At 64.8% G+C, this 51,787-nt stretch carries 45 protein-coding genes and 1 tRNA gene; 22 read left to right on the top strand and 24 right to left on the bottom strand.

Annotation, left to right across the window (positions count from 1 at the left end; all coding sequences use genetic code 11):
- Both AXW67_RS13145 and AXW67_RS13140 read right to left on the bottom strand, forming a co-directional pair.
- A partial coding sequence (locus tag AXW67_RS13145; RefSeq protein ID WP_245315532.1) for an alkene reductase occupies window positions 1-830 on the bottom strand: 830 nt, incomplete at its 3' end.
- Window positions 831-946: 116 nt separating this feature from the next.
- Window positions 947-2,443 carry an aldehyde dehydrogenase family protein gene (locus AXW67_RS13140; protein ID WP_063678224.1) on the bottom strand — a complete coding sequence of 499 codons (1,497 nt, stop codon included), beginning with the start codon at window positions 2,441-2,443 and terminating at the stop codon, window positions 947-949.
- 191 nt (window positions 2,444-2,634) lie between these two features.
- On the opposite strand from AXW67_RS13140, the gene AXW67_RS13135 reads away from it, so the two are divergent.
- The gene (locus AXW67_RS13135) at window positions 2,635-3,480 is read left to right on the top strand and encodes an SDR family NAD(P)-dependent oxidoreductase (RefSeq protein ID WP_063678223.1); all 846 of its coding nucleotides are present in this window, start codon (window positions 2,635-2,637) and stop codon (window positions 3,478-3,480) included.
- A gap of 143 nt (window positions 3,481-3,623) precedes the next feature.
- On the opposite strand, the gene AXW67_RS13130 is transcribed toward AXW67_RS13135, so the two are convergent.
- The 6 genes from AXW67_RS13130 to AXW67_RS13105 form a co-directional block, all read right to left on the bottom strand.
- On the bottom strand, window positions 3,624-3,830 hold the full coding sequence (locus AXW67_RS13130) for a hypothetical protein (RefSeq protein ID WP_027552016.1): 207 nt from the start codon (window positions 3,828-3,830) through the stop codon (window positions 3,624-3,626).
- Between the two features lie 99 nt (window positions 3,831-3,929).
- On the bottom strand, window positions 3,930-4,058 hold the full coding sequence (locus AXW67_RS44755) for a hypothetical protein (protein ID WP_283806460.1): 129 nt from the start codon (window positions 4,056-4,058) through the stop codon (window positions 3,930-3,932).
- A 69-nt stretch (window positions 4,059-4,127) separates the two neighbouring features.
- A complete protein-coding gene (locus tag AXW67_RS13120) occupies window positions 4,128-5,345 on the bottom strand; it encodes a hypothetical protein (protein ID WP_063678222.1) in 1,218 nt (405 codons plus the stop codon).
- Window positions 5,342-6,367 carry a hypothetical protein gene (locus tag AXW67_RS13115; protein ID WP_063678221.1) on the bottom strand — a complete coding sequence of 342 codons (1,026 nt, stop codon included), beginning with the start codon at window positions 6,365-6,367 and terminating at the stop codon, window positions 5,342-5,344. The genes AXW67_RS13120 and AXW67_RS13115 overlap by 4 nt, the downstream gene beginning before the upstream one ends.
- Window positions 6,368-6,552: 185 nt before the next feature.
- Window positions 6,553-6,837 (bottom strand): YiaA/YiaB family inner membrane protein, encoded by a 285-nt coding sequence (locus AXW67_RS13110; protein ID WP_027552019.1) that lies wholly within the window; start codon window positions 6,835-6,837, stop codon window positions 6,553-6,555.
- A gap of 48 nt (window positions 6,838-6,885) precedes the next feature.
- Window positions 6,886-7,581, bottom strand: coding sequence for a PspA/IM30 family protein (locus AXW67_RS13105; RefSeq protein ID WP_063678220.1), 696 nt, complete (start codon window positions 7,579-7,581; stop codon window positions 6,886-6,888).
- Between the two features lie 101 nt (window positions 7,582-7,682).
- Here AXW67_RS13105 and AXW67_RS13100 point away from each other — a divergent pair, with 101 nt between their 5' ends.
- A complete protein-coding gene (locus AXW67_RS13100; protein WP_082907874.1) occupies window positions 7,683-8,291 on the top strand; it encodes a TetR/AcrR family transcriptional regulator in 609 nt (202 codons plus the stop codon).
- Window positions 8,292-8,350: 59 nt separating this feature from the next.
- Here AXW67_RS13100 and AXW67_RS13095 read toward each other — a convergent pair whose 3' ends face one another.
- The gene (locus tag AXW67_RS13095; RefSeq protein ID WP_063678218.1) at window positions 8,351-9,649 is read right to left on the bottom strand and encodes a glycoside hydrolase family 3 N-terminal domain-containing protein; all 1,299 of its coding nucleotides are present in this window, start codon (window positions 9,647-9,649) and stop codon (window positions 8,351-8,353) included.
- Between the two features lie 188 nt (window positions 9,650-9,837).
- Here AXW67_RS13095 and AXW67_RS13090 point away from each other — a divergent pair, with 188 nt between their 5' ends.
- The 3 genes from AXW67_RS13090 to AXW67_RS13080 are packed head-to-tail and all read left to right on the top strand — an operon-like array spanning window position 9,838 to window position 13,635.
- Window positions 9,838-11,328 (top strand): DUF4153 domain-containing protein, encoded by a 1,491-nt coding sequence (locus AXW67_RS13090; RefSeq protein ID WP_063678217.1) that lies wholly within the window; start codon window positions 9,838-9,840, stop codon window positions 11,326-11,328.
- 19 nt (window positions 11,329-11,347) lie between these two features.
- Complete coding sequence (locus tag AXW67_RS13085; protein WP_082907873.1) at window positions 11,348-12,052, top strand: response regulator transcription factor; 705 nt, start codon at window positions 11,348-11,350, stop codon at window positions 12,050-12,052.
- The gene (locus AXW67_RS13080; protein WP_063678215.1) at window positions 12,049-13,635 is read left to right on the top strand and encodes an ATP-binding protein; all 1,587 of its coding nucleotides are present in this window, start codon (window positions 12,049-12,051) and stop codon (window positions 13,633-13,635) included. Before AXW67_RS13085 ends, AXW67_RS13080 begins: the two co-directional genes overlap by 4 nt.
- Here AXW67_RS13080 and AXW67_RS43150 read toward each other — a convergent pair.
- Window positions 13,632-13,778: a hypothetical protein gene (locus AXW67_RS43150; RefSeq protein ID WP_198024699.1), complete on the bottom strand. Its 147-nt coding sequence runs from the start codon at window positions 13,776-13,778 to the stop codon at window positions 13,632-13,634. The genes AXW67_RS13080 and AXW67_RS43150 overlap by 4 nt on opposite strands.
- A 116-nt stretch (window positions 13,779-13,894) precedes the next feature.
- On the opposite strand from AXW67_RS43150, the gene AXW67_RS13075 reads away from it, so the two are divergent.
- The 5 genes from AXW67_RS13075 (at window position 13,895) to AXW67_RS13055 (ending at window position 18,884) form a co-directional block, all read left to right on the top strand.
- Window positions 13,895-14,476 (top strand): alpha-ketoglutarate-dependent dioxygenase AlkB, encoded by a 582-nt coding sequence (locus tag AXW67_RS13075; protein WP_063678214.1) that lies wholly within the window; start codon window positions 13,895-13,897, stop codon window positions 14,474-14,476.
- A 229-nt stretch (window positions 14,477-14,705) separates the two neighbouring features.
- Window positions 14,706-15,194 carry a hypothetical protein gene (locus tag AXW67_RS13070; protein WP_063678213.1) on the top strand — a complete coding sequence of 163 codons (489 nt, stop codon included), beginning with the start codon at window positions 14,706-14,708 and terminating at the stop codon, window positions 15,192-15,194.
- 76 nt (window positions 15,195-15,270) lie between these two features.
- Complete coding sequence (locus AXW67_RS13065; RefSeq protein WP_245315531.1) at window positions 15,271-16,245, top strand: alpha/beta hydrolase; 975 nt, start codon at window positions 15,271-15,273, stop codon at window positions 16,243-16,245.
- A 164-nt stretch (window positions 16,246-16,409) separates the two neighbouring features.
- Window positions 16,410-17,633: an ABC transporter substrate-binding protein gene (locus AXW67_RS13060; RefSeq protein ID WP_027552028.1), complete on the top strand. Its 1,224-nt coding sequence runs from the start codon at window positions 16,410-16,412 to the stop codon at window positions 17,631-17,633.
- A gap of 159 nt (window positions 17,634-17,792) precedes the next feature.
- On the top strand, window positions 17,793-18,884 hold the full coding sequence (locus AXW67_RS13055; protein ID WP_063678239.1) for an enolase C-terminal domain-like protein: 1,092 nt from the start codon (window positions 17,793-17,795) through the stop codon (window positions 18,882-18,884).
- A gap of 466 nt (window positions 18,885-19,350) precedes the next feature.
- Here AXW67_RS13055 and AXW67_RS13050 read toward each other — a convergent pair whose 3' ends face one another.
- From AXW67_RS13050 to AXW67_RS13040, 4 genes are all read right to left on the bottom strand, one after another.
- Window positions 19,351-20,817, bottom strand: a complete 1,467-nt coding sequence (locus tag AXW67_RS13050; RefSeq protein ID WP_063678212.1) for an FAD-dependent monooxygenase — start codon at window positions 20,815-20,817, stop codon at window positions 19,351-19,353.
- Between the two features lie 251 nt (window positions 20,818-21,068).
- On the bottom strand, window positions 21,069-21,239 hold the full coding sequence (locus tag AXW67_RS42710) for a hypothetical protein (protein WP_161491252.1): 171 nt from the start codon (window positions 21,237-21,239) through the stop codon (window positions 21,069-21,071).
- Window positions 21,236-23,044, bottom strand: coding sequence for an arylsulfatase (locus AXW67_RS13045; RefSeq protein WP_063678211.1), 1,809 nt, complete (start codon window positions 23,042-23,044; stop codon window positions 21,236-21,238). Before AXW67_RS13045 ends, AXW67_RS42710 begins: the two co-directional genes overlap by 4 nt.
- Window positions 23,045-23,053: 9 nt before the next feature.
- Window positions 23,054-24,067, bottom strand: coding sequence for a formylglycine-generating enzyme family protein (locus tag AXW67_RS13040; RefSeq protein WP_063678210.1), 1,014 nt, complete (start codon window positions 24,065-24,067; stop codon window positions 23,054-23,056).
- 499 nt (window positions 24,068-24,566) lie between these two features.
- Here AXW67_RS13040 and AXW67_RS13035 point away from each other — a divergent pair, with 499 nt between their 5' ends.
- The gene (locus AXW67_RS13035; RefSeq protein ID WP_063678209.1) at window positions 24,567-25,553 is read left to right on the top strand and encodes a helix-turn-helix domain-containing protein; all 987 of its coding nucleotides are present in this window, start codon (window positions 24,567-24,569) and stop codon (window positions 25,551-25,553) included.
- 216 nt (window positions 25,554-25,769) lie between these two features.
- Window positions 25,770-26,618, top strand: a complete 849-nt coding sequence (locus tag AXW67_RS13030) for a glyoxalase superfamily protein (RefSeq protein ID WP_063678208.1) — start codon at window positions 25,770-25,772, stop codon at window positions 26,616-26,618.
- Between the two features lie 6 nt (window positions 26,619-26,624).
- On the opposite strand, the gene AXW67_RS13025 is transcribed toward AXW67_RS13030, so the two are convergent.
- The 5 genes from AXW67_RS13025 to cpdR all read right to left on the bottom strand — a co-directional run bounded on the left by AXW67_RS13025 (window position 26,625) and on the right by cpdR (window position 28,650).
- A complete protein-coding gene (locus AXW67_RS13025; protein ID WP_063678207.1) occupies window positions 26,625-27,098 on the bottom strand; it encodes an L-2-amino-thiazoline-4-carboxylic acid hydrolase in 474 nt (157 codons plus the stop codon).
- Window positions 27,099-27,147: 49 nt separating this feature from the next.
- Entirely contained in the window at window positions 27,148-27,693 is a 546-nt protein-coding gene (locus AXW67_RS13020; RefSeq protein WP_063678206.1) for a DUF488 domain-containing protein, read from the bottom strand.
- A 30-nt stretch (window positions 27,694-27,723) separates the two neighbouring features.
- Window positions 27,724-27,939: a hypervirulence associated TUDOR domain-containing protein gene (locus AXW67_RS13015; RefSeq protein ID WP_063678205.1), complete on the bottom strand. Its 216-nt coding sequence runs from the start codon at window positions 27,937-27,939 to the stop codon at window positions 27,724-27,726.
- A 202-nt stretch (window positions 27,940-28,141) separates the two neighbouring features.
- A tRNA-Val gene (locus tag AXW67_RS13010) sits at window positions 28,142-28,216 on the bottom strand.
- Window positions 28,217-28,290: 74 nt separating this feature from the next.
- Window positions 28,291-28,650 carry a cell cycle two-component system response regulator CpdR gene (gene cpdR / locus AXW67_RS13005; RefSeq protein ID WP_007597092.1) on the bottom strand — a complete coding sequence of 120 codons (360 nt, stop codon included), beginning with the start codon at window positions 28,648-28,650 and terminating at the stop codon, window positions 28,291-28,293.
- Window positions 28,651-28,969: 319 nt separating this feature from the next.
- Between cpdR and AXW67_RS13000 the strand changes: the two genes are divergently transcribed.
- The 3 genes from AXW67_RS13000 (at window position 28,970) to AXW67_RS12990 (ending at window position 32,152) form a co-directional block, all read left to right on the top strand.
- Entirely contained in the window at window positions 28,970-29,860 is an 891-nt protein-coding gene (locus AXW67_RS13000) for an N-formylglutamate amidohydrolase (RefSeq protein ID WP_063678204.1), read from the top strand.
- Between the two features lie 526 nt (window positions 29,861-30,386).
- Window positions 30,387-31,169: a histidinol-phosphatase gene (hisN, locus tag AXW67_RS12995; RefSeq protein WP_063678203.1), complete on the top strand. Its 783-nt coding sequence runs from the start codon at window positions 30,387-30,389 to the stop codon at window positions 31,167-31,169.
- 17 nt (window positions 31,170-31,186) lie between these two features.
- Window positions 31,187-32,152, top strand: a complete 966-nt coding sequence (locus tag AXW67_RS12990; protein ID WP_063678202.1) for a Bug family tripartite tricarboxylate transporter substrate binding protein — start codon at window positions 31,187-31,189, stop codon at window positions 32,150-32,152.
- 264 nt (window positions 32,153-32,416) lie between these two features.
- On the opposite strand, the gene AXW67_RS12985 is transcribed toward AXW67_RS12990, so the two are convergent.
- The gene (locus tag AXW67_RS12985; RefSeq protein WP_063678201.1) at window positions 32,417-33,307 is read right to left on the bottom strand and encodes a LysR substrate-binding domain-containing protein; all 891 of its coding nucleotides are present in this window, start codon (window positions 33,305-33,307) and stop codon (window positions 32,417-32,419) included.
- A gap of 100 nt (window positions 33,308-33,407) precedes the next feature.
- Between AXW67_RS12985 and AXW67_RS12980 the strand changes: the two genes are divergently transcribed.
- Window positions 33,408-34,160 carry a sulfite exporter TauE/SafE family protein gene (locus AXW67_RS12980; RefSeq protein WP_063678238.1) on the top strand — a complete coding sequence of 251 codons (753 nt, stop codon included), beginning with the start codon at window positions 33,408-33,410 and terminating at the stop codon, window positions 34,158-34,160.
- A 5-nt stretch (window positions 34,161-34,165) separates the two neighbouring features.
- Here the strand turns inward: AXW67_RS12980 and AXW67_RS12975 are convergent, their stop codons facing one another.
- Entirely contained in the window at window positions 34,166-34,801 is a 636-nt protein-coding gene (locus AXW67_RS12975; RefSeq protein ID WP_063678200.1) for a LysE family translocator, read from the bottom strand.
- 217 nt (window positions 34,802-35,018) lie between these two features.
- On the opposite strand from AXW67_RS12975, the gene AXW67_RS12970 reads away from it, so the two are divergent.
- Window positions 35,019-36,815 carry an adenylate/guanylate cyclase domain-containing protein gene (locus tag AXW67_RS12970; protein ID WP_063678199.1) on the top strand — a complete coding sequence of 599 codons (1,797 nt, stop codon included), beginning with the start codon at window positions 35,019-35,021 and terminating at the stop codon, window positions 36,813-36,815.
- Window positions 36,816-36,990: 175 nt separating this feature from the next.
- Window positions 36,991-39,774: a di-heme-cytochrome C peroxidase gene (locus AXW67_RS12965; RefSeq protein ID WP_063678198.1), complete on the top strand. Its 2,784-nt coding sequence runs from the start codon at window positions 36,991-36,993 to the stop codon at window positions 39,772-39,774.
- A gap of 198 nt (window positions 39,775-39,972) precedes the next feature.
- Here the strand turns inward: AXW67_RS12965 and AXW67_RS12960 are convergent, their stop codons facing one another.
- The gene (locus AXW67_RS12960) at window positions 39,973-40,920 is read right to left on the bottom strand and encodes an alpha/beta fold hydrolase (RefSeq protein ID WP_063678197.1); all 948 of its coding nucleotides are present in this window, start codon (window positions 40,918-40,920) and stop codon (window positions 39,973-39,975) included.
- Between the two features lie 205 nt (window positions 40,921-41,125).
- Between AXW67_RS12960 and AXW67_RS12955 the strand changes: the two genes are divergently transcribed.
- The gene (locus AXW67_RS12955; RefSeq protein ID WP_063678196.1) at window positions 41,126-41,590 is read left to right on the top strand and encodes an Hsp20 family protein; all 465 of its coding nucleotides are present in this window, start codon (window positions 41,126-41,128) and stop codon (window positions 41,588-41,590) included.
- A gap of 227 nt (window positions 41,591-41,817) precedes the next feature.
- Window positions 41,818-42,588, top strand: coding sequence for an alpha/beta fold hydrolase (locus AXW67_RS12950; RefSeq protein WP_063678237.1), 771 nt, complete (start codon window positions 41,818-41,820; stop codon window positions 42,586-42,588).
- A 160-nt stretch (window positions 42,589-42,748) separates the two neighbouring features.
- On the opposite strand, the gene AXW67_RS12945 is transcribed toward AXW67_RS12950, so the two are convergent.
- On the bottom strand, window positions 42,749-43,516 hold the full coding sequence (locus AXW67_RS12945) for a hypothetical protein (protein WP_063678195.1): 768 nt from the start codon (window positions 43,514-43,516) through the stop codon (window positions 42,749-42,751).
- 502 nt (window positions 43,517-44,018) lie between these two features.
- Here AXW67_RS12945 and gltB point away from each other — a divergent pair.
- Window positions 44,019-48,752, top strand: a complete 4,734-nt coding sequence (gltB, locus tag AXW67_RS12940) for a glutamate synthase large subunit (RefSeq protein WP_063678194.1) — start codon at window positions 44,019-44,021, stop codon at window positions 48,750-48,752.
- 154 nt (window positions 48,753-48,906) lie between these two features.
- Window positions 48,907-50,358 (top strand): glutamate synthase subunit beta, encoded by a 1,452-nt coding sequence (locus AXW67_RS12935; protein ID WP_063678193.1) that lies wholly within the window; start codon window positions 48,907-48,909, stop codon window positions 50,356-50,358.
- A 138-nt stretch (window positions 50,359-50,496) separates the two neighbouring features.
- Here AXW67_RS12935 and AXW67_RS12930 read toward each other — a convergent pair.
- The coding region (locus AXW67_RS12930) for an outer membrane beta-barrel protein (protein ID WP_245315530.1) at window positions 50,497-51,787 on the bottom strand (1,291 nt) is incomplete at its 5' end.

Here is a 51,787-nt window from a genome sequence, read left to right as displayed (position 1 = left end):
GAGCCGCTGGAGCGCGGCTCGATGAAATGCAGATAGGCCAGGCCGAGCTTGTCGAGCGCCTTCACCACATGCGTGTAGAGCGGCATCGGATCCGGCTCGCCGGAATCATTGGCAATGCCGTAGGGCGACAGCCGCACGCCGACGCGGTTCGCGCCCCAGACGTCGATCGCTGCCTGCGTCACCTCCAGCAGCAGCCGCGCGCGGTTCTCGATCGAGCCGCCGTACTGATCGGTGCGCTGGTTGCTGCGCGATTGCAGGAACTGCTCGAGCAGATAGCCATTGGCGCCGTGGATCTCGACGCCGTCAAAGCCCGCGGCGAGCGCATTCCTGGCCGCCTGCCGGAACGCCTCGACGATACCCTTGACCTCGCCCGTCTCCAGCGCGCGCGGCGTCTCGTAATCCGAGATCTTGCCGTCGGCCGTCATCGCCCGCATGCCTTCGGCCTTGATCGAAATCGCAGAGGCCGAGACCGGCAGCGCGCCGCCATGGAAGGAGGAATGCGAGACGCGGCCGACATGCCAGAGCTGAAGGAAGATGACGCCGCCCTTGGCGTGCACGGCATCGACAACCTTGCGCCATCCGGATATTTGCGCGTCCGAATAGATGCCGGGCGTCGCGGGGTTGCCGCGGCCATGCGAGAGCACGGGCGAAGCTTCGGCTATGATGAGGCCGCCCTGCGTGGCACGCTGCCCGTAATAGTCGGCATTGAGCGGACGCGGCGCAAAGCTCTCGCGCTCCGCCCGCATGCGCGTCAGCGGCGCCATCGCGACGCGATGCGCGAGCCTGCACGGACCGACCTGCAACGGTTTGAACAACGCCGGAAATTTCATGTTGGCCCCAAGATCTCTGCGGAAGGATGCACATCATATAGCGAGGGGCGGCTACCGGAAAAGATGCCGCCCCCAAAGGCAATATTCCTTCCCGCGAAACGCGGGAACGAAGCGCACTACGCCGTCTTGATCCAGACGGCCTTCACGTTGAGATATTCCTCGACGTGCTGCTTGCCGGATTCGCGGCCATAGCCGCTCATCTTGTAGCCACCGAACGGAACGGCCGGATCCATCGCCTGGTAGCAGTTCACCCACACCGAGCCGGCGCGCAGCGATTTTGCGACCGCATGCGCCTTGCTGACGTCGCGCGTCCACAGGCCCGAGCCGAGACCGAACGTGGTGTTGTTGGCGCGCTTGACCAGTTCGTCCATGTCCTTGAAGGCGATCGCGGAGATGACGGGACCAAAAATCTCCTCCTGCGCGATGCGCATGTTGTCCTGGACGCCAGCGAACACGGTCGGCGAGACGAAGAAGCCCTTGGCCAGCGCGCCTTCGGTGACGCGGCCGCCGCCGGCGAGCGCTCGCGCGCCTTCCTTCTGGCCAAGGTCGAGATAGCCGGTGACGCGCTCGAGCTGCTGCTCGGAGACCAGCGGGCCGATCTGGACATTGGGATCGAGGCCGTTGCCGACTTGCAGCTTCTTGCCGAACTCGGCAACGCGGCCGACGAACTCCTCATAGATCGACTGCTCGACGAACAGGCGCGTGCCGGCGCTGCAGATCTGGCCGGAATTGGCGAACACCGCCATCGCCGCACCCGGAACTGCGGCATCGAGATCGGCGTCCGCGAACACGATGTCGGGCGACTTGCCGCCGAGCTCGAGCGAGACGCGCTTGAGGTTGCCGGCCGAGGCACGAATGATCGACTGGCCCGTCATGTGCGAGCCGGTGAAGGCGACCTTGTCGACATCATGGTGCGAGGCGAGTGCCGCGCCTGCGGTCTCGCCATAGCCGGGAACGACGTTGATGACGCCGGGCGGCACGCCCGCTTCCATCGCAAGCTCGGCGATGCGCAACGAGGTCAGCGGCGCCTCTTCGGCGGGCTTGAGCACGACGGTGCAGCCGGTCGCGATCGCCGGGCCGATCTTCCAGATCGTCGCGGTCAGCGGGCCGTTCCAGGGAATGATTGCGCCGACGACACCGACCGGCTCTTTCAGCGTGTAGGAGAAGATCTCGCCGGGCAGCGAGTTCTCGATGGTCTCGCCGTGGATCGCGGTGGTCTGGCCGGCGTAGTAGCGCAGCATGCCGATGGCGCGCAGACGATAGGCACGCGTGCGGCTGAGCGGCGCGCCCATGTCAAGCGTGTCGAGCTGCGACAATTCGTCAAAATTCTTCTCGACGAGGTCGGCGAGCTTCAAGAGCAGATTCTGCCGCTCGAACGGCCTGACCTTGCTCCAGGGTCCTTCGAAGGCGCGGCGGGCGGCGGCAACCGCGCGGTCGATGTCTTCCTTGTCGCCTTCGGCAACGGTTGCGAGCAGCTCACCGGTGGCGGGGTTGCGTGTCTCGAAGCGCTTTCCGGAAGCAGCGTCGACCCACTGTCCGTCGATCAGCATCTGCTTGTAGGACCCGTTGGCGAACGGATGGCGCGTGATCGGAATAGCCTGCGACACAGCCATGGCTGCACTCCCTGTGAGGTGATTGATTGGCTCGATCTGGGCAGGATCGTTAGGTTGAACAGAATACAGCGGTGCCGGATAGGCGTAAAGTCGGCGCGGAACGAAGAGCACCCATGCCCACTTGTGCAGGGTCGACTGACCGCCATGTTATAGCTCGATCGAGTGCAACGCCCCTGCCCCGGAGACGATCCATGCCGCACCCCGCCATCACCAAGGACAATGTTGCCGTGATCACCGGCGGCGCGTCCGGCATCGGTCTTGCTGCCGCCAAGGCCTTCGCACGCGCCGGGATGAAACTTTGCGTTGTGGATGTGGACCAGACGCGACTGGCAGAGGCGTCAACAAAACTGTCATCCGTTACGGATGCCGCAAATGTGATGACATCCGTCACCGACGTCAGCAAGCCTGAGAGCGTGGCGGAACTGGAACGCGCGGTGCGCGCGCGCTTTGGCGGTACCGACATCCTCATGAACAATGCCGGCATCCAGCCCGGCAGCACACTGTTCGGCGAGCCCGACAATTGGCAGCGCGTCATCGGCGTCAACATGTGGGGCATCATCAATGGATCGCGCATCTTTGCGCCCGGCATGATCGCGCGCGGCACGGCCGGCCTGATCGTCAACACCGGCTCGAAGCAGGGCATCACCACGCCGCCCGGCGATCCCGCCTACAATGTCTCGAAGGCCGGCGTGAAGGCGTTCACCGAGGCGCTCCAGCACGAGCTGCGCAACACCCGGGATTGCCGCATCACCGCGCATCTGCTCATCCCCGGCTTCGTGTTCACCGGCCTGACAGCGAAGGGACGCACCGAGAAGCCGGCCGGCGCCTGGACGCCGGAGCAGACCGTCGATTTCATGCTGGCACGGCTTGAGGCCGGTGACTTCTACATCCTATGCCCGGACAACGACGTGCCGCGCGAACTCGACGAGAAGCGCATGCTGTGGGCAGCCGGCGACATCGTCGAGAACCGCCCGCCCTTGTCGCGCTGGCATCCGGACTATGCAGAGGCGTTCAAGAGGTTTGTGGAAGGCACTTAGTCTCGCTGCAACATAAGACCCTCATGGTGAGGAGCGCGAAGCGCGTCTCGAACCATGGGGCCCGGCCGTGGCCTGCATCCTTCGAGACGCCCGCTACGCGGGCTCCTCAGAATGAGGATCAAGCATTGATCGCGCGGGATCGACTACAGCGTCTCTTGCTGATGCCCGCACTGCTTGCAGGCGAACTTGACGCGGCTCTGCCCCTTGGGGGCCTGGACCCGGTTCGGGGCACCGCACTTGCCGCAGACCGCCTCGATGCGGGTCGTGCCCTGCTTGACGACGATGGTCTTCTTTTCCATCGATTCGCGGATCAGGCGCTCGGCTTCCTCTCGCAGGGATTGTTTCGACAAAGCTCGTCTCCGCCATGAATGCGGGCGAGGCTTATCGCAGTTGCGTCGAAATCACAATCAGCAAAGCAGTCTCAAACTTCCACGATCACATGATCATCTTCAACGTGCGCCTGGAAAGGTCTCCGCCACATACGGGCCTTTCTGCAGTTCCTCGCCGCTCGCCACGGCAACGGGATACGACCGGATCTTGACGCGCTTCGGATCGAACCGGGACCGGCCGTTGCGCATGTCAAATTCCCAGGCGTGCAACATTTCGCCAACGCGCGAGCGCTGGCAGATGCCGGGCTCCGATATACCCTAAGCGCTCGGCGTGCCCTGCGCGGCACCATCCGTCATGATCAGGATACGCTGCACCAGCGCGATCGCGGTCTCGGTGGCAGGATCGGCTGAGATCACGGGAACCGCGAGCGCGAGCAGATCGATCGGGTCGGATGAGAGCACGACGAGATGCGTCGCATTGCCCGCGGCCATCAGCGACACCAGCCGCTCCACCGCCGGATCGGCCGGCGGATGTCCCCAGGGCGCATCGAACCGCCGCAGCACGCGATGCGTCGCGAGACGGTTGCGCAACGAGGCGGGATCGTAGGGCGCGAGATCTTGTTCGCGGTAGCGCCGCGCGCTCTCGAACAGCGGATGGCGCAGCAGCTCCGCGATGAGCTGGTCGCGCGTGGTTGCCGGCGAGATCGCGACCGAGCTCAGCACGCCCGGTGCGCGGGATTCGAGGTAGGCCCGTAACGTGTCCGTCATCAGACCGATGGTCAGCACACCCGCGACCGCAATTGCGCAGAAGCGCGCGATCTGGGCAGCGTCGACATCGGGGGCGACAAAGGCCGCGGCAAGACCAAGCAGGGCCGAACTCACGAGCCGCAGCACGGTGAGGAGCACGCCGTGCCAGCGTGCTTCGGCGCTGCTGCCGGCGATCAGGACCGCAGTGACCACGAGCAGCGCGCCGAGCGCACCCAGCCTGACCGGCATGTCGGGCATCAGCGCCTGAAAATCGGTGACGATGAAGGGGAGGACTACGATGGCACCGATCGTCATGCGATCGATGCTGCGGTTTTCGGACACCATCAACGACTGGCGATCGCGCGTCGCAAGCAGAAAGGCGCAAGCGGCGAAGCCGCCGAGCTGGAACAGCGCCAGCGCAATCGCGTAAGGCATATCGAAATGCCCGAGGCCCAGCGCACCGCCGACGCCGAGCACGACGGCGCCGATAATCACCCCGAGCTTGATGGCGCGGGGCGCATGCCGCCGCAGCATCCCCTCGGTCACGATCAGCGCGCCGAAAGGAATCGCGGCAGCCGGGATCACCGAGAGATCGTCGAGCAGGCTGCTTTCGCTCAGCCAGGCGATGCTGCGGACCAGGAACAGCAGCGCGACGATGCCGAGCGCGATCACCAGGCGTCCGGTCAGCGGGCTATGCGCATCGCGGCGATGAAGCGCGAGCATGGCGACGGCGAGCCCGATCACGCCGCAGAGATTGACGATCGCGTTGGCGACGACGGCCGACGTCATCGGTCGCTCCCCTGCCGGGGCCGCAGCGTGCCGAAGGTCCTGCGATCGTCGAGCCAGTAGATGACCGGCAGCACCAGCCGTTGCAGCCCGAGGATCAGGGATGCGACGAACAGACCGGGCAGCGAGCGGTGCGGCACCTGCTCGAACAGATAGCTGCGCGCCGCCGCAAGATCGATGTGGCCGATCTGCAGGAAATCGTCGCCACGATCGTAGTTCAGCTCGCGGGCGCAGAACTCACCATATTGCGCGTCCCGGTGTTTTGGAGCGGCATCAAACGTCTTCTTCAGGGCGTCGGAACCGCCGGTATAGGCATCGGTGATGACGAAGCGGCTCTCGTCGAAGCCGGCATCATCGCCGACGCCGAACACGCTGCGATGCCGGCGCATGATGCCTCGGGCGAGCTGGAGATGGGCAAAGCTCGGCCGCGCCTCGGGGCGCGGCGAGGGATAGACGTCGGAAAAAGTCTCGCTGACCATGCCGACCACCGACGGCACCTGCGTGACGTTGGAGATCCAGCGCGGGCGCAGGCCGTCGCGCAGGAACAGGACAAGCGTGGTCAGGCCGTAGAGCACCCAGGACAGGCCCTGCCCGCGCGCATCGGGGTCGACCATCACCAGCCCGAGATGGGTGACGTCGACCGGCGCGCCGTCGAGCTCGACCTGCATCACCGACAGCGCGTTGAACGCGATCGGGCGGCCGCTGTCCTCCTCGGAGATCAGCGTGACGATGGCGCGGGAGAGGCGCTCGCGCTCGCCCGAGAAGATGCCGTAAGTGAGCTGATCGGCCGGCAGCGTCTTGGCCGCAACGATGCGGAGCTGCGTAATCAACCTGTCGAGTTCGTCCTGCGGCAGCGACAGGCCGGGGCTTTCGACGATCCGGGTCATGTGACCGGGATGGGTGCGCAAGCTGAGATCGATGCTCGGCTGCGCGAGCGCCTTGAACCAGAACGCGGCGTAGCTGCGCACGCGCCCGGCCGCGCCTCCGACCTGTCCTGCGTCTCGCCCGTTGCCAGAAGCCGTCATCCTGCCCGCCTGTGATCCGGATCGTTCTTCATGCGAGGCTGTTAAGGAGCGATGAGTACAACCTCCTGCGACGACTGCAGGGTAAAGGAAATATTGCGGGGCGTGCGACAAACCGGCGCAAAGCGGAGAGGACGGCGGATGCCTTCGCATCCGCCGTCCCTGCTCCAGCCGGCTTGTGACGTGCTTTACGCCGCCCGCGAGCCGCGCTCGACTTCCATCAAGAGACGCTCGGCCTTGGCGTCCTCGATGCGGTTCACCAGGCGGCCGCTCTCGTGATTGTCGCGCATCGTCTTGGTCATGGTGATGCAGGACTGCGTCAGCATCAGGAAGCCCATGGCGAGGTAGCCCTTGACCGAGAGGTCGAGCGGCAGGAAGAAGATTCCGAGGCCGACCATGAAGGCGGACGCGGCGAACGAAACGTAGGTGAAAGTAACCCAGGCGGGGCTGTGGGACGGGGTGGTCGGGTTCATGATGGTCTCCTGTTGCTTGACGTTGAGGTGAATGATCATCGGTTAGGGTCAGTCGGTGGGCGTGCGCTTGGACTTCAACCGCGCCAGCACGTCGTCCGCGGTCGTCTTGAGCCGGGGGCCGAAGCCCTGCTCGGCGAGCTTCTCTGCGGTGGCGAGCGGACCGGTGGCTGCATCGAGCTCGACCAGCGCGTCGTCGGCGGCCTGGGCCTCGATCTGCCGTTCGCGGAGGCGCTTCAGCGTGTTCTCCGCCTCCGGCAGCGTGGATTCGTAAGGCCTTGCCGCCTCGATGCCGCTGCGGCGAAGCGAGCGCACCGCTTTCGAGGCACGGGCGAGACGACGGCCGCGATCGAGCTCGGTGATGCGGGCCTGCGCGCTGGCGACCTGCCGCTTCAGCCGGGCGATCTCGGTCGCGAACAGCGCGCGTGCGGTCATGGCAGCGTCGCGGTCGGCTTCGAGGCCGGCGATGGCCTCGGCGGCTTCCTTGGCAAGATCCTCGCGGCCACCGTCGAGCGCCGCAACGGCACGGGTCTCGAGGTCGGCGATGCGCGCGTTGGTAGCCTCGAGCTTCCGGGCCTCGTGCTGGTCCTGGGCGATCGCCAGCGCCAGCGTCCGCTTGCTGCGCTCGACGGCGGCGGCCGCATCGCGCATCTGCTGATCGAGGATCAGCAGCGCCGTCCGGTCTTCGAGCTCCTCGCCGGCGGCCGCCACGCTGCCGCGGAAGAGCGTCACTACGGTCTTGAACATTGGCTACTCCCTGCTATGAGCGTTGCTCACAGACGCTTTGTAGCATATCTTGAGCATTGCTCAAGATAAATTTGAGCGTCGCTCAAGAATTATGGTTGAGAATGTCTAAAGCCTTGGAACGACGAGAGAAACTGAAAGAGGCGCTAATCGTCGCAGCGGAACGGATGATCGCCGAGAGGGGATTGGCCGGCCTGAAAACCCGCGATCTCGCCCGCGCGATCGGCTGCGCCAATGGCGCGGTCTATAATCTCGTGGCCGACGTGGACGAGCTGATCCTGCGCGTCGGCTCGCGCACGCTGCGCCGGCTCGACGCGGCTCTGACCGGCGCCGAGGGCGCAGGCCCCGCCTCGCCGCAGGAGACGCTGGTCCGCATTGCAATTGCCTATTGCGATTTCGCTGCGGAAAATCTCGAACTCTGGCGCGCGCTGTTTGAGCATCGCATGGAGCGCGGCAAGATGGTGCCCGATTGGGCGATCAACGAGCAGATGGAGCTGTTCGGCCACATCTACCGGCCCCTCGCCGCTTTGTTTCCGAAGCGCGGTCCGGAGCAGCTCGGCATCACCGCGCGCAGCTTGTTCTCGGCCGTGCACGGCATGGTGGCACTGGGGCTGGAGCAGAAGTTGGTCGCAGTGCCCCTGCCGGCGTTGCGGAACGAGATCGCGGGACTCGTGCGCGCGATGCTGGACGGATTGGTGGCGCGACAGAACTAACTCGCCGACTTGCAAGCCACCGCACTTTCCGGTGCAGAAGCTGAAACGGGCCTCACCGCTCAGTCAGCGGGAAACGCCCGAACGAGGCGCGCTTCACTGGCTCGCAACGCGGCTGCATCGAGCTTGCCTTTCCGCGCGCCATCGAGCGCACAATCAAAGATCCGGTAGAACTGCGCCCCGTCATAAGCGACCAGCAACAGATCGACGCCGGCGTCGATCGCCTCGACCACGGCCTTGCAGACGTCGTGCTGGTAGATCGCGCCCATCACGAGGTCGTCGGTCATCACCACACCCTGGTAATTCCAGGTGTCACGGATGATTCCCTCGACGACGCGTTTGGAATGCGAGGCAGCGCGATCGGGATCGATGGCCGTGAGCGTGACATGGCCGACCATGAGCGCGCTGTGCGACTGCGCGAGCACCTCGCGGAACGGGCGCCAGTCGGATGCCTCGAGCTCCTTGACCGGCGTATCGAGATTGGCACTGAAATGATGCGTGTCGGTGCGCACGCGACCGATGCCGGGAAAATGCTTGAGCGTGGCGCCGACGCCCGAGGCTTCAAGCCCGTGGACATAGGCGCTAGCGATCGCACCAACGACAACAGGATCGGTGGCAATCGCACGCTGGCCGATCAGCGTATGGAAGTCGAGACGATTGCGCCGCGCCGGCGGCTTGAGATCGAGCACCGGCGCGAGATTGAGATTGATGCCGAGGCCTGAAAGCTCGCGCCCGTGAATTCGCCCGAATTCCTCTGCCTTGGCCTGTTGGACATCCGGCGCGAGCCCGGCAAGCGTCGCCAGCGCCGGCACTTTTGTCAGCGGCGGCGAGAGATGACCGACGATCCCGCCTTCCTGATCGGCGGCGACGATGAGCGACGAAAGGCCGGCGGCGCGCCGCTTGTCCTGGAGCGCTGCGATCTCGGCGCGCAGGGCATCGACGGTCCGGCCCCTAATGTTGTGCCGTGTCACGTAGATGCCGCCGATCAAGCCCTGCTCCGCAAGACGCGCGACCTCGGGAAAGGAAGCGTAGCCGACCATGAAGTGGGGTCCGAGTTGCCGCGCCTCGGCGGCGCTCGCGCTGAGGACGCCATGCTTGCGCAGCTCGAACCTCGAGTGCGCGACAGCCATCAGGAGCGGCGGCAGACACCAGAGAAGGACGAGCAGCTTGCCGGCCATGCTGCGCCAACGTCCCCGGCGTAAGAGAACGACGACAACAACGATACTCACGGCGACGAGCGCGACGTTCCCGGCGCCGCGCAGCGCAATCAGATAAGGATCGTTCTTGTTTGCGGCCGCGAATGCGAGAACGGGCGCGGCCAGCCAGAGCAGGATGAGGCCGATACGGCGGATGAGCTGCATGGATTTCAATGGGTGCGAGGGGCGAACGCCTCGCACCTATCAAGGCGATTCACGTTGCGCGAGAGGCAAAAGCGCGCCTGCACGGAATCTGCACGAAACTCCTGAACTCGTGCAGACGATGATCCCGGCTTCTGCACAAGAGCCGTCCAGACTTCGTGGCGTCATCACCCACGAAAGGTCTTTTGGACATGACGAGCCTGGCTTCGACGTCGACAATTGATATCCAACCGATGCGGCCTTCCGCGATCCCGGCCAAGCTCGCAATGGCATTGATGCTGGCCGCGCTCGCCGACTGGCTGCTCTACGGCGAGCGGATCGGACTGTCGCTCTCTATCTTTGCCGTCGCGATCGCCTGCGCCTCGCTGCTCGCCAACCACGCCTCGCTGGAATGGCGGCGCGCATTGATCGGCGGCGCCGTCCTCGCTCTGGGCCTCGTGCCGGCGATCGAAGAGGTGAACACGCTCTCTTTTGCGATCCTCACCATTGCGATGGTCGTCGGCCTGCTGCTCGCGACCAATCCGGAGACGACCGAATTCGCTGACCGCGCCCGCGCGCTGCGCAACTTCTTCCTGTTCGGCCCCTTGCGGTTCTTTCCCGATGCGCTGCAGGTCTTCAACATGTCGGCGTTCACCCGCGCTATCGCCCTCTGGCTGTTGCCGGCGGTGCTGGGCATGGTCTTCGTCGCGTTGTTTGCCGCGGCAAACCCGGTGATCGAGCAATGGGTGTCCCTGCTCAATCCAAAGCTCATCGTCGAATATGTCAGCGTCTGGCGCGTGCTGTTCTGGACGGCAATGCTGGCGCTGGTCTGGCCGTTCATCCATGTGCGCTGGCGCCGCCAGAAGAGTGTCGCCACTGCGGCAGCCGATGTCGCCGAACCGGAGCCGCTTGCGTCGTTCGTCCCGGCCGAGTTCCTGGGACCCGCGACGATCCTACGCTCGCTGATCCTGTTCAACGTGCTGTTCGCCGCGCAGTCCACCCTCGACGGCATCTATCTCTGGGGCCACGTGGCGCTGCCCACGAGCCTCACCTACGCGGCCTACGCCCATCGCGGCGCCTACCCTTTGATCGCAACCGCCCTGCTCGCCGCCGTCTTCGTGCTTGCCGCGATGCGCCCGGGCGGGGCTGCGGAGAAATCGAAGGTGATCCGGCCGCTGGTCTATCTCTGGGTCGGACAGAACGTCCTCCTGGTCGCCTCCTCCATTCTGCGCCTCGATCTCTACGTGGACATCTACATGCTGACCTACTGGCGCATCGCGGCCTTCATCTGGATGGGGCTGGTCGCGGTCGGGCTGGTCCTGATCGTGGCGCGCATCGCCCTCAACCGTTCCAACCGGTGGCTCATCAGTGCAAATCTGATCGCGTTAACGATCGTGCTGTATTCCTCTTCTCTCATGAACTTCGATGCACTCATTGCCGACTATAATGTTGCCCACAGCCGCGAAGCATCGGGCAGAGGTGTGCAGATCGATATCAACTATCTCCTCACCCTCGGACCGCAGGCGCTGCCCGCGATCGACAAGGCGATCGCGCTCCGGGCCGGTGCCAACGAGAGCTGCCTTGTGTCGCGCCGCGACCGCCTTGTAGAACAGCAGCGACAGGACTTGGCCTGGCGGACCTGGGGCTTTCGGAGCTGGCGGCTGCAACGCAGACTCGATGCGCAGGCCAAGGCTGCAGGCTGACGAGGAAGCGGAGAGATCCTTGGCGCATCGTATTCTCATCGTCGACGACGAGGGCCACATCCGCGAGGTCATCCGGGTCGCGCTGAGAAAAGCCGGCATGGACGTGATCGAGGCGCGCGACGGCAAGGAGGCGCTCAGCCGCTTTGCCACTGAGAAGCCCGACCTGATCGTGCTCGATGTCGGCATGCCGGAGTTCGACGGCCTCGACGTCTGCCGCGAGGTGCGCAAGAGTTCCGAAGTGCCGATCCTGTTCCTGTCGGCGCGCGACGAGGAGATCGACCGCGTGCTCGGCCTCGAGATCGGCGGCGACGATTATGTGACGAAGCCGTTCAGTCCGCGCGAGCTGGTGGCGCGGGTCAACGTCATCCTGCGCCGCCTCAGCCCGCGCAATGGCGATGCCAAAGCCGGGCCGGCGGCGCTGATCCAAGGTGGCCTCCTGATCGATCCCGAGCAGCACGTCGCGTCCTTTGCCGGCACACAGCTCAAGCTGACCGCGATCGAGTTCGGCATCCTGCGCGCGTTCCTGACCCGGCCGACCGCCGTGTTCAATCGCGAGCAGTTGATGCGGGCAGCCTATCAGCTCAACATCCAGGTGTCCGACCGCACCATCGACAGCCACATCCGCAACATCCGCGCCAAGCTGGCGGCGCTCGCCTGCGACAACGTGATCGAGACCATCCACGGCGTCGGCTTCAAGCTCGGCCGCTGCGAGAAGCAGACATGAGCGCCGCACCCGACAAGTGGCGGCCCTCGCTGGCCCTCGTCATCTTTGCGGTGCTGACCACCGTCGGCGTGCTGCCGCTCGTCGGCCTGTTCTTCTTCCGCCTCTACGACAACCAGCTCATCCGCCAGACCCAGGCCGAGCTGATCGCGCAGAGCCGGGTGCTCGCGACGATCTATGCGCAGGAGGTCGAGGCGCGGCTCGGCAGCGGCCTGACGCTCGGCGCCGAGGTGCCGCCCGGGGTGCTGCCCGATCCCGGCGACCAGTTCACCCCGATCCGGCCCGCACTCGATCTCACCGCCAACGACCTGTTGCGGCGGCGCCCCGATGCGCAAGCCGCGCCGCGTCCGGCGCAGCAGGCCTATGTCGAGATCGGCGCAAAACTGACGCCGATCATTCGCGAGACCCAGAAGGTGACGCTGGCGGGATTCAGGATCCTCGACCCGCAAGGGGTGGTGATCGCCGGGCGCCAGGAGGTCGGACAATCGCTTGCCCACATCGAGGAAGTGGCCGACGCGCTGCACGGGCAATACCGCGCCACGCTGCGCAACCGCGTCCCGGACAAGCCGCCACCGCCGATCTATTCCTTCAGCCGCGGCCTCGGCGTGCACGTGTTCTCGGCAATGCCCGTCATCGTCAACAATCGCGTCGCCGGCGTCATCTACACCACGCGGACGCCGAGCAACATTTTTGACCATCTCTACCAGGAGCGCGCCAAGTTCGTGCTGGCGGGGCTCGCCGTGATCCTCGGGACGATCGCGATCGGGCTGGTATTCTCCCGCACCATCACGCTGCCGATGCGCGAGCTGATCGAACGTGCCGCCAGGATCAGCCGCGGCGACCGCGAGGCCTTCCAGCCGCTCAGACACTACGGCACGCGGGAGTTCGCCCAGCTCTCGCACAGCTTCCTCGGCATGGCCGAACAGCTGGCGCGGCGCTCGGACTACATCGCGACATTCTCGGCACATCTCACCCACGAGCTGAAATCGCCGCTGACCTCGATCAAGGGCGCGGCCGAGCTGCTGCAGGATTCGCTTCAGGGCAAATCCGATGCACTGACGCCCGCCGAGCAGAAGACGTTCGTTGCGAACATCCTGTCCGACACCGAACGGCTGGAGGCGATGGCACAACGGCTGCGCGAACTGGCCCGCGCCGAAAGCCTGCCGCAGAACGAACGCACCGAGCTCGCGCCCGTCATCGCCGACCTCAAGACCCGGTTTCCGGCCAGCGTGATCTCGGCCTGCGGCAGCCTCGACCGGCCGATCGGCATGTCCGGCGAGAAGGCGCTGATCGTGCTGTCGCATCTCGCCGACAACGCGATGCGGCATAAGGCCAGGGCGATCAGGCTGGAAGCGGTCGACGAACGCACCACGCTGCGGCTGACAGTCAGCAATGACGGCGAGCCGATCTCAGTGCCCAACCGCGACAGGATATTTGACGCTTTCTTCACCACCCGCCGCGACCAGGGTGGGACCGGGATGGGTCTTGCCATCGCGCGCGCAGTGATGGCGAGCCATGGCGGCTCGATCAGGCTCAAGCCGACCGACGAGGGTGCGGCCTTCGAGCTTCAGTTTCCGGTCGCCTAGATCGCGAAGACCCAGGCAGCGACGATTGTGCCGAGTGTGACCAGACCGGCGATGGTCCAGCCTGCGGCATATTCCAGTTCAGGGTGACCGGTCGCCCGCATGATCTCGGCCGGATCGGCGGTATGCTTCCAATGCTCTGCCATGACAGCCTCGCACGCTTTTTCGCGCGTCTTATGTAAGTCGCATCAGCCGCCATTAGGTTCCATCACGGAAATGCGAGGACCAGCGGCGCCGATCGAGCAGGAAGAGTGCCGCCGGAATGACGCAGCTTGGTTTGTTTGCCGACCCGCAGGACGGTCCCGCCGGCCTTCGCTACACGAACGATTTCATCCCTGCAGCCGCCGGGCAGGACTTGATCGGCCGCATTGCGGCATTGCCGCTGCAGCGCTTCCAGTTCGGCGCCTTCGAGGGCAATCGCCGGGTCGCGTCCTTCGGCTTCCGTTACGATTATTCGCTGCAGCGCCTGATTGAAGCCGAGCCGATCCCGGCCTGGCTCGTGCCGGCTGCGCGTCAGGTCGAAGCCTGGGCCGGGCTGGCGGACGGCGCCGTCGCCCAGGTGCTCTGCACGGAATATGACGTCGGCGTCGGCATCGGCTGGCACCGGGACAAGCCGCATTTCGACAAGATCCTCGGCGTGTCGCTCGGCTCTCCCTGCAAATTCCGCTTCCGGCGCCGGCGAGCCGACAAGTGGGATCGCTACACGCTCGAAGCCCTTCCACGTTCGCTCTACATGATGGACGGGGAGGCACGCTCACAGTGGGAGCACAGCATCCCGCCGGTGGAGGCCCGCCGCTATTCGATCACGTTCAGGACGATGAAGCCTGCCGCACAAAAAATCTGAAAAACAACCCCATGCACAGTAGCCGGCGTCGCCGGCATGAGGCATTGCTCGCGCTTCGCAAAGTCGTTGACACGTCGGGCAAAACAGCGGCACCAATATATCCTCACGCGTTTTGCCAGCTTGCCTTCCACTTCCGATTGCATGCTAGGTTGCCCATGCGCATCCCGCGGCATGGCCGACAACGCTGTCACCGAGCGCAACAAGACGGCCAGGGATTCAGGGGGCAAGGATGACGTCAGGCAGATTTTTCCCAACCTGCGCCTTTGTCATCGTCGGTGCCTTCCATGCCGCCTCCGCCGCCACGCCCGCGAAGGTCTCGGGCTCCACGGCGCTCGCGCTCGCCGGTGTGCTCGCGCCGCTGTCGCCGGACCTGTCGGGCGCCGAGAAGAAGGCGGTTGCGATGCTGTTCGCCGCGAACAGCGACATCCCCTACAAGAAGACGATCGTGGTGACTGCGGACAGGATCGTCTGCCGTACCGGCAATGTCGACATCACCACGCGCAATTGCGAGGTCACCTTCGGCAAAAAGATCAAGACCGTGAACGGCTCCACGGCGAACGAGATCTACGCCACCGAGGCACTGGCCGGCATTCCGCCCGACGGCGCGGCCGGATCAAATTTCGAGAGCCTGACCAGATTGAGCTGCACGATCGATCCGAATGCGATCCGGCGGAAGGACGGCAGCGGGGCGGATTGCACGTTCCAGCCGGGGAATTGAGCCAGGCTTTGCGGGCGAACCGAACGTGCCGTGAAATCGCCTCAAGACGAACTAATAAGGCGAATTGAAAAGACGAGTGAAACGAGCGGACCAATATTGGGCGCGCAAGGCCTGCACCAATATGATCAAGAATTATCTCGCATTTTTCCTTCTTCTGACCGTGACGACAGCCTCCGCACATGGCCCGGTGCCGGCGCGGCTGACAGGATCCGGTCTCGTCCGGGTGGGTCTCACCGATAGCGACACGAGCGCCGGCGGCACCGCCCGGCTGTGCGAGCAGGTCACTTTCTCGCGCGGCCTCCGCTATGGCGAGAGCGAGCAGAACGTGCTTGACGTCGCGACCAGTGCAAACAAGGCGGATATATCTCAGCCGGTGCTGGTGTTTGTGGGCGGCGATACCTTCACCGGCGACACCGTCGCACCAGACCTGTCGCGCGAGGTCCAGGATCAGGCAATGTGCTTTGCCGTGCACAACGGCATGATCGGCGTGCGCGTGAACTATCGCCTCGCGCCCGCGGCAACCTGGCCGACCGGCGCGACCGATGTCGCGGCGGCGCTGTCGTGGCTCCACCAGAACATCGACCTGTTCAAGGGCGATGTCCGCGAGATCGTTGCGGTCGGCTACGGCGCCGGCGCGTTCCATGTCGCGAGCCTGCTCGCCCATCCCGAGCTTCAGGCCGACCGGGCCGACGTCGCCGCCGTCGTGCTGGTGTCCGGGATCTATCGCGCGGGCAAGGACGCGAGCGACAGCGAGAAGGCGTATTTCGGCACCGATGCGAGCCAATATGACAAGCGATCGATCTTTCCCGGCATCCTCACCATCGATGAGCCGATCGTGCTGGCCTGGGGCGCAGGCGATCCCGCACATCTCGTCGCACAGGGCGAAGCCCTGAAGGACGCGCTCTGCGCCGCCGGTCACTGCCCGCGCACCACGATCTTGCGCGGCCGCGACGGCATCGCCGCGGCGTTCGGGCTCGACGGTTCCGGCGACAGCCTCGCCGAGCCGACGCTGCTGCTCGTGCGTCAGCTCGAGGCGCGGGGACTGCCGTAGCAGGCCGTCGTCGTCAGCGCGTCAGGACGCCTGTCGTTTAGCTCGGCGCGGACAGGTCGCGGCGCGCCATCAGGCCACAGGATTGACAAACGCTTGACCTAGATCAAGCGGCCTTGGTGCAGGGTGAGCCGACCTCATGAGGGGCCAACATCAAGGTATCAAACATGCGCGTCAGCGGCAGGATGCTGTTCGTTGTGATGGTCGCTTTCGCCTCGCTGGGGGCGATGTCGCAGCAACGTGCAGAGCAACCCACGGCCGACACCGAAATCCGCATCGGCAACGTCATGCCCTATTCGGGACCGCTCTCCGAATTCGGCGCGATCGGCAAGGCGGAGGCCGCCTATTTCGACATGATCAACGATCGCGGCGGGATCAACGGCCGCAAGGTCCGCTTCATCACGCGCGATGACAATTCCGATCCCACGACTGCGCTGGAACTCACCCGCAATCTGATCGAGAAGGACGACGTGCTGTTGATGTTCGGCGCGTTCGGCACGCCCGGCAACCTCGCCACGCGCTCGTATCTCAACGAGCGGAAGATTCCGCAACTTTTCGTCGCCTCCGGTGACGAGGAGCTGAGCCGGCCCAACCGGTTTCCCTGGACCATGGGCTGGCAGCCCTCGTTCAAGGCCGAGGGACGCATCTACGCCAACTATATTCAGGCCTATTATCCGCAGCGCAAGATCGTGGTGCTTTGGCAGAACGACCAGTTCGGGCGCATGGTCTTCAAGGGGATCGAGGAAGGTCTTGGCGATCTGAACCGTCTCGTCCTCGTCGACATCGCCTTCGACATTACCGATGAACATCTCGAAGGGCACATCTCGATCCTCAAGCGCGCGGGCGCCGATATTTTCGTCTTTCTCGGCGTGCCATCGACGGCGTCCAAGGCGATCAAGCTGGCGGCGTCACTCAATTGGCACCCGGTCTTCATTGTGAACGATTCTTCCGCCTCGATCGCCAATGCGATGGCGCCCGCAGGATTGGAGAATTCGGCCGGCGTGATCTCCGCGGCCTTCCTGAAGGATCCAAGCGATCCCGCGTGGAAAAACGATCCTGCCATGAAGGACTGGTTCGCCTTCATGGACAAGTACCATCATGTCGAAAGCACGAACAACAACGCTGCGCTCTATGGCTACGCCGCGGCCGAGGCGCTGACGCAGGTGCTGAAGCAATGCGGCGACGACCTGTCGCGCGAGAACATCATGCGTCAGGCTGCTTCGCTCAGGGACTATCAGCCCTCCGTCGCGTTGCCCAACATCAGGATGAATACCTCGCCAGACAGCTATCTGCCGATCAAGCAGATGCGGCTCGTCCAGTTTGACGGGCGCTCCTGGCAACCATTCGGCGCGGTGATCGAAACCGCATTCACGGAAGGCGCGGCGCGATGAGCCGCCTCACGCCGGCTTGAGCGAGGCCAGCGCGCGCGGCGGCTGCTCGATACCGGAGGCACACCATTTGGCATTCATGGCGGTCGCGGCAAACGACTTTTCGTTTCATGACGAATGTTTATGATCGGCCTGCAACCGCTCCGCCGGGAGATCTTCCGAATGACCGAGACCATTCGCATCAAGCGCTTCACTGCGCGCCCTGCGATCGTGCCGATGAACCTGCCGCTCCAGACCTCGACCGGCGCGGTCGCCAGGGCGCCTCTGGTGCTGATCGACTGTGAGACTGACCAGGGCGCGCGGGGGCACGCTTATCTGTTCTCGATCACGCCGTCGGCCTTGAAGCCGCTGGCGGCAATGGTTGCGGAGATGTCGGAGCTGCTCACAGGCGACGAGCTGCTGCCGTTCGAGATCGAGCGCAAGCTGACCCAGCGCTTCACGCTGCTCGGCCTTGCCGGGCTGCAACGGCTGGCGCAATCCGGCATCGACATGGCGGCGTGGGACGCGCTGGCGCGCACACGCGGCCTGCCGCTGGCGCGCCTGCTCGGCGGCGCGCCGAAGCCGGTGCGTGCCTATAATTCGAAGGGACTCGGAATCATGCCCGCCGGCGCCGCGGTGGACGAGGTGCAAAAGCTGCTGGGTGAAGGTTTTCACGCCGCAAAGATCCGCGTCGGCCGCCCCGATGCGCGGGAGGATCTGAACGTGGTGCGGGCGGTGCGCAAGGCTGTCGGCGATCAGGTGACGCTGATGTGCGACTACAACCAGGCCTTGACCGTCACCGAGGCGATCCGCCGCGGCGAGATGCTCGACGATGAGGGGCTGACCTGGATCGAGGAGCCGATCCGCCATGACGACTATGCCGGCTGCGCCCGCATTGCGGATGCGCTCCGCACGCCGGTCCAGATCGGCGAGAATTTCGACAGCGCCTTCTCCATGCAGTCCGCTCTGTCCACCGAGGCTTGCGACTACGTGATGCCTGACGTGCAGCGCATCGGCGGCGTCACCGGCTGGCTGCGCGCTTCGTCCCTCGCCCATGCCGCCGGCATCGAAATGTCGACGCATCTGTTCTCGGAGGTCAGCGCGCACCTGCTCTGCGTCACGCCGACCGCGCATTGGCTGGAATATGTCGACTGGGCCGACGCGGTGCTGTCGACGCGCCTCGCCATCAAGGACGGCTTCGCGCTGCCGAACGAGACGCCCGGCAACGGCATCGAATGGGACGAGCCGGCGGTGAAGAGGTATCTGGTGAGCTGATCGAAGCAGTTGGTCGTCTGGCGAAAGCCAGGACAACCCTGGGGAGGTATGACGCGCTCTCCCCCCCCCATCGTCATTGCGAGCACAGCGAAGCAATCCAGACTGTCTCCGCGGAAAGATTCCTGGATTGCTTCGCTGCGCTCGCAATGACGGAGCAAGGTGCAGCAGCGCGCACCGCTGCGTTCCCTCCCCCCTTGCGGGGCAGGGCTATCGCATATGAGAGGGAGTTTGGCAGGCAGCCTCCTTGCGGCCCATCCTTCGAGACGCCCGCTTTTGGCGGGCTCCTCAGGATGAGGTCTTGGTTTGCGGCAAAGTCTTAGACCCTCATGGTGAGGAGCGCCGCCTTACGGCGCGTCTCGAACCATCAAGGCCGAGCGCGCGCCACAAGGGCATATGCGATAGCCCTGCCCTTGCGGGGGAGGGAGTAGAGCGGAGCACGCGGCAGCGCTCGTCCCAACACCGTGCGCTACGCGGCGGGTGGGCCGAACCAGGTGGTGAGCGCCTCAACGAGTCCGCGCTGCGCCGTATCGCCCACCCATGCGACATATCCATCGGGCCGCACCAGCACGGCATCGGGCGCAGCGACCGCGCCGAGCGCGGGAAGTTCCCACGAGCCGGCATAGCTGGCGTCGATCGGTTGGACCCGATCCGCCCAAGGCACAATGTCGAGGCTTCCGGGCTCGCCGAGATTGAGCAGCACGGCACGGCCACCATGCAGCAGCGAGAACATTCGGAGCGGACCGGCGGGCGTGACGATGTTGAGATCGGGCATGCGGCGCCCGAGCAGCGGATGCCCCTCGCCGAGGTCATAGCGAATGTCGAGACCCGACATCATCGCACCGAAGCGTTTGCGCGGCTCCTCCATGCCGAGAAGCTCGGCCACGTTGTCGCGCAGGGCGTCGATGCGATCGTCGTGACGAAGCAGCGCAGTCTGCGCCATCGTATTGCGCAGGACGCGAGCGGCGACCGGGTGGCGCTCGGCGTGGTAGCTATCGAGGAGACTTTCCGGCGAGATGCCCTTCACCACCTGCGCCAGCTTCCATCCCAGATTCACCGCGTCCTGCAAGCCGGTGTTGAGGCCCTGCCCACCGACCGGCGAATGCACGTGTGCGGCGTCGCCGGCGAGCAGCACCCGCCTGTTCCGATAGGTGGCCGCCTGCCGGGTCATGTCGGTGAACCTCGATATCGAGGCCGGACTGTGAATCCCGTAATCGGTGCCGTGGACGGCGATGAGGGCATCGCTGAGATCGCGCAAGGAGGGCTCGCTGCGGCCGTTTGGTCCGGTGTGCTGTTCGGTCACCATCATCCGCACCGGCCCATCCTCCAGGCGCGCGAAGGAATGGATGCCCTTGTCGTCGCGGCGGAGGCCCCATTCCGGCTCTTCGGCGGTCTCGGCTTCGGCGATCAGGCAGCTCGTTGTCGCATCCCAGCCGGGAAAGTCGATGCCTGCGGCCTTGCGCACCAGGCTTCGTCCGCCGTCGCAGCCGACGAGATAGTCGGCCCGCAGCGGCGGACCATCGGCCACGTCGATCTCGACGCCGGTCTCGTCCTGCGAGATCGCCGTCACCTCGCGCCCGCGATAGATACGCACGCCGAGCTCGCTGGCCCACTCGGCCAGGATACGCTCGATGTAGTTCTGCCTCAGCGCGAGCCCGTAGGGATGGCGGGTGGGGAAGTCGCTGATGTCGAGACGATTCCAGGCGAAACCCGCGACCTGGGCCACCTGCCCCTCGCCGAGGAACCGGTCCGCGATGCCGCGCTGATCGAGAATCTCGATGCTGCGCGCATGCAATCCACCGGCACGCGTGCCGACGAGGTCCTGATTGACACGCCGCTCGATAATGGCGACGTCGACGCCCGCAAGCCGCAGCTCGCCTGCGAGCATCAGTCCGGTCGGGCCCGCTCCGACGATGACCACCGCATGGCCGATCATCGCAGTTCCTGCAGTCCGCCCCGCCGCGTGTGCCCGATCCGTCGATCTCGATGCGCTCATCTCGTGATCCCCTTGCTGATGGCTGAGACCGGGGGTTCTACGGGATGACCGGGGACTTGAAGCAAGGGCGTTGCAGGCCACATATAGAGCTGGGAGGGCGGGTGTTTTCGCTGTGTCTTCCGACACCTTCACCCAAGCCTCAGAGATAGAGCTGCGCGTCGAAATCGTTCGACGCGCGCACGACGCCTCCTTCAGTATTTCCGAACGACTGGTTTGGCCGTGGCCGGCTCGGGCGGCGCGGGCGAGAGCGAGCACGTGACCATCACGCAGAGCAGCAGGTTGAACCGGACCAGGAGCGCCATCGCCTGTTCCTTTCCTCGCCGCCCGGCCGGCATTGCGCCGACCGGGCGAGCGTACGTCATTTCGTGGCGCCCTGGAGCTGCTGGTTGATCATCTCATTGACCTTGGCACGAATCCGCTCGGCATCGATGCTGCCCGCGAGCTCACGCTTCTTCTTGATCGCATCGAGCGTGCTCTCCATGATGTTCGCGGGGTTGAAGCTCGGTGGGAACGAACGCGGCGGAAACTCCTTGAAGGTTGCAACGAACTTGAAGACCTCATCCATCATGCCGTAGGCACCGCCGACCTCGTTCAGATTCCAGTCCCAATAGGTGTTGGACGTGATGTCGGCCCGCTCAAAAGGGTCTTGCATCGGGTTGAAGATCTTCTGGAGGCGCAGGGTGGTGAACGGCTCGGCCCAAACGCCCATCGTGCCTTCTTTCCGCTGCTCCGAGAACACGTACTTCCGGTCGCCTTGCCGCATCCCGACCAGCAGGCCGTCGTCATCGGCATAGAAGAATTTGTCACGCGCACTTTTTGCTCCGTTGTTGTTGGCGGCCGTTCCGCTCACATTGCGCAGGAATGGCGACTGGTCGTAGCCGTCGAGATGGACCTTGTAGGAGATGCCGTTCGCCGTGTAGCCGGCCTTCAGCTTGCCCACGATATCCGGCTCACCCGCGATGGCGCACAGCGTCGGAATCCAGTCGTTATGGCTCATCACCTCGTTGCTGACCGTGCCGGGCTTGATCGCGGCGGGCCAACGCACCAGGCAGGGCACGCGGAACGCGCCTTCCCAATTGGTGTTCTTCTCGGAGCGGAACCAGGTCATGGCGCCATCCGGCCACGTGTTCATGTGAGGGCCGTTGTCGCTGGTGTAGACAACGATGGTGTCGTTCGCGATGCCCATGTCATCGAGCGCCTTGAGCAGGGTGCCGATGGTATCGTCATGCTCGATCATGCCGTCGACATATTCACTGTCGCCATGCGTATAGCGGCCGCGATGGCTATCGCGCACATGGGTGCGCAGGTGCATGCGAGTCGCATTGAACCAGCAGAAGAAAGGCTTGCCCGCGCTCTGCTGCCGCTTCATGAAGTCGATCGCCGCGGCCGAGGTCTCGTCATCGACCGTCTCCATCCGCTTCTTGGTCAGCGCGCCGGTATCTTCGATCGTCTGCTTACCGATCCTGCCAAAGCGTGGATCCTCAGTCGGATCATCCCGGTCCGTCGCCTTGCAGCGAAGCACACCGCGCGGGCCAAACTTGGCGCGATAGGCAGGGTCTTTCGGGTAATCGGGCAGCTCGGGCTCTTCCTCGGCATTGAGGTGGTAGAGATTGCCGAAGAACTCGTCGAAGCCGTTCACCGTCGGCAGGTTCTCGTTGCGGTCGCCGACATGGTTCTTGCCGAACTGGCCCGTGGCATAGCCGAGATTCTTGAGCAGGCCGCCGACCGTCGGATCAAGCTGGCTGATCCCCATCGGCGCGCCGGGGTAGCCGACCTTGGTCAGCCCCGTGCGGATGCCGTGCTGGCCGGTGAGAAACGCGGCACGACCGGCGGTGCAGGACTGCTCGCCATAATAATGCAGGAAGCGTATGCCTTCGCGCCCGATGCGATCGATGTTCGGCGTCTCGTAGCCCATCAGCCCGCTGGAACACGCGCTGATGTTGGCGATACCGATGTCATCGCCGAAGATCACGAGGATGTTGGGCTTGCGGCCGGAAGGTGATGGACTTGCTGCCGGCGCCGGCGCGGCCTTCTGTACTTGCGCTAGTGCCTCGGAAGTGAACGTCGCCGCGGCGACGATTGATGATGTCCCTAACAGGAGATTTCTGCGATCGATCGACTGGTCAGCTCTGGCCTGGTTGTTCTTGTTCTCCAACTCGCTGCTCATGCGATACTCCTATATTGCAGCAATTCCTTCCTGTTGGTGGCGGCGGGCGGTGGGCACGCGCACCACACACCTGAATCCGACGTGGCTGGTCGAGGTATCGACCGGCTCGGCGTGACGCGCGGCCGGGCGATAGCGGCGGCAATAGTTCGGCGCGCAGAGATGCGAACCGCCTTTCAAGACTTTCCGCGGGATGCGTATGTCTGGTTGACATGGATCAAAGCTCGCCTCCTCACACCCGCCGCGCGGATTAAGTGGGATGCAGCAGGGCTTTGCGACATCCGCCACATGCCGCGCCGACCACCAGTCCGAGGTCCACTCCCAGACATTGCCGATCATGTCATAGAGGCCGTAGCCGTTCGGCGGAAAGGCCATGACCGGCGAGGTACGCTCGAACCCATCCTCGCCGAGGTTCTGGACAGGGAAGTTTCCCTGCCAGATGTTGGCCATGTGGTTGCCGCCGGGCATCAGCGCGTCGCCCCAGGCGAACTCCTCGCCGTCGAGGCCGCCGCGCGCGGCGAACTCCCATTCCGCTTCCGTCGGCAGATCCTTGCCAGCCCAGCGCGCATAGGCAGCCGCGTCGCTATGGGAGACGTGGACGACGGGATGATCGTCGAGCCCCTTGATGTTGCTGCCGGGGCCGTAAGGATGGCGCCAGTTGGCGCCGCGCATGAAGCTCCACCACTGGCTCCAATCGCGCAGATCGGTGATGCGCGGCAACGGCGAGAACACCAGCGAGCCGGCGTAGAGCATCTCCTTCAGCGCGCCGGGATAGTCCTTGGGATCGGGAACGAGCTGCGCCTCGGTGACGTGGCCGGTCGCATTGACGAATTTCTTGAACTGCCGGTTGGTCACCGGCGTGCGGTCGATCCAGAAGCCGTCAACGGACACCCGATGGCTCGGCGCTTCCTCCGGATAATGGTGGTCGGAGCCCATCCGGAATGTACCACCGGCGATGAAGACCATCTCGCCGGTCTTCACGTCATCCGGCAACCACTCGCAGTGATCCAGATCGGTCCGCAGCATGGTGGAACCCCGATACGTCCACCCGATGCTACGGCGCGAAATTCAACGGAATTCGGCAGTGACAGATCGCCCTGTGCGCTGGACACATCGCCTGATCCCCCTCCTGTCGGCGCTGAAGGCTAAGATGTTCACGGCATATTGCGTAAACATCTCTTCCTCTTTCGCGCGCACCCATTTGAGCACACAGCGAACCACGGCTGCGTGCGCTCTGCGATCCGCGGAGCGACTCGGAAAAAATTGCTGAGGTGCAAATGGTATCCGAAGATTGGAAACCTGTGATGTGCAAATTGTGCCAGCGCACCACAGCGGCAGTTAGCCCTAACGACGCAGTGCGCCGGTCCTTCAATACCGATGGTTGCGACGCGTATACTTCGCGTCAAGTTCGGCGATGATTTGCTTCAAAGAGCGAAGCTGCATCGCTCCGCCCTCTTCCTGGGCGCGGTAGTATTATCCCGTCGCCTGCCGCATAATTGTCGCGCTTCCATCAGAGAGTGCCGCCATGGGGCAGTTTCTTCTGGTTGATTCGCAGAAGCTTGATGGTTTCGAGGGCCTTCAGCAGGCCGTTCACGGATCACATGTCGACGTCATGCAGCTTGGACGCGGACGGCTGCACGGCACGCTGTCCCATGTTGGCATCGGAGATTTCTCGCTCAGCATCGGCGCCTTCAACGTCGGCATGCGCACGCAGCGCATCGCCAGCGACGACAAGCTGATCATCGGCATGCTGCTGGCGGCAGAGCAGCGCGTGGCGCATTGGTCGTTCGACATGCAGCTCAACGACGTGCTCGTGATTCCGCCGCTGCTCGAACATGACGGCGTGTTTCACGGCGGGTCCGCCTACGCGGCGATGCGCTTCGATCTCGACGAGGTGACGTCGCTGTTCGGCGGCGAGGCAAGGCTGAGCGACCCCGACACCTGGCGCGGCCGCGGTCACTTCCGCGCTGATCTTGCGACCGGCGCGGTCGCCTCGCATCGTCTGGTCCGGATCATGTCGCATCTGCGCACCCACAAATACGCGCTGATGCCGTCGAACGCCGATTTCTGGAAACGGTCGATCGTCGAGTGCATGGCCGCCAACGTCATATCGTCGCTGCCACCCGACGACAGCGGCTGGCTGCCTTCGGCACGGCGGCTCATCCGCAGGGTCGAGGACTATCTGGACGAGACCGGCCCGCGCCCGGTGCACGTTTCGGAGATCTGCTCCACGCTGAGAGTATCCCGGCGCACCTTGCATCGCGCCTTTCAGGAAGTGTTTGGCATCGGGCCGGTCACCTTCCTGCGGTACAAGCGCCTGTGCGCCATCCATTCCATCCTGCGCGACAGCGCACCAGGCTCGACGACGGTTGCCGCGGTGGCCATGCAGCAGGGCTTCTACGAGCTCGGCCGCTTCTCTCACTATTATTTCACGATGTTCGGCGAGCATCCGTCGCAGACATTGGGAATTGCACCGTCCACTCTCGTGCGGGGTGGAAACATCTGCGCCTAGCGTGATCGCGCTACGCCCGATGCGTGTCGCGTTTCGCGTTTGTTGACAAGCACGACACCCTCAAGCACACTTCCTTTCGGTGGATACCGCCTGCTGCTTGCGCCCTTGTGGGTATGGTGAAGTGTATCAGACCGCCGCACGCGTCCTTTGCTCACGCGAACGGGTCAGTAACGCAAGCTCTGACGTTTTTCCGTTCGCATAGCAGAGGAACGGCACATGCGCGATTTCCGCGACGCCAAAGCCATGGCGCAAACGCTTCGCGAAGCTCTCAACTCCCGGTCGGTCTCCCTCGGCGTCGGCGAGAGCCTCGAGCTCATCGCGAAATTATTTGGACTGCCCAACTGGAACGTCCTCGCGGCCAGGATCCGCACCGCCGAACAAGGCGGGCATGAGGGAAGCGGTGGACCGGGCGCGAAGGTCGACGCCGGTGTGACGAACGGGAAAGAGGTTCATGTCCCGTCCGATATCCTGGACCGCTACGTCGGAAACTATCAGTTTCACAATGCCGTCTTCACCGTCACGCGCGACGGAGGCCAGTTGTCGGGGCGTCTGAGCGGCCAAGGCGCGGTGCCGTATCTCGCCGTGGACGAAACGGAATTCACCGCGGACGACATCGAGGTCAAGCTCCGCTTCATCCTTGGTCCGGACAGCAGGCCGACCGCTGTGGTGCTGCGTCAGCATGGCAACGACCACACCATGCCGCGCATCGATGCGGCCGCGGCGCATGAGCTTCAGCGCGCGATCGAGGACCGCATGAGCAGCCGGTCGGCCAGTCCCGGCACCGAGGCCGCACTTCGCCGTCTCGTCGCAAGTCTCGCGTCGGGTCAGCCCAATTACGCGGAGATGAGTGCGGGACTGGCGGAGGCCACCCGCAAGCAATTGCCGCGCTTGCAGCGCAGCCTCGCCGACATGGGCCCGATCGCATCGATCGAGTTTCTTGGCGTGGGCGCGCAAGGCCAGGACGTTTATTCGGTCTGGCATCAGGGCGGCGCGGCGTCGCATTGGCATATCGCGCTCGAGGCCGACGGCACCATCGCTTCGGCCTTCGTCACGCCGGGGCCGTGACATCCCTCACGTCGAACCGGCGGGGTCGCGCCGGTAGCGGAAGTCGCAATGATCGGCGCCCTGCATGATCGTCTGCGTGCGCGCGAGCTTGATGTCGGGACCAAATCCGTCCGCCGTCGCGAAGTCGGCGGTGCAGACCAGGAGAAAGCCGAGCTCCGACTCGCCGAGCGCCTTGTAGAACTCGGCATAGGCGCAGCGCTTCACGTCGAAGGCGAATGCGTCTTCCGACTGCTCGATCACGTCGTAGGCGAGTGCATCGTCGCGCGCGTAGGTGCTGAACGCCGACGCGACCGCCTTGCCGAGATTGGTCTCGTTCTTGGCTTGCCAAAATTCCTCGCCGTAGCGGCGATAGAGATCGCCGAGCGCCTTGCGCACCAGCGCATTGGCGCGCGCCTCGCCAAGCTCGGCCTGCAGGGCTTTGACCAGCGGGATCAGCACCTCGGCCTGGATCTTTGCCTGTTCGATGACGGAAACGCTCACCCACGCCTCCTCGTTCTCGTTGCGGCAAGCTTAGCCCGGCCGGAGGCGATTAGCTAACCGAGGTTTCCGCGGGATAGGTGAGACGACCATCAGGCGCGATGCGCGCGGCCGGGTTGATCGCGGCCGGCTCGACCTTTCCGGGTCCCAGAATGTGAAACACGGTCTCGCCGGCCGCGATGAGATAATCGGTGATGATCCGCCGGTGGCACCGCCACCACACCGTCTCCGCACAAACGATGGCGCAACGCTGCCGGTGCCCCAGTTCGCGCAGATGCGCGAAGCCCGCCTGAAAGGCGTCGCTCATGGCGTAGTCGGCGTAATTGTGGAAGCTGTCGTTCTGCCAGAACGCGTTGATCTCGGGCGGCATGTCGCGGTTGCGGCTGCGCAGGCCGCCGAGCGCGCCGACATGCTCGTAGCCGATCGCATGCGCCTCGAGCGATTGCGGCAAGGTCTCGCGATTGTACTGCGGGTTGGTGCGCGAGCGCGGCACGGTGCGAACGTCGACAACGCGCGTGACGGAGACGCCCTTCAGCAATTCGACGAACTCCTCGATCGGGCGGGCCGCGTGGCCAAGCGTGAAGAACGGATGCGCCATGGGACGCCCTGTCAGCGCGACGGCGGCACGTCAGCTCCCCAGCCGCCGCAGCGCCCAGCCCTTATGCAGGGCGATGTGGTCGGTCTTGTCGCTTTTGATCTCGTATTGCGGATCATCCGGGCTCGCGTGGTGGATATAGCCCCTGTAGTCGACGTCTTTCCTGTGCACGCGCAGGATATGGCCGCGCACGCGGCCAGCCTCGGAATTCCAGCTCACGTGGTCACCGACTTTGAAGGTGTTTGGCATGACGTACCAATGCCGGATGGCGCCGGGGCGTTCCCGGGAAGCGGAACTGGACGCCCCAGTCCGTCTACGCTGTTCGAGCTACGCCGGACACGCTTCGCCGCCTGGATGGTCGTGGCTTGCCCAGCCGTAGCTCGCGGCGAAAAGCCCGTCTTCGCCCGTTGGCTTCGGCGTGGCATCCTTCTCTCGCTGCGCGAGCGAAGGATGGTGGGCACGACAGGGATCGAACCTGTGACCCCTACCATGTCAAGGTAGTGCTCTCCCGCTGAGCTACGTGCCCTAGAGGTCGTCTAGATCGGGTGGGGTCCCTATAACGGCTCAGGGGAGCCTGCGCAAGGACGGAACAAAGTCGATTTAGGCCGCTAGCATCTTGTTCACTTCGCTCACCAATTCGCGCAGGTGCACGGGTTTCGACAGCACCTTGGCGTTCTTGGGGGCGTCCGAATCCGAGTTCAGGGCCACCGCGGCGAATCCGGTGATGAACATGATCTTGATGTCGGGGTCGAGTTCCGAGGCGCGGCGGGCGAGCTCGATACCGTCCATCTCCGGCATCACGATGTCGGTGAGCAGCATCTCAAACGGCTCTTCCCGCAACCGCTGATAGGCGGCCATGCCGTTGTCATGCGAGGAGACCTGAAAACCGGCGTTTTCCAGCGCCTTGACCAGGAAGCGGCGCATGTCGTTGTCGTCTTCGGCGAGCAGGATCTTTGGCATGGCAGGAAACGTCGAATCCTAGAGAGGACATCAGCAAAGAACACTAAGCCCGATAGAGGGTAAATTTGGAGTGAAAGTATTTACCCTGGGCCCGTGCGCCCGCTCTTTGTGAACCGGAATGGGGCGTGAATCAATCGAACCGTGGGTTGAGGTGCCTGCACGGTTAAGACATGTTCCAAGGGGGCGATCACACTTTTTCACTTGGCAGAATGGTTGCGATTCCAGACAATGAACGCACATAAGAGCCGCTCGACCGGCCGAATCGATTCGATCCGGGCCTTGCCGGATCTTGCGGCTACAAAGGGACGAAGCCCCTCAGATGACCCGGTTTGACGGCGAGGTGTCGCCAGCCTTCGAGATCGTGGAGCCCACCGAGTGGCGGGCGCCGATCATCTTCAACTCGCCCCATTCCGGCTCGACCTACCCGGACGAATTCCTGCTGTCCTCCCGGATCGACCTGCCGACGCTGCGGCGCTCGGAAGACTCGTTCATGGATGAGCTGATCGGCCATCTCAGCGATCGCGGCTTTCCGACGGTGCGCGTCAACTTCCCGCGCTCCTATGTCGACGTCAATCGCGAGCCCTATGAGCTCGACCCGCGGATGTTCTCCGGGCGGCTGCCGAGCTTCGCCAACACCCGCTCGATGCGCGTTGCCGGTGGCCTCGGCACCATCCCGCGCGTCGTCGGCGACGGCCAGGAGATCTATCGCGAACGCATCCTGGTCGACGATGCGCTGGCGCGGATCGAGGCGCTCTACAAGCCTTACCACCGCGCGCTGCGCCGGCTGATCAACAAGGTGCATCAGCTGTTCGGCACGGTGGTGCTGGTCGATTGCCACTCGATGCCGTCGGTCGGCGTCTCCCGCGACGAGCCGCGCCGGCCCGACATGGTGATCGGCGACCGCTACGGCACGAGTTGCACGCCGCTGCTGCCCGACCGGGTCGAGGAGACCCTGAGCGGGCTCGGCTATTCGGTCGGCCGCAACAAGCCCTATGCCGGCGGCTTCATCACCGAGCATTACGGCAACCCGGCCAGCGGCCTGCACGCTGTGCAGATCGAGCTCAACCGCGCGATCTACATGGACGAGCGGCGGCGCGAGCGCGGACCGCGCTTTGCGCAGGTCGCCTCCGACTTCGCGATCCTCGCCGACGTGCTGGCGACCACGATCCCCTTCACCGATCTCGGCCCGTTCCAGGCCGCGGCGGAATAACGGCTCGTCTTTCGTCGCGTGATTGCATCGCGAGTGCTTGGCGCGTTCGCGTTTTCGATTTGCTTTCGTGCGCGCGTCGAAATGAAAACAGGGGCCCAAGAAAAAAGGGCCGCTTGTAATGAACAAGCGGCCCAAGTCTAGGGAGGAAACGCCCAAGGAGGGCAGCGGTAACGCGAAGCGCTACCGCACCACAACAATATGCGACTGCGCCGCACAAAGTGCAAGGGCTTTTGAGCCGTTTCCCATGCAAAAAACACAGGGCTCAGTTGCTTCTAGCGAAATCCAGATTCAGTTTCTTTAATAAGGAATTTCAATGGGTTGATAGCCGTTTGCATACAAACAAGGCAACCCCGGAACTAAGTTCTCAACGTCGTGATCGATATTTGTCCAGGATATGGCTCGGAGGAGGCAGCAGGACGACGGCATCCAAAATACCAGGGTGCAAATCAAGACAGCGCTGCACGCCGGGGTGGATTTGAGCTAGGCAGGTGCGAGCTTCACCCGACTTTCGTTTCGAGGATTCGCCGTGACGGTGATCGACTTCTCAGCCTTCATCGGGCGGCTCGCCACGGCCGCCGGCGAGACCATACTGCCGTTCTTCCGCACCTCGCTGTCCATCGACGACAAGAGCAAGACCAAGGATTTCGACCCCGTCACCGAGGCCGACCGTGCCGCGGAGGCGGTGATGCGGCGGCTGATCAAGGCCAACTTCCCCCAGCACGGCATCGTCGGCGAGGAGTTCGGCAACGAGCACGAGGACGCCGACTATGTCTGGGTGCTCGATCCCATCGACGGCACCAAATCCTTCATCGGCGGCTTTCCGATATGGGGCACGCTGATCGCGCTGCTGCACAAGGGCGCGCCGGTGTTCGGCATGATGCACCAGCCCTTCATCGGCGAGCGCTTTTCCGGCGACAACGGCTCGACCAATTATAAAGGCCCCTCCGGCGAGCGCCGGCTCCAGGTCCGCCGCTGCGCTTCGCTCAGCGAAGCCACGACCTACACCACGAGCCCGCTGCTGATGAACGAGAGCGACCGTGCCATTTTCGGCCGCATCGAGCAGGGCGCGCGGCTGTCGCGCTATGGCGGCGATTGCTACTCCTATTGCATGCTGGCCGCAGGCCATGTCGACCTCGTGGTCGAGACCGAGCTAAAGCCTTACGACATCGCCGCACTGATCCCGATCGTCACCGGCGCCGGTGGGGTCGTCACCACCTGGGAAGGCAAGCCGGCGCAAAGCGGCGGCCGCATCATTGCCGCCGGCGATCCGCGCGTGCATGAAGAAGCACTGAAGCTGCTCAACGGATAAGCGGACGAGGAGCTTGCATGAAAAACTGGCGCAAGCTCACCTTCGCAATCCTGCTCCTGCTCCCGACATTCGCGTCCGCCCAGAATTTTCCGGCCAAGCCGATCCGGCTGGTGGTGCCCTTCCCGGCCGGCGGCCCCAACGACATCATCGCCCGCGTGATTGGCCAGCGCATGTCCGAGATCTCGGGGCAGCCGGTCGTGATCGACAATCGCGGCGGACAGGGCGGCGTGCTCGGCACCGACGCGGTCGCCAAAGCCGCCCCCGACGGCTATACCATCGCCATTTCCAGCGCCGGCGCGCTCGCGATCAGCCCCAGCATGGAGAGGGTCGCCTACGCCACGCTGACCGATCTGACGCCGGTGACGCTGGTCGCGACCGTGCCGGAGATGCTGGTGGTGGCCACCAACGTGCCGGTCAAGGACATCAGCGAGCTGATCGCACTGGCGAAGGCGCAGCCCGGCAAGCTCAACTTCGCCTCCTCCGGCCCCGGCAGCCTGCCGCATCTGGCCGGCGAATTGTTCAAGCTCACGGCCGGGATCGACATCGTGCACGTGCCCTATCGCGGCGCCGCGCCCGCGGTGAACGATCTCCTGGGCCAGCAGGTGCAGATGACCTTCCTCGACCTGCCCGTGCTGCTGCCGCAGATCAAGGCAGGTTCCTTGCGCGCCGTCGCGGTCGGCTCGCTCGTGCGCGCACCGACCGCGCCTGATGTGCCCACCACGGCAGAGGCGGGCTTCCCCGCCTTACGCATCGAGAACTGGTACGGCATGGTGGCGCCGAAGGGCACGCCACAGGAGATCGTCGCGGCGCTTCATCGCCTTACGACACAGGCGATGGCCGATCCGGCCGTGAAGGAGAAACTCGCGGCCCAAGGCGCAACGCTGGTCGGTGATGAGCCGGAGCACTTTCGCAGCTTCATCGCGGATGAGACCGCGAAATGGGCGAAGGTGATCAAGGACGCCGGCGTCGAGACGGCGAAGTAAGCTCTTACCCTCCCGTGGAGGGCAGGGCTATCTCATATGGTCCTTAACTGGCTGGAACGTGCTCGGCCTTCATGGTTCGAGACGCGCCGTAAGGCGGCGCTCCTCACCATGAGGGTCTAAGATTTTGCCGCGAAACAAGACCTCATCCTGACGGGTCCGCCAAAAGCGGGCGTCTCGAGCCGCAAGGAGGCTGCCTGCCAAACTCTCTCTCATATGCGATTGCCCTCCCTTGGAGGAGGAGGTGAACGCACCGCCCTTTACCTGCTACACCGCCGCTGCTCTCAGATGCTCGACCAGCATCTTCGCCGGCCGCGACAGTGTGCGGAAACTCCGCGCGCAGATGACGAGTCGCCGGTTGGCCCAGGCATCGCGCAGGCGGACCATGGCGAGCGGCATCAGTTTTGAGCAACGGCGAGCGGCGGATTCCGGCACCAGCGCAACGCCGACGTCGGCAGCGACCATCTGGCAGATCGCGTCGAAATCGCGCAGGCGTGCGCGGTAATGCGGTCGCATGCCGAGCCGGGCGGCGTGCTTTGAAATATGGAGCTGGAGCGCGGTGGCGCTGGTCAGCCCGACGAATTCGCAGCCGCCCGCCTCCTGAAAGTCGATCTGACGGCGGCCGGCGAACGGGCCGCGCCGCGACGTCACCAACGTCAGACGATCCTCGCTGAAGACGAAGCGTTCGATGTGGTCGGGCAGCGCGTGCTCGGCGGCGAAGCCGAGATCGGCGGCGCCTGCGGTGATTGCGGCCGCGATGTCGGTGCTCTCGCGCTCCTCGATGTCGACGGCGACATCGCGGTGCTCGTGCAGGAAGCCGGCCAGCGCCTTGGGCAGGTGCTCCGACAGCCCCGACGTGTTGGCGAGCAAATGCACGCTTGCGCGCACGCCACTGGCAAAGCCCGCAAGATCGCCGCGCATGGCGTCGACCTGATGGATGACGAGGCGGGCGTGGTCGAGCAGACTCTCGCCGGCTGGTGTCAGCTCGACGCCGCGGCGCCCGCGCTTGAGCAGAGCGACGCCGAGCGCGTCCTCGAGTCCCTTGATCCTGGCGCTGGCCGAAGCCAGCGCCAGATGCGATCGCTCCGCGCCGCGGGTGATGCTGCGCTGGTCTGCAACCGCGATGAAAAGCTGGAGATCGACGAGATCGAAACGCACGGGCTGTCTCCTCCGCCCCCATTAGCCTTCGCCCTGAGCGAAGGCTATCTCCGGAACCTCCAGATTGTGCCGGCGCGCGGCTTCGGTCAATGTCCGCGGCATGATCGATCCGCTCCTCATTCTCATCGCCGCGGTGTTCCTGATCGCCGGATTCGTCAAGGGCGTGGTCGGGCTCGGCTTGCCGACGGTCTCGATGGGCCTGCTCGCGGTGAGCATGGCGCCCGGCCGCGCGATCGCCATCGTCATCGTGCCCGCGATCATCACCAACATCTGGCAGACATTCGTCGGCCCCTACTTGCGCGACATCGTCAAGCGGCTGTGGCCGCTGATGGTCGGCACCGTGATCGGATGCTGGCTCAATGCCGGCGCACTCACCGGCCCCTATGCGCGCTACGGCACGGTCGTGCTCGGCGTCCTGCTCATCGTCTACGCGGTGATCGGCCTGAACAAATTCCACTTCCGCGTCGCGCCGAAGAACGAGAAGTGGGTCGGCGGCGTGGTCGGCGTCGTCACCGGCGTCATCTCCGCCTCGACCGGCGTGCAGGTGATCCCGTCAATGCCGTTCATGCAGGCGATCGGCATGGAGAAGGACGAGCTCGTGCAGGCGCTCGGCGTGTTCTTCACGGTCGCGACGCTGGCGCTCGCCTTCAATCTCACCGCGGGCGGCCTGCTCACCCCGGCCAACGCCGTGCCCGGCGCCATCGCAATGGCCTGCGCCTTTGCCGGCATGTTCATCGGCCAGTCGGTGCGGGCGCGGATGCCGGCCGAGGCATTTCGCCGCTGGTTCCTGATCGCGATGATCCTGCTGGGCCTCTATCTGGCCGGCAGCGCGCTGCTCAAGGAACTCGCGTAAAGAAGTTACCGCGTCTCCAGCATGGCGACGCGGATGCCGAGATAGACGAAGAGCCCGCCGATCGCCCGGTTGATCCAGGCGATCACGCCTTCGGATTGCCGCAACCGGCGCGCGGCCCCGGCCGCGAACGCCGCCAGGAACACGCACCACAGTGTGCCCGTGCAGATGAAGATCAGGCCGAGCGTCAGGAATGCGACCGGCTTGTGCGGCGAATCGACTGCGACGAATTGAGGCAGGAAGGCGAGGAAGAACAGCGCCACCTTGGGATTGAGCGCATTGGTGAAGACGCCCTGGAGGAAGACTCGCCGCAGCGATTTCTGGACGGGCTCGCCTGCGACGGCCGCCGTAAGCGCCGGCCGCGACCACAGCATCTGAAGTCCCGTCAGCACGAGATAGGCCGCGCCGACCAGCTTCACGATCGCGAACGCGGTGGATGAGGCCATCAGCAGCGCCGAAAGCCCGATCGCCGCGCCCGTAACGTGGAATAAGCAGCCAAAACTGATGCCAAAAGCGGCCGCGGCACCACCCCGCCACCCCATCTGCATGCTGCGGCCGATGACATAGACGGAATCCGGTCCCGGCGTGATGTTGAGCAGCACGCCCGACAGGATGAAGAGCCAGAGTTCGTGGATGCCAAGCATGCCTAATGTCTCAGCCGGACGGTATGAGGCAACCGGCTTAGTCGGTTCGCCGGCCTGCGTCCACCGCCGGAATTGCGGGGGATTTGTATCGAATTTGCAATGCGTTTCATACTTCCGCTCGGGCTCTTCTGCTCTATAAAGGCGAGGTTCTTGAAATGCCGGATTCGAGGCGACTGCCACGCCGTGGCCGGTCCCCGATCCCTTGGAGCCGCAAGTTATGGAAAGACGCCTGGCCGCCATCGTCTGCGCCGACGTCGCCGGCTATTCGCGCATGATGGGCCATGACGAGGCCGGCACCCATGCCGTCTTCAAGGCCCATCGCAGCGCTATACACCCCATCATTCTCAACCACGGCGGCCGCGTCGTGAAGAACACCGGCGACGGCTTCCTGCTGGAGTTCGCCAGCATCGTCGGCGCCACCGAGGCCGCGATCGCGCTGCAGACGCTGATGGCGGAGCGCAACCATCATTTGCCCGCCGACCGCGCCATGCAGTTCCGCCTCGGCATCCACATGGGCGACGTGATCGCCGACGAGGACGAGGTGTTCGGCGATGACGTCAACATCGCCGTCCGGCTCGAATCCGTGGCGAACCCCGGCGGCTTCGCGATCTCGGCCAAGGCCTACAGGGAAGCCGGCAAGCATCTCAGCCTGCGCCTGGTCGACGCCGGCGATCATCGTTTCAAGAACATCAAGGATCCGGTCGGCGTCTGGACCTGGACGCCCGAAGGCGCGGCCGCCTTCGTGCCCGAGGCCAAGGAAGCGTCGGTCCTGTCGCAGCAGTACCGGACCGCGATCGTCGGCGTCCTGCCCTTCGCCAATCTCAGCGACGCCCAGGACGAATATTTCTCCGACGGCCTCACCGAGGACCTCATCCACGCGCTGTCGCTGCAATCGTTCTATCGCGTGCTGAGCCGCAACTCGACCTTCGCCTTCAAGGGCAACAACGTGAGCACCCGTCTGATCGCGCGCGAGATCGATGCGACCTATTTGATCCAGGGCTCGGTGCGGCGCGCCGGCAGCAAGATCCGCGTCACCGCCGAATTGATCGCGCCGGAGACCGGCGAGCAGCTCTGGACCGGCCGCTACGACCGCGACATCGGCGATCTCTTCGCGATGCAGGACGAGATTACGACCAATTTGTCCGCAGCCATCGCCACCGAGATCGTCCGGGCCGAGGCCTCCGCGCCCGCGCGCATGACCAACGACGTGACCGCCTGGGACCGCTTCCTCAAGGGACTGTCACATTATTACCGGCAGACCAAGGAAGACCTGACCTCGGCCATCGCGCTGTTCCACGAGGCCGTCACGCTCGATCCAAAACTGTCGATCGCGCACGCCTATCTCGCCACCATCCAGATCCAGAGCATCCAGTTCGGCTGGATCAAGGGCACCCGCGAATTATGGGCCGAGGCGATGAACCTCGCCGAGACCAGCGTGCGGCTCGATCCGCGCTCCTCCTTCGCGTTTTCGATCCTGTCCTGGGCGCACGCCATGGAGGGGCATTACGAGGCTGCGATGGACGCCGCCAAGCGCGCGGTCGCGCTCAACCCCTACGACATGGGCGCGCGCGGTGTGCTCGGCATCTGCCACTTCGTCGTCGGCGAGCACCGGCAGGCGATCGAGCTGTTCACGATGGCGGCGCAGCGCGACAACAATGACCCGCGCTATCAGTGGGCGACGCTGAACGCCTTCAGCCATTATCTGCTGGGGCAATACGACGCGACCCTGTCCTGGGCGCGGGAACAGCTCTACATCAATCCCAATCACATGCAGGCGCTCGCGATCCGCGCTGCCGCGCTGGCGCAGCTCGGACGGACCGCGGAAGCCGCTGAAGCGGCCAAGGTTCTGCTCGGTAACTACCCGACCCTGAACGTCGACCGGCACCTGCGGAATTTCAACTGGAAGCGGCCCGAGGACATTGCCCATTACCGCGAGGGCCTTCTGAAAGCGGGCGTGCCCTTCAGCAAGCTGACCCTCGTGCAGACCGACGTCAAACGCGCCGCCGAATCCTGAGGGCAAGCCTCCGTCTCACCGCGATCTCACGCCTGCTTTTATTGACAGCGCGCAGAATTCAGCCACACTTCGTTACACGCTGAAGTAGTATAGTCTCGCTGTCTGTTTGTTAGGACTTTCCGCGCTTTATCGGCGCGTCTGTTTTCACGATTCGCTGTTTCCAGGAATTTGGGCCATGCATGATCCCGCCTCGAAACCCTTCGATCCCTCGATCGAGGTCTCGCCGAACAATCCCTGTCCGTTTCTGCGCGGGCTCGTCGGCGAGGGCTTCGTCGATGGTGGGACGGTCCCGCTCGGCACACTGTCGCAGACAATCGCAAATGCGAGCGGCGAGAAGGGGCCGAAGAAGACGCTGGCCCGCATCGAGGTCCGCGGCGTCGCACTCATCGCCAACGGCGCACGCCACCTGTTGAAGAGCATGTGGTCCGGCGTCCAGCTCGACGCGCTGCGCGGCGGCCCCCTGGACAAGCGCGGCGCCGGCTCGCGCATCCTCGGCGTCGACGGACGCGTCAATGAAGACGAGATCGCGCGGCTTGCCAGCTTCGGCCGGAATTATCCTGATCCGAACGGCGGCACCGAGCCTGGCCTCAACGCATCGGAAATCGAGATCTTCATGCGCGACAACCTCAAGCGCGCCGGCAACGCCGCGCGCTGGTACTACCCGCTGCTGATGAAATTCGAATGGCCGATCCTGCTGAAGATCATGGGCAAGGGCGAGGGCGAGAACCGCTATCTCAGCGTGGCCGACGTGCGCACGCTGTTCAACGAGCGCAAGTTTCCCGACCGCATCAACCAGCGGCTGACATCGCAGCCGGTGCTGTCGGCCTGCCAGCGCACATTGCGGGCTGCAGCCAAGCTTGCGGCCCTGCTCATCGCCCTTGGTCTTGCGACCCTCGTGGCCGTTGCAGAATTTCCCGATCAGGTCAGGGCAATCCTCCCCGAGAAGGCGGCGCAAGTGATCCCGCCTCCCTTGCCGGAGCTCCGTGAGACGACGGCCGCCTACTGGCTCGAGCAGAACTGGTCGCTCGAGGACCGGCACTGGTTTCACCACACCAGCCAGGGCACCGCGACGTTCCCGGTGCCCTACGGCTGGTTCATGGCGCTGGAGCAGCCCCGCCTCAGCCTGTTCTCGCGGCCCGGCATGATGACCGACGGCGCCTATCTCGAGCGCTTCGGTTTCATCCCGAGCCCGCAGTCGATCAACACCGATGCCACGACGTTGCGTCACTTCGGCTATGCCAATGTCTACGAGACAACGAAGCCGCCGAGCCTGTCGAGCGATTGGACGCAAGCCGAGAATGTCGACGGCCTTCCGGTCGGCTTCGCGCGGATGACGGGGACCGTCGATCCCGCGACCGGCCGCCGGGAGGAAGACAAGATCGGGCTCACCTGCGCCGCGTGTCACACCGGGCACATTCGTTACAAGGGCGTGGACATACGCTTCGACGGCGGTCCGGCTATGACCGATCTGAAGAAGCTCGAGCTCTCGACTGGTCTGTCGATCGCCTACACGCTGTATGTCCCCTTCCGCTTCAAACGCTTTGCCGATCGCGTGCTCGGCCACGAGGCGAGCGACGCGGACCGCGACGCGCTCAAGCAGAAGCTCGGCGCGATCGGCAAATTTCTGCTCGACTGGCAGAACAATTACGACAAGACGATCGCCGGCAAGAAGACCTGGGACGGCAAGCAGCAGAAGGACACCGAGGAAGGATTCGGCCGCCTGGATGCGCTCAACCGCATCGGCAATCAGGTATTTGCCCAGGACTTCGCGTTCAGCGGCGTCGCGGGATTCGAGAAGAACCTGCATGCGCAGGATGCGCCGGTCAGCTTCCCGCCGATCTGGACCGTGCCGTGGCTCAAATATGCGCAGTACGATGCCTCGATCGAGCAGCCGCTGGTCCGCAATGCCGGTGAGGCCTTGGGCGTGACCGCGCTGCTCAACCTGTCCGATGCCTATCCCAAGGACAGGCTCTATCGCTCATCAGTCGAGGTCACCAACCTGCACTGGATCGAGAGCCTGCTCGCAGGCCCGGAACCCTACGCACAGAAGAAGCTCGGCGGACTGACCTCGCCGAAATGGCCCTCGCAGATCCTTGGCGAGGCCTGGAAGATCGATCCCGAGCGCGTCAGGAACGGCCGCAAGCTCTATGCGAAGATCTGCGTCGAGTGCCACCTCGGCCCCGTCAACGATCCCGAGTTCGACAGGGAATTTCCCGAGGAGAGCGTCTGGTCCTCGCCGCGCTGGGAGCGCATCGGGGAGGAGATGGTGCTGAATCCCGTGCAGAAGAGCGTCGCCGGCATGGGGACGGATTCCGCACAGGCCTACGTTCTGGAGAAACGGACGCTCTCAGTGCCGGGCTTCCTCGACCTGCAGCCGACACGCATCCTCGGCGAGCAGTGGAAATGCAAGAACCTGCCGGAGACGTCGTCGACCGAAATGTCCTACGCGCTCGGACTGATGGCCCTCGTCGATGTCGTGGCGCGGAAGTCGATGGATGATGCGGATCTCCCGCCGGACGCGCAGAAGGCGTGGTGGGGCGCGCGCGCCAACTGCCCCAATCCCGGACCGCAACCACCGGATCCCAAGGAGCCGCGCCCCTGGTACCGCGCGCGTCCGCTGAACGGGGTGTGGGCCACCGCACCTTATCTCCACAACGGCTCGGTGCCCTCGCTCTACTGGATGCTGCGGCCGGCGGCCGAGCGCCCGAAGGCGTTCTGCATGGGCAATCGCGATTACGATCCGAAGCAGGTCGGCTTCGCCGTGGTCGAGGGCGAGAGCTGCAAGACCGGAGAGACGCAGTTCTCGACGACCTGGCCCGACGGCACCGAGATCAACGGCAACAGCAATCGCGGCCACTCGTTCGAAGGCACCCCGGGTCCGGGCAAGCCGGGCGTGATCGGGCGCACGCTCGAGGAAAACGAGCGCTACGACCTGATCGAGTATCTGAAGACGCTGTAGCGCCGGATGCGTTCGGCTTGAGGCGCCTCTTACCTCGCCCCGCTTGCGGGGAGAGGTCGGAATTCGCGCGCAGCGCGGATTCCGGGTGAGGGGGACTCTCCACGTGTCCAACTCTCACCGTCCTCGCGGAGGCTCCCCCTCACCCCGACCCTTTCCCCGCAAGCGGGCGAGGGAGCGCACCGCCGACGCGGCCGCATTTCACTTGAACAGCGGCGTGCCCGGCACGAAGGCGTCGAAGGCCGCCCAGAATTGCGTGCGGTAGCGGTCCTGCTCCTGCAGGATCTCGTGCTTGGACCCTGCGATCACGAGATGGGAGCCGGCGCGCAGGTGATAGGCGAACTCCTCGATTGCGGCGGTCGAGACCACGGTGTCGTTGGAGGCCGCCAGCATCAGGATCGGCTGCCGGATCTCGGACGGGTAGTTCATGCGCTTGAAGGTCTGCATCGCGCGGAACGCGGTGTCGGCCCAGGCGACCGTGGGCGATGCCAGCCCGAGCGTCGGATCCTCCTCGAGGATTGCGGCGTTGCGGGCATAGCGCACGGGATCGCTGGTGAGGGGGTTGTTGATGAAGGGAGCGAGCCCGGTCAGGTGGTCGCTGCCGCCTGGCACGTAGTGGCCACCCTGCCCCATCAGGCGCATCGTCCTGAGCAGCGCCCGCGCCGGGAACGAAGTGGAGCGGCCGGGCAGATCGATCATCGGCGCCGACAGCACCATCCGGTCGAACCAGCGCTTGCCCGCATGCGCCACGCGCAGCATCACCGCGCCTCCCATGGAATGGGCGAGCGCGAAGAACGGCGGCGGACAATCCGGCAACACCACCTGCTGCACGAAGGTCTCGACGTCGACCTCGAAGTCGGAGAAGGCGCGCACATAGCCCTTGCGCGGATCGCGCAGCCGGCGCGAGGAATGGCCCTGCCCGCGCCAGTCGATCATCGCCACCGCAAAGCCGCGGTCACGCAGGTCGCGCACCGTCTCGAAATATTTTTCGATCTGCTCCCCGCGCCCGGTGAAGACGCAGACGGTGCCCTTGCGGCCCGCCGGAGGCGCCCAGCGCGCGAAGCGAAGCTCGGCGCCGTCGGGCGTCTTGATGGTGCCGCTGACGACGTTTTCGGGAACTGGATTGGCGGGGATCGAGACCAGCGTCATGTGTGGGAAGGGCTGAAAATCAAGGGGCGGAGGCGCCGAAGAGGCGCCGATGCCGCCCTCTTGAACGCTGTTTCGACCCACCCATATCATCTTCGTGCAGGCCGCTACCAGTGCTTCGGAACCGAAGCATCAGGCTGCACACAGACTAAGCCCGGCCCGATTGGCGGGCGGGTTACCAGATCAGTCGCTCAATGGAGGACTAACCATGCGCACCTACGACCTCACCCCCTTCTATCGTTCCACCGTCGGCTTCGACCGTCTCTTCAACCTGCTCGACCAGGCGGGCTCCGACGGCAGCCCCGGCTATCCCCCTTACAACATCGAGCGCACCGGCGAGAACGCCTACCGCATCACCGTTGCGGTCTCCGGCTTCTCCAAGGATGAGCTCTCCATCGTCGCGAAAGAAAACACGCTGACGATCAAGGGCGAGAAAGTCGCGAACGAGAACAGCAAGAACGAAGTGCTCTACCGCGGCATCGCCGCCCGCGCCTTCGAGCGCGCCTTCCAGCTTGCCGACTTCGTGCAGGTGAAGGATGCCTCGCTCGAGAACGGCCTGCTTCACGTCGACCTCGTGCGCGAGATTCCCGAGGCCAAGAAGCCGCGCCAGATTGCGATCAACACCTCCGCGCAAACCGCGCAGGTGATCGAGGGCTCGAAGGCCGCCGCCTGACGCGCCCGCACCATTCGACGTCCAAGTTGCGAAAACGCCCCGGTGCCCCGGGGCGTTTTTGTTTGCGCGTTTCTACTTGCGCTAACCTATCCCAACGTCGTCCTGGCGAAAGCCAGGACGATACCGGATGTTTTTTGCACCGCATCACAGAGCGGTGAAGAGCGTAACAGCGCGGCCTCATGCTCCGTCCTTCCAGCATCGAACCCAAACCAGGACGGAGAATGATCGTGACCCTCTGGCGCAGCCTTTTCGTCGCCGCGAGCCTGTTGGCGGCTCCCCTTGGCCTTGCCAACGCACAGACCCCGCAAACGGTGAAGGCGAAGAACGTCGTGCTGGTGCATGGCGCCTGGGCGGACGGCTCGAGCTGGTCCGAGGTGATCCCGATCCTTCAGGCTGCGGGCCTGCATGTCATCGCCGTGCAGAATCCGCTGGGCTCGCTCGCCGAATCCGTCGAGGCGACCAAGCGTGCGCTGGCGGAGCAGGATGGTCCGACCGTGCTGGTCGCGCATTCCTGGGGCGGCACCGTGATCAGCCAGGTCGGCACCGATCCGAAGGTCACAGGGCTCGTCTATGTCGCGGCGCGCGCGCCCGACGCCAACGAGGATTTCGTCGCGCTGTCGAAGCAATTCCCGACAGGGCCTGCGCGTGCCGGCATCGTCGAGCGCGACGGCTTCACGAAGCTCTCCGAGGATGCGTTCCTGAAATATTTCGCCAACGGCGTCGCACCGGAGCGCGCCAAGGAGCTCTACGCCGTGCAATGGCCGACGGCCGCCTCGATCTTCGCCGGCCGCACCACCGAGGCTGCGTGGCACACGAAGCCGAGCTGGTACGCGGTGTCGAAGAGCGATTACACCATCAATCCCGATTTCGAGCGTTTCCTCGCCAAGCGCATGAACGCGACCACGATCGAGCTCGATGCCGGCCACCTCTCGCTGGTGTCGCATCCAAAGGAGGTTGCGAATTTGATCCTGGATGCGGCGGGGTATGGGCATAGTTGAGCGGCGATTGCTCGCAAGCAAATCGCTCTGATGCAAATGGCGCTCGAGGTTTTCGGGCGCCATTTGTTTTGCCCGCGTCTCTCCCCAACGTCGTCCCGGCGAAGGCCGGGACGACACCGTGGGTGTGGCGAGCGCCGCTGCGTCAAACGAGCGACGCGCCCTAATCCAGCCCCTGTGCGGCCGGCATGTCCTGGGTCGGCAGGATGGTCGGTGCGGGCTTGGACTGGCCGACGGTTGGCGTGGCCGCCTGAGGGGTGGTCTCGGCAGGCTTGGGCTGCACGGCGGCGGCCTGCTGCGCGGGTTGAGCCTGTGGCGCCTGTTGCGGCGCCGGCGCAGGCGAAACCGGCTTGGCGGCGGCGACCGGCGTCTCACCATGCCGCGGGGCGGCCTTCGGCAGCGGCACGGTGCGGCTCGCCACATGCGGGATCGGGGCCGGCGGCCGCGGCGGGCCGCCGCGGACAACGGTCGGCGGCGGCAGCGCACTATGCGGACCGTAAGGCGCGATCGCGCCCTCATCATAGGCCGGCGGCGCCATGCCGAAGGCGTCATAGGCGGGCATGAAGCGCAGGATTCGGCCATCCCGCGCGTCGATCACGAGCCGGCCGTCGTCACCCCGGCGGTCGATCACGGCGATGGTATAGACGCTGCCGCGCAGGCGCGGGATGCCCAGCGGCGAGAAGCCGTTGTCGCGGAGCACGGCGTAGACCTCGGTCGGCGGCAAAAATGCGGGCGCCGGGCCGCGCTCGTCGTCATAGCCGTAGCGGTATCGCGGTGGTGGTGGAACATCCGGCGGACCGTAGGGACCGTCGAAATCCGAGACCGCGACATAGCCACCCCGCACAGTCCCGTTCGCAAGCATCTGCGCCTCAGCAGCCGTTGCAGCCAGCGCCAGCGCGGCGGCGGCCACACATCCTGTGAAAAACTTCATGGTCGAAACGCTCCTGTCAGGCCCTCCGGACGGCTCGCGCTCTTTCGCTTCTGGTGGCGTGGCGTACCTTTCCAAGGGTTGATCCGAAGCTTCCTGCGGGATTCCGGCGCCGCTTCGACGCGCCTAGGGCCGGATCGGGGCGCGTTTGCTTCAAATCCGGGGCGGCGCGCCATGCGGAAAGCGCTGATTGACACTCTGGGAATCGGGACTTTCGCGCGCTTGTGTGCTAGACAAAAATTTGGCAAGGTGATGGTTAGGACAGGAAGACTGTCTTAATTTTGCTTGCGATTCCGGCATAGGGATTGCAGCGAAACTTGGCGCTCTCGAGCGCCAAGAAGGTCGCGGGCAAAGCCGTTCTCGGGGACGAAGAACGCCTAGGCCTGAATTTAAGAAAATGCGGCTCGCAACGGACGAGCGGTGGCCCAGAAGCGGGTGCCGCGGGACGCCGAAGGTGCGCCGAAGATGGCGGTGAGGCAGCTTGCCGCATGGAGAGGACGAGGCAATGAACGGGTCGCAATTCGAGCGCGCAAACATCGTGGCAGAAGAGCTGTCGGCGACGGTCGCCTCGAAAACGACCGACCCGATCGAGCCGCACACTTTCCGTCCGGCCGCCGAAGGCCTCTACGACCCGAGCCTGGAAAAAGATTCCTGCGGCGTCGGCTTCATCGCCAACATCAAGGGCAAGAAGTCGCACGAGATCGTCTCGGACGCGCTGAGCATCCTCTGCAACCTCGAGCATCGCGGCGCGGTCGGCGCCGATCCGCGCTTCGGCGACGGCGCCGGCATTTTGGTGCAGATCCCGCACGCCTTCTTCGCCCGCAAGGCCAAGGAGCTCGGCTTCGCGCTGCCCGCGCCCGGCGAATACGCCATCGGCGCGCTGTTCATGCCGCGCGACACCGCCTGGCGCAACGTCATCAAGAGCATCATCGCCGACCAGATCAAGGCCGAAGGCCTGACGCTGCTCGGCTGGCGCGACGTGCCGACCGACAATTCCTCGCTCGGCGTCACCGTGAAGCCGACCGAGCCCGCCTGCATGCAGGTATTCATCGGCCGCAACGGCACCGTCAAGACCGAGGACGAGTTCGAGCGGAAGCTCTACATCCTGCGCAAGTCGATCTCGCAGGCGATCTATCAGCGCCGCGACCGCGGCCTCGCGGGCTACTATCCCTGCTCGATGTCCTGCCGCACCGTGATCTACAAGGGCATGTTCCTCGCCGACCAGCTCGGCAAGTACTATGCCGACCTGCACGAGAAGGACTTCGAGAGCGCGCTGGCGCTGGTGCATCAGCGCTTCTCGACCAACACCTTCCCGACCTGGTCGCTGGCGCATCCCTATCGCATGATCGCGCATAACGGCGAGATCAACACGCTGCGCGGCAACGTCAACTGGATGGCGGCGCGCCAGGCCTCGGTGAGCTCCGAGCTCTATGGCAAGGACATCAGCCGGCTCTGGCCGATCTCCTATGAGGGCCAGTCCGACACCGCCTGCTTCGACAACGCGCTCGAATTCCTGGTGCAGGGCGGCTACTCGCTGCCGCACGCCGTCATGATGATGATTCCGGAAGCGTGGGCCGGCAATCCCTTGATGGATGAGAAGCGCCGCGCCTTCTACGAATATCACGCCGCGCTGATGGAGCCGTGGGACGGCCCCGCCGCGATCGCCTTCACCGATGGCCGCCAGATCGGCGCCACGCTCGACCGCAACGGATTGCGGCCGGCGCGCTATCTCGTCACCAAGGACGACCGCATCGTGATGGCGTCCGAAATGGGCGTGCTCAAGATCCCCGAGGACCAGATCATCACCAAGTGGCGCCTGCAGCCCGGCAAGATGCTGCTGGTCGACCTCGAGCAGGGCCGCCTGATCCCCGACGACGAGATCAAGGCCGAGCTCGCCAAGAGCCATCCGTACAAGGAGTGGCTGGGCCGCACGCAGATCGTGCTGGAGGAGCTGCCGAAGGCGCCGACCACCGGCGTGCGCTCCAACCTGTCGCTGCTCGATCGCCAGCAGGCGTTCGGCTACAGCCAGGAGGACATCGCCATCCTGATGACGCCGATGGCCTCCACCGGCGAGGAAGCGACGGGCTCGATGGGCAACGACACGCCGGTCTCGGCGCTGTCGGACAGGCCCAAGCCGCTGTTCACCTATTTCAAGCAGAACTTTGCGCAGGTCACCAACCCGCCGATCGATCCGATCCGCGAGGAGCTGGTGATGAGCCTCGTCTCGATCATCGGACCACGGCCGAACCTGTTCGACCTCCAGGGCCTCGCCACCACCAAGCGCCTCGAGGTGCGCCAGCCGATCCTGACCGATGCGGATCTGGAGAAGATCCGCTCGATCGCCGATCTCGGCGATTCCCACTTCAAGTCACGCACGCTCGACACCACGTTCCACGCCGGCCTCGGCGCCGCGGGCATGGATCAGGTGCTGGATGAGCTCTGCGCGCGCGCCGAATCGGCGGTGCGCGAGGGCGTCAACATCATCATCCTGTCCGACCGCATGGTCGGCACCGACCGCGTGCCGATCCCCTCGCTGCTCGCCTGCGCCGCCGTACACCATCATCTGATCCGCACGGGCCTGCGCACCTCGGTCGGCATCGTCGTCGAATCCGGCGAGCCGCGCGAAGTGCATCACTTCGCCTGCCTTGCCGGCTATGGTGCGGAAGCGATCAATCCCTACCTCGCGTTCGAGACCATCATCGCGATGAAGGATCGCCTGCCCGGCTCGCTCGACGACTACGAGATCGTCAAGCGCTACATCAAGTCGATCGGCAAGGGCCTGCTCAAGGTGATGTCCAAGATGGGCATCTCGACCTACCAGTCCTATTGCGGCGCGCAGATCTTCGACGCGGTCGGCCTCAAGGCCGATTTCGTCTCGAAGTTCTTTGCCGGCACGCACACCCGCGTCGAGGGCGTCGGCCTCGGCGAGATCGCGGAAGAAGCCGTGCGTCGCCATGCCGACGCGTTCGGCGAGGCGCAGGTCTACAAAACCGCGCTCGACGTCGGTGGTGAATATGCCTACCGCACCCGCGGCGAGGACCATGCCTGGACCGCCGAGTCGGTGTCGCTGCTCCAGCACGCCGCGCGCGGCAACTCGCAGGAGCGCTACCGCGCCTTCGCCAAGATCCTGAACGAGCAGTCCGAGCGTCTTTTGACGTTGCGCGGCCTGTTCCGGATCAAGAGCGCCGAGGAAGAGAAGCGCAAGCCCGTCCCCCTCGACCAGGTCGAGCCGGCCAAGGACATCGTCAAGCGCTTCGCCACCGGCGCGATGAGCTTCGGCTCGATCTCGCGCGAGGCGCACACCACGCTCGCGATCGCCATGAACCGGATCGGCGGCAAGTCGAACACCGGCGAAGGCGGCGAGGAAGCCGACCGCTTCAAGCCGATGCCGAACGGCGATTCCATGCGCTCGGCGATCAAGCAGGTCGCCTCGGGCCGCTTCGGCGTGACCACGGAGTATCTCGTCAACTCCGACATGATGCAGATCAAGATGGCGCAGGGCGCCAAGCCCGGCGAGGGCGGCCAGCTCCCCGGCCATAAGGTCGACGCGACCATCGCCAAGGTCCGGCACTCGACGCCGGGCGTCGGCCTGATCTCGCCGCCGCCGCACCACGACATCTATTCGATCGAGGATCTGGCGCAGCTCATCTACGACCTCAAGAACGTCAACCCGACCGGTGACGTCTCGGTGAAGCTCGTCTCCGAGATCGGCGTCGGCACGGTCGCGGCCGGTGTCGCCAAGGCGCGCGCCGACCACGTCACCATCGCGGGCTTCGAGGGCGGCACCGGTGCTTCGCCGCTGACCTCGATCAAGCATGCCGGCTCGCCGTGGGAAATTGGCCTTGCCGAAACCCACCAGACGCTGGTGCGCGAACGGCTGCGCAGCCGCATCGCGGTCCAGGTCGACGGCGGCTTCCGCACCGGCCGTGACGTCGTGATCGGCGCGCTGCTGGGCGCCGACGAGTTCGGCTTCGCCACCGCGCCGCTGATCGCGGCCGGCTGCATCATGATGCGCAAGTGCCATCTCAACACCTGCCCGGTCGGCGTCGCGACGCAGGACCCGGTCCTGCGCAAGCGCTTCACCGGCCAGCCCGAGCACGTCATCAACTACTTCTTCTTCGTCGCCGAGGAAGTCCGCGAGATCATGGCGAGCCTCGGCTTCCGCACCTTCAACGAGATGATCGGCCAGGTGCAGATGCTCGACCAGACCAAGCTGGTCGCGCACTGGAAGGCCAAGGGCCTCGACTTCTCGAAGCTGTTCGTGAAGCAGAAGGAAGAGAAGGGCCAGAAGATCTACCACTCGGAGCTCCAGAACCATCACCTGGAGGCCGTGCTCGACCGCAAGCTGATCGAGAAGGCGACGCCCGCGCTCGATCGCGGCGCACATGTGAAGATCGAAGCCGAGATCAACAACACCGACCGTTCCGCCGGCGCGATGCTGTCGGGCGCCGTGGCCAAGATCTACGGCCATGCCGGCCTGCCGCAGGACACCATCCATGTCAGCCTCCAGGGCACCGCCGGCCAGGCCTTCGGCGCCTGGCTCGCCCACGGCGTCACCTTCGAGCTCGAAGGTGAAGGCAACGACTATGTCGGCAAGGGCCTTTCCGGCGGCAAGATCATCGTCAAGCCGCCGCGCAATGGCGGCATCGTGCCGGAAGAGAGCATCATCGTCGGCAACACCGTGATGTACGGTGCGATCGCGGGCGAGTGCTACTTCCGCGGCATCGCCGGCGAACGTTTTGCCGTGCGCAATTCGGGTGCCGTCGCGGTGGTCGAGGGCGCGGGCGATCATTGCTGCGAATACATGACCGGCGGCATCGTGGTCGTGCTCGGCAAGACCGGGCGCAACTTCGCGGCCGGCATGTCCGGCGGCATCGCCTATGTGCTCGACGAGACCGGCGACTTCGACAAGCTCTGCAACCTCAGCATGGTCGAGCTCGAGCCGGTGCTGTCGGAAGAGCTGATCAACGCCGGCACCTACAATCACGCCGGTGACCTCGAGGCCCATGGCCGGGTCGACGTGTTCGCCAACCTGCTCGCCTCCGACGTCGAGCGGCTGCACGTCCTGATCACGCGCCATGCGAAAGCGACCGGCTCCAAGCGCGCCGCCGACATCCTTGCCAATTGGAAGGAATGGCTGCCGAAATTCCGCAAGGTGATGCCGGTCGAGTACCGGCGCGCGCTGCGCGAAATGGCCGCCAACGCGGACGCCGAGCCGAAAATCGCGATCGGGGCGTAACAAAAAGCCTCATGGTGAGGAGGCGCGAAGCGCCGTCTCGAACCATGAGATCACCATCCGGGCCTCAATCCTTCGAGACGCGGCGCGAAGTGCGCCGCTCCTCAGGATGAGGGGCGAAAGAACAAACGACTAAGCGGCAGGGACTTCGGGTTTAATGGGCAAGATCACGGGTTTTCTCGAAATCGAACGGCATGACCGCAAGTACACCCCGGTCACCGAGCGCTTGAAGCATTTTGGCGAGTTCGTCGTTCCGCTGACTGAAAAGGAAACGCGCGACCAGGCCGCGCGCTGCATGAACTGCGGCATTCCCTACTGTCACGGCACCGGCTCGGTCGCGCCCGGCACGCCCGGCTGCCCGGTCAACAACCAGATCCCCGACTTCAACGACCTCGTCTATCAGGGCAACTGGGAAGAGGCCTCGCGCAACCTGCACTCGACCAACAACTTCCCGGAGTTCACGGGCCGCATCTGCCCGGCCCCGTGCGAGGCGTCCTGCACGCTCAACATCGACGACAATCCCGTCACCATCAAGACCATCGAATGCGCGATCGTCGATCGCGCCTGGGACAATGGCTGGCTGCAGCCGGAGGTCGCGACCGAGAAGACCGGCAAGAAGGTCGCAGTGATCGGCTCAGGCCCGGCCGGCATGGCTTGCGCGCAGCAGCTCGCGCGCGCCGGCCACGACGTCCATGTCTACGAGAAGTACGCCAAGGCCGGCGGCCTCCTGCGCTATGGCATTCCCGACTTCAAGATGGAGAAGGGCATCATCGACCGCCGCGTCAAGCAGATGGAAGGCGAAGGCGTCACCTTCCACTACGACAGCCATGTCGGCGCCGACGGCAACGTCGACCCGCGCGAGATGCTCAACCAGTATGACGCGATCGCGCTGACCGGCGGTGCGGAAGCCCCGCGCGACTTGCCGATTCCCGGCCGCGAGCTCGACGGCATCCACTATGCGATGGACTTCCTGCCGCAGCAGAATCGCCGCATCTCGAACGAGCCGCAGGGCGACGTCACCGAGATCCTCGCCGGCGGCAAGCATGTCGTCGTCATCGGCGGCGGCGACACCGGCAGCGACTGCATCGGCACTTCGCTGCGCCAGGGCGCGCTCTCCGTGACCCAGCTCGAAATCATGCCCGCCCCGCCCGAGCGCGAGAACAAGGGCCTGACCTGGCCGAACTGGCCGCTGAAGATGCGCACCTCCTCCAGCCAGGCCGAAGGCGCGGTCCGCGAATTCGCCGTGCTGACGCAGAAGTTTTCCGGCGAGAACGGCAAGGTCAAGAAGCTGCACTGCGTCCGCGTCGACGACAAGTTCAAGCCGCTTCCCGGCACCGAGTTCGAGCTCGATGCCGAGCTCATCCTGCTCGCGATGGGCTTCGTCCATCCCGTGCACGAGGGCCTGCTCAAGCTGCTCTCGGTCGAGCTCGACCCGCGCGGCAACGTCAAGGCCAACACACTCGACTACCAGACCTCGCGCCCGAACGTCTTCTCCGCCGGCGACATGCGCCGCGGCCAGTCGCTCGTCGTCTGGGCCATCCGCGAAGGCCGCCTCTGCGCGCGCTCGATCGACACGTTCCTGATGGGGAAGACGGATCTGCCGCGGTAGCTGCTCGCTTCGCTGCCAGATTTGAATGAAGCTGTCATCGCCCGCGAAAGCGGGCGATCCAGTATTCCAGAGGCAGTGACGTATCCGGAGAAGCTGCGGCGTACTGGATGCCCCCCTTCGCGGGGCATGACAGCGGAACTAATTCTGCAGCCTCACGCCCAGCATCACCACCGTGCCCTGCGAGCTCGAGCCCGGCTGGTTCGAATCCAGGATGTCGTGGCGCAGCGTGCCCTTGATCCAGACGTTGCGGTTGAGCTTGTAGATCAGATTGCCTTCGAGCGAGTAGGTTTTGTCGTTGCGGTTCTGGTTCTGGTAGTCGTACGTGCCGAAGGTGAACTTGCCGACCGCGGTGAGCCAGCGGCGGAAGTCGTGATCGACTTCGGCGGCATAGGTGTGCACCAGCACGCCGGAGGAGCCGGGGACCGTGGACTCGGCGATCTGCGTGTCGGTGAAGAATTTCACCGTGGTCAGGCCGCTCGCGTTCCAGATCAGCGAGCCCGCGGTCAAAAAGCCCGCGAGCTGGCTGAGGCGCGGGTCGACATAGTTGCGCGCGGTATAGCCGACCGAGATCTCGCCGGTGAGGATGCGCGTGAACTCGAAGGTCGAGCCGACCTTGGCATAGCCGCCCGATGAATCGCGGAAGTAGCCGTTGCGGTCGGCGGGCTGGTCGTGCACGCGGCTGTCGCCCTCGATCTCGACGAACGGCTTCAGGCCCGGCTTGAGATCGTAGGAGAAACGTCCCACACCGCCGTACTGGTTGAAGTCGCGATCGTCGTTGCTCGAAATCGTGCCGTCGGTGAGCTTGGAGTTGGTATAGGCCGTGCGGTCGATGGTGGCGCCGGCCGCGACCTCGAAGCGGTTGAAGGTCTGGTCAAAGCCGAAGGTGCCGCCATAGGAGGCATAGATCGGGTATCTCTGCAGGCCGGCCTGCACGTTCGGGCTGCCGGGATTGTCGGTGGCGACCCGCAGGCGCAGTTGCGAGGCCAGCTTGAAGTCGCGGTCGACATCGACGCGGCCGTCGACATGGCCGGTGAAATCAGGGCGGTCGATGTCGACCGGCGATGGCGAGGCAAAACCGTCGATCGTCGCCGGCATCTGGTTGCCATAGCCCGAGAACGAGCCGCGCAGATCCGCGACCAGCGCGTGGCGCTCCCAGTCGGACACCACCAGAAGATCGGGCGCGACCACGTAGACCGGCGAGCCGACCGGCTTGCTGAGACGGGCCGGATTGGTGTCGTAGCCGGCGGAGAGTTCGAGCCCGCCCTTGATCAGGAAGCTGCCGGCATAGTCGCCGACGGCGCCGAACGGATCGTCATCGGCCTTGAGGCGGCGGCGCAGGGGCTGACCGGGCACGGCGCCGGCCATCGCCGGCGGTGTCGGCGTCTTGTGCGCAGTCTCGGATGGCGGCGGCGCGATGCGCGGCGGGCCG

The organism is Bradyrhizobium neotropicale (assembly GCF_001641695.1).
In the GTDB taxonomy this organism is placed as follows: Bacteria; Pseudomonadota; Alphaproteobacteria; order Rhizobiales; family Xanthobacteraceae; genus Bradyrhizobium; species Bradyrhizobium neotropicale.
Note: the sequence above shows the minus strand (reverse complement) of the source record. Positions and strands in the feature narration are given on the sequence as shown.

Coding starts and splice junctions, on each gene's coding strand:
- AXW67_RS13030 (WP_063678208.1), top strand. CDS start 25,770: ATGCGCGATTTCCGCGACGCCAAAGCCATGGCGCAAACGCTTCGCGAA.
- AXW67_RS13070 (WP_063678213.1), top strand. CDS start 14,706: ATGACGTCAGGCAGATTTTTCCCAACCTGCGCCTTTGTCATCGTCGGT.
- AXW67_RS13090 (WP_063678217.1), top strand. CDS start 9,838: ATGACGAGCCTGGCTTCGACGTCGACAATTGATATCCAACCGATGCGG.
- AXW67_RS12980 (WP_063678238.1), top strand. CDS start 33,408: ATGATCGATCCGCTCCTCATTCTCATCGCCGCGGTGTTCCTGATCGCC.
- AXW67_RS12960 (WP_063678197.1), bottom strand. CDS start 40,920: ATGACGCTGGTCTCGATCCCCGCCAATCCAGTTCCCGAAAACGTCGTC.
- AXW67_RS12945 (WP_063678195.1), bottom strand. CDS start 43,516: ATGAAGTTTTTCACAGGATGTGTGGCCGCCGCCGCGCTGGCGCTGGCT.
- AXW67_RS13035 (WP_063678209.1), top strand. CDS start 24,567: ATGGGGCAGTTTCTTCTGGTTGATTCGCAGAAGCTTGATGGTTTCGAG.
- AXW67_RS12955 (WP_063678196.1), top strand. CDS start 41,126: ATGCGCACCTACGACCTCACCCCCTTCTATCGTTCCACCGTCGGCTTC.
- AXW67_RS13080 (WP_063678215.1), top strand. CDS start 12,049: ATGAGCGCCGCACCCGACAAGTGGCGGCCCTCGCTGGCCCTCGTCATC.
- cpdR (WP_007597092.1), bottom strand. CDS start 28,650: ATGCCAAAGATCCTGCTCGCCGAAGACGACAACGACATGCGCCGCTTC.
- AXW67_RS13110 (WP_027552019.1), bottom strand. CDS start 6,837: ATGAACCCGACCACCCCGTCCCACAGCCCCGCCTGGGTTACTTTCACC.
- AXW67_RS13120 (WP_063678222.1), bottom strand. CDS start 5,345: ATGACGTCGGCCGTCGTCGCCAACGCGATCGTCAATCTCTGCGGCGTG.
- AXW67_RS13015 (WP_063678205.1), bottom strand. CDS start 27,939: ATGCCAAACACCTTCAAAGTCGGTGACCACGTGAGCTGGAATTCCGAG.
- AXW67_RS12935 (WP_063678193.1), top strand. CDS start 48,907: ATGGGCAAGATCACGGGTTTTCTCGAAATCGAACGGCATGACCGCAAG.
- AXW67_RS12990 (WP_063678202.1), top strand. CDS start 31,187: ATGAAAAACTGGCGCAAGCTCACCTTCGCAATCCTGCTCCTGCTCCCG.
- AXW67_RS12965 (WP_063678198.1), top strand. CDS start 36,991: ATGCATGATCCCGCCTCGAAACCCTTCGATCCCTCGATCGAGGTCTCG.
- AXW67_RS13095 (WP_063678218.1), bottom strand. CDS start 9,649: ATGCAGCTCATCCGCCGTATCGGCCTCATCCTGCTCTGGCTGGCCGCG.
- gltB (WP_063678194.1), top strand. CDS start 44,019: ATGAACGGGTCGCAATTCGAGCGCGCAAACATCGTGGCAGAAGAGCTG.
- AXW67_RS43150 (WP_198024699.1), bottom strand. CDS start 13,778: ATGGCAGAGCATTGGAAGCATACCGCCGATCCGGCCGAGATCATGCGG.
- AXW67_RS13075 (WP_063678214.1), top strand. CDS start 13,895: ATGACGCAGCTTGGTTTGTTTGCCGACCCGCAGGACGGTCCCGCCGGC.
- AXW67_RS44755 (WP_283806460.1), bottom strand. CDS start 4,058: ATGCGCAACGGCCGGTCCCGGTTCGATCCGAAGCGCGTCAAGATCCGG.
- AXW67_RS13105 (WP_063678220.1), bottom strand. CDS start 7,581: ATGTTCAAGACCGTAGTGACGCTCTTCCGCGGCAGCGTGGCGGCCGCC.
- AXW67_RS13040 (WP_063678210.1), bottom strand. CDS start 24,067: ATGCTGCGGACCGATCTGGATCACTGCGAGTGGTTGCCGGATGACGTG.
- AXW67_RS13055 (WP_063678239.1), top strand. CDS start 17,793: ATGACCGAGACCATTCGCATCAAGCGCTTCACTGCGCGCCCTGCGATC.
- AXW67_RS13050 (WP_063678212.1), bottom strand. CDS start 20,817: ATGATCGGCCATGCGGTGGTCATCGTCGGAGCGGGCCCGACCGGACTG.
- AXW67_RS13000 (WP_063678204.1), top strand. CDS start 28,970: ATGACCCGGTTTGACGGCGAGGTGTCGCCAGCCTTCGAGATCGTGGAG.
- AXW67_RS13045 (WP_063678211.1), bottom strand. CDS start 23,044: ATGAGCAGCGAGTTGGAGAACAAGAACAACCAGGCCAGAGCTGACCAG.
- AXW67_RS13135 (WP_063678223.1), top strand. CDS start 2,635: ATGCCGCACCCCGCCATCACCAAGGACAATGTTGCCGTGATCACCGGC.
- AXW67_RS13020 (WP_063678206.1), bottom strand. CDS start 27,693: ATGGCGCATCCGTTCTTCACGCTTGGCCACGCGGCCCGCCCGATCGAG.
- AXW67_RS13115 (WP_063678221.1), bottom strand. CDS start 6,367: ATGACGGCTTCTGGCAACGGGCGAGACGCAGGACAGGTCGGAGGCGCG.
- AXW67_RS12975 (WP_063678200.1), bottom strand. CDS start 34,801: ATGCTTGGCATCCACGAACTCTGGCTCTTCATCCTGTCGGGCGTGCTG.
- AXW67_RS13100 (WP_082907874.1), top strand. CDS start 7,683: ATGTCTAAAGCCTTGGAACGACGAGAGAAACTGAAAGAGGCGCTAATC.
- AXW67_RS42710 (WP_161491252.1), bottom strand. CDS start 21,239: ATGACGTACGCTCGCCCGGTCGGCGCAATGCCGGCCGGGCGGCGAGGA.
- AXW67_RS12970 (WP_063678199.1), top strand. CDS start 35,019: ATGGAAAGACGCCTGGCCGCCATCGTCTGCGCCGACGTCGCCGGCTAT.
- AXW67_RS13060 (WP_027552028.1), top strand. CDS start 16,410: ATGCGCGTCAGCGGCAGGATGCTGTTCGTTGTGATGGTCGCTTTCGCC.
- AXW67_RS13140 (WP_063678224.1), bottom strand. CDS start 2,443: ATGGCTGTGTCGCAGGCTATTCCGATCACGCGCCATCCGTTCGCCAAC.